The sequence below is a fragment of the Chromobacterium alticapitis genome, from assembly GCF_002924365.1.
In the GTDB taxonomy this organism is placed as follows: Bacteria; Pseudomonadota; Gammaproteobacteria; order Burkholderiales; family Chromobacteriaceae; genus Chromobacterium; species Chromobacterium alticapitis.
Window position 1 is genome coordinate 1 of sequence record NZ_PQWB01000056.1, and the last position, 48,257, is coordinate 48,257.

Genomic DNA, 48,257 nt, shown 5'->3' on the forward strand with positions numbered 1-48,257 from the left:
CTTTCGCCAAGCACTTACACCTATCGGTTATTCGTTCTGTTAAAGAGCAGTGCCTTCGCTGCTTTCGTCGCACCGGAAACTGTTTCGTTTCCGCTGCTTCGTTCGCTGCGTCAGCTGAGGAGGCGAACTATACGCCCGCCCCCCACACCCGTCAACACCTTTTGCGAGAAAAATTGAAAGATTTTTGGAAAAATCACGTAAGTAACTGATTTGCAATAAAACTATAATGCCAGAAAGCATCCGAAATGCTTCCCCTGGCCGGCTGGTCGCAGTAAATGGATAATCTGCGTCCCACTTTCATTAGCGCATGCAGTCCCAAAGTGAACCATAAAACCTGGATTTTCGACCTGGACGATACCCTGCACCATGCCAGCGGCGGCATCTTTGAACATATCAATCAGCTGATGACGCGTTATATGGTGCAGCATCTGGGCATCAACGAAGACGAAGCCACCGCCTTGCGCTCCCGCTACTGGGCGCAATACGGCGCCACCATGCACGGCTTGTCCACCAACCACGGCATAGACCCGCAGCATTTCTTGATCGAGACTCATCCGCTGGAAGTGCTGGAGCAGTGGCTGCAATTCGAGGAACAGCTGGCCGAAAGCCTGGCCTCGCTGCCCGGGCGCAAGATCATTCTGTCCAATGGGCCGCAACACTATGTGGAAGGCATCCTGGAGCGAATGCGGATTCAGCATCACTTCGAATCCGTCTATGGCGTGGAGCGTCTCAACTATATTCCCAAGCCTCATCTGGATGCGTTTCATACCGTGCTGGGCAAGGAAGGCCTCGATCCGGCGCGCTGCATCATGGTGGAGGACTCCCTCCCCAATCTGCTGACCGCCAAAGAGCTGGGCATGACCACGATCTGGGTCAGCCATGAGCTCCGCAAGCCGGCTCATGTCGACCACCGCGTGGAGAAGATCAGCCAGCTGTCGCGGCTACCTCTGAACTGAACATGCGTATATAAAGAAAAAGCCAGCTCCGATGAGCTGGCTTTTTTCGTATCCACTTCCGCTTACTTCAGCTTGATCTCGGACCACACCTTGTTCAGTTCGCGGCGATCCTTGGCGTTCAGATCATGCAGCTGCTGCAGACGCGGCAGATCGGTAGCCGTCGGGAAGATGGCCGGGATCTTGGTCAGCTCGGTCTTGACGAACTTGCCGGCGGCCGCGTTGGGGTTGCCGTTGCCCATTTCATTCGTCAGCCCGGCTGCGTTCTTGCCGTCCAGCATGAAGTTGATGAACTTGTAGGCCAGGTCCTTGCGCGGCGCGTCCTTCAGCACTACGAAGTTGTCCAGCGACAAGGTATTGCCTTCCTTCTGCAGGCTGAAGTTGATGCCGAAGCTGCGCTTGGCCTTCTTCGCGTCCTGCTGCGCCTGGAACATATCGTTGGAGTAGCCGAAGGCGATGTAAATGTTGCCGACCGTCAGTTCCTTGATATAGGACTGGTTGTTGAAGGCGGCCCAGTACGGCTTGGCCTTCAGGATGACATCCTTGGCGGCCTTCCAGTCTGCCGGATTGGTGGAGTTGGCCGGCTTGCCCAGGTACATCAGCGCCGCGGCGACCAGTTCGCGCTGCGAATCCAGCACAGTCACCTTGCCCTTGATCTTGGACAGCAGCGTCGGATCGAAAATCAGCGCCCAGCTGTTTACCTTGTCGCCCAGGCCCAGCTGCTTCAGCTTGGTCTCGTTGTAGCCAAGCAGCGTGGTGGTGAAGGCGTACGGGGCGGAGTATTTATTGCCCTTGTCGAAGAAGCTGTTCAGATAGCCAGGATTCAGATTCTTGAAATTGGGCAACTGGGCCTTGTCCAGCGGCTGGGCCTTGCCCTGCTTGATCAGCGCGTCTACGGCGAAGCCGGTCGGCACCACGATGTCGTAGCCCTTGGCGCCCGCGGCCAGCTTGGCCAGCAGTTCTTCGTTGTCGCCGTAGAAGTCCTGCACCAGCTTGCACTTGCAATAGGCCTCGAAGTTCTTGGCCGCGGATTCGGACAGGTAGTTGTTCCAGTTGTACAGATGCAGTTCATCGGCGGCGAACGCGTGGGTCGACGCTGCCAGCGCCAACAGCGCGAGAATCTTCTTCATATTGTTTCCTTTGTATGGCACAGCATGGTGGTACTGCAAAAGCGGGCGGCCTCTCCCTGATGCCGCCCGGATTCCTCAGCCGTTGGCGCGCAGCGCGCTGGGCGACACTCTGGAAGCGATGACGATCAGCGCCAGCGTCAGCAGCATCAGCAGGGAGGACACCGCGTTCACTTCCGGCGTCACCGCGATCTTGATCATCGAGTAAATCTCCAGCGGCAGCATGCTGGCGCCGGCACCCGCAGTGAAAAAGGTGATCACGAAGTCGTCGATGGACAAGGTGAACGCCATCAGCGCGCCAGCGATGATGCCGGGTTTGATCACCGGCAGCGTGATCAGGCGGAAGGCCTGGAACGGGGAAGCGCCCAGGTCGCGCGCCGCTTCCACCAGACTGTCGTCCATGCCCTGCATGCGCGCCCGCACCACGATGGCGACGAAGCCTATGCAGAAGGCGATGTGCGACAGCAGGATGGTGACGAAGCCCAGCTCTAGAATGCCGATCAGCTGATTGACGATGACGAAGAAGATCACCAGGCTCACCCCCATCAGCAGCTCGGGGATGGCGATGGGCGTCAACACCAGGAAGGGCAGCAGCTTCAGCTTGTAGCGATGCAGCGCGATGCCGGCCAGCGTGCCAAAAATGGTGGAGAAGAAGCTAGCCAGAATGCCGATGACCAGCGAGTTGGCCGCGGCGCTCAGCATCTTCTCGTTATGGAACAGCTTGTCGTACCACTTCAGCGTGAAGCCCACCCATTCCGCGTTCAGGCGCGAATCGTTGAACGAGTACAGCACCACGATGACCAACGGCAGGTAGAGGAAGGCGTAAGTCAGCATGGCCGAAGCCCACAGCCATTTCGATTGTTTCTTAGCCACGGCCCTTCCCCTTTCTGGCCACCAAGGCCCCCAGCGCGGCGATCAGCAACACGCCGCCGGTCAGCATGATGGACAACACGGAGCCGAACGGCCAATCGCGGGTATCCAGTATCTGCTGCTTGATCAGATTGCCGATCATGATGGACTCGGTGCCGCCCAGAATATCCGGGATGGCGAACATGCCCAGCGCCGGGATGAACACCAGCGCGGAACCAGCGAACACGCCGGGCAGGCTCAGCGGCCAGGTCACCCGCCAGAAGCGCTGCCAGGCATTGGCGCCCAGATCCTGCGCCGCGTCCAGCAGCGCCATGTCGTGCTTTTCCAGATTGGCGTACAGCGGCAGCACCATGAAGGGCAGATGCACATACACCAGGCCGACGATCACCGCGAAGGTGGTGAACAGCAGCCGCACCGGCTCGAAGCCCAGCGCCACCAGCACTGTGTTCAGCGCCTTGGTGAACGCCGATTGCGGCCCGAGGATGATCATCCAGGCGTAGATGCGAATCAGGAAGTTGGACCAGAACGGCAGGATCACCAGCAGCAACAGCAGGTCGCGGTACTTCTTGCCGGAGCGCGCGATCAGCCAGGCAAGCGGATAGGCCATCACCAGGCATACCACGGTGGTGGTCAGCGCATAGCCCGCCGATTTGGCGAACAATTCCAGATACAGCGGCTCCTCCACCAGGCGGTGGAAGTTGTCCAGCGTCAGCTGCCAGACGCGCTGGCCGTCCTCTACCAGATACAACGGCGCCAGGCCGCCGTAGTCGCCGGGCTGGCGGAACGCCGCCGCCAGCATGATCAGCGACGGGATCAGGAAGAACAATAGCAGGTACAGCAAGGGGGGCCAGGACAGCGCCCACTTGCCGAAACGATCGCGCATGGCCATGGCTTACTCCGTCAGGAAGCTGCCGGCGTCGAAACGCCAGGCGATTTCGACTACGTCGCCGTCGTCGAAGAATTTGGCGACGCCGGGGATGTTGTTGGCCTGCATGGCCTCCACCTTCACCCCGTCCGCCACCTCCACCACATACAGAGTGACGTCGCCCAGATACAGGCAGTCATGCACGCGGCCCTTGAAGTGGACTTCACCCGCCGCGGCGGGCAAGGCCTTGTCCAGCTTGACCTTCTCCGGCCGCAAGGCCAGCCAGCCCTGCTGGCCTTCCTTCACGCCCGGCGTCGCCTGGCAGACCACATCGCCGCAGCCCTTGAGCGAGACGGTCATGTTGTCGCCGTGCAGCACCTTGACCACGCCCTCCAGCACATTGCATTGGCCCAGGAAATCCGCGACGAAACGGTTCTTCGGATAGCTGTACAGCTTTTCCGGCGCGTCCAGTTGCTCCACCTTGCCCTGGCTCATCACCGCGATGCGGTGCGACAGCGCCAGCGCCTCGCCTTGATCGTGCGTCACATAGACGAAGGTGATGCCCACTTCCTTCTGCAGATTGATCAGCTCGATCTGCATTTCCTCGCGCAGCTTGGCGTCGAGCGCGGACAGCGGCTCGTCCAGCAGCAACAGGCGCGGCCGGTCCACCAGGGCGCGGGCGATAGCCACGCGCTGGCGCTGGCCGCCGGACATTTCATGCGGATAACGGTTGCCGAACTGGCTCAGGCGCACGTCAGCCAAGAGCTGTTCCACCTGGCTTTCTATTTTGGCCTTGTCCCACTTGGCCATCTTCAATGGAAACGCGATGTTCTCGCGCACCGTCATGTGGGGGAACAGCGCATAGCTCTGAAACACCGTGTGCACCGGGCGCTTCTCCGGCGCCACCTGCGACATGTCCTGGCCATCCAGCAGAATCTGGCCGGCGTCCGGCTGCTCGAAGCCGGCCAGCATGCGTAGCAAAGTCGTCTTGCCGCAGCCGGACGGTCCCAGCAGCGTAAAGAACTCGCCCGCCTCCACCGACAGGCTGACGTCATTGACGGCCGTATAGTCGCCGAAGCGCTTGACCACGTTTTTGATTTCAAGGAGAGCCATGAATCTTCCCCACCACGAAAAAGGGCGCCAGTTTAACAAAATTCATCCGGATGGAACGGCCGGAATCCCCTGAAAATTCAAGACCTCAGCGTATTTTTCCAACACGCGGGATCAAGATGACAATCCAATGGTATAAGTTGCTCTTTTCTATGAAAAAAACGCATTCGAACCATTGTCGGCCCTAACGGCCACTCTGCCGCCAGTTACAGTCTATTGATGTATTTTGACAACAATTTTGTCTAAATGCGACATGAAGGCATGCTCAAACGTCTCCCAAAATGCCACTGCCAAGAGGGAAATCGCGGTTCACTCAGACAATGCGCCAGATTCCGTCTGAACCTCCATGAGGCAAGGGACAAGGCCCGCGCCGAAAAATTCAACCTCATGCAACAAACCGCGTGATGGAAGGCTCTCGGCGCCAGCCCATGGTAAAAGGGTAAAAATATCCAAAACCTTAAAATGCAAAAAGGACGCCATTTGGCGTCCTTCAGGTTTCCTGCGGCGGCTATCAGAATTTGGTGCCGACACCGATGCCGAACACCCACGGATCGATATGCAGGGTGCCCAGCTTGGCTCCGCCCAGCTGGTCTGCGCTTACGTCCGTTTTCACCCACAGCTTCTTCACGTCGACGTTGAAGAACCAGCTCTTATTGATCGCGATATCGGCACCGGCCTGCAGCGCGGGGCCGAAGCTATTGTTCTTTACACTCAGATGTGTCACACCCGGCACATTCAGATCATTGTCATAGAAGCGGGTGTAGTTAAGGCCGGCCCCTACATAAGGACGGAACGTCGCTTCCGGCGCGAAGTGGTATTGCAGGGTCAAGGTCGGCGGCAGCACGGACACCTTGCCCACATCGCCAAACTTGTTGGTAGAGATTTTATGGCGAGAGGTGCCCAGGATCAGCTCGGTGCCAATGTTATTGGTGATCATATAGGTGAAGTCCAGCTCAGGCACCACGGCGCTCTTGGCATCAACGGTCAAGCCCGGCACCGCTCCGGAATTGTCCCAGCTGGCCGACGGCGCGACATCGATCACGCGGAAACGAGCCAGGATATCGCCCTGAGCGGCGAATGCGCTGGCGGAAATCATGCCGACCATGGCGGCGAGTGCGAGCTTCTTCATTTTATCTTCTCCAAGGGTCAAGAAAATCCAGCCTGACGCAGGCCACCGTTGCCAGTAAAATGGGCGGCTCGGCCGTGCGCGACGTCCGAAGCCAGATTATCCAAGCGCCCTTCCGCCAACCTTGCGCCAGGTCATGAAACAGTCATGAAATATGCAGATCTCCGGGAATTCATTGCCCAACTCGAACAAAAACAGCTACTCAAGCGCATCAGCGCGCCGGTATCGCCGCATCTGGAAATGACCGAAATCGGCGACCGGGTGCTGAAAGCCGGCGGCCCCGCCCTGCTGTTCGAACAACCGCGCCATGAAGGCAAGGCTTATGACTTCCCGGTTTTAGCCAATCTGTTCGGCACGCCCGAGCGCGTGGCAATGGGCATGGGCGCCGAAGATGTGATGCAACTCAGGGAGATAGGCAAGACGCTGGCCTATCTGAAGGAGCCGGAACCGCCCAAAGGGCTGAAGGATGCCTGGGACAAGCTGCCGCTGCTGAAGCAGGTGCTGTCCATGGCGCCCAAGGAAGTGAAGAAGGCGCCGTGCCAGGACATCGTCTGGGAAGGCGAGGCGGTGGATCTGGAAAAATTGCCCATTCAGCATTGCTGGCCCGGCGACGCCGCCCCGCTGATCACCTGGGGCCTCACCGTCACCCGCGGCCCCAACAAGAAGCGGCAGAACCTGGGCATCTACCGTCAACAGGTGATAGGCAAGAACCGCGTGATCATGCGCTGGCTGGCCCACCGCGGCGGCGCGCTCGATTACCGCGAATTCCGCCAGCAGAACCCGGACAAGCCGTATCCGGTGGCGGTGGTGCTGGGCTGCGACCCGGCGACGATACTCGGCGCGGTGACGCCGGTGCCGGACACACTGTCCGAATACCAGTTCGCCGGCCTCTTGCGCGGCAGCCGCACCGAGCTGGTCAAGTGCCTGGGATCAGACCTGCAAGTGCCGGCGCGCGCGGAGATCGTCCTCGAAGGCCACATCCATCCCAATGATATGGCGATGGAAGGCCCCTACGGCGACCACACCGGCTACTACAACGAGCAAGACAGCTTCCCGGTGCTGACCATAGACCGCATCACCATGCGAGAAAACCCGATCTACCACAGCACCTATACCGGCAAACCGCCGGACGAGCCGGCCATCCTGGGCGTGGCGCTGAACGAGGTGTTCGTGCCCATCTTGCAGAAGCAGTTTCCGGAGATCGTGGACTTCTACCTGCCGCCGGAGGGCTGCAGCTACCGCATGGCCATCGTCAGCATCAAGAAGCAGTATCCGGGCCACGCCAAGCGCGTGATGATGGGCTGCTGGAGCTTCCTGCGCCAGTTCATGTACACCAAATTCATCGTGGTGGTGGACGACGACGTCAACACCCGCGACTGGAAGGAAGTCATCTGGGCCATCACCACGCGCATGGACCCGGTGCGCGACACCACGCTGATAGACAACACGCCTATCGACTACCTGGACTTCGCCAGCCCGATTTCCGGCCTGGGCGGCAAGATGGGCCTGGACGCCACCAACAAGATGCCCGGCGAAACCAACCGCGAATGGGGCACCCCCATCGTGATGGACTACACGGTCAAGCAGCGGGTGGACACGCGGTGGAGCGAACTGGGACTGTAACCATCCCGCTCAGCGAAAAGCCGGACGAGAAAGCCCGGCTTTTCTTCATGCCTTCGCGCCTCACGCGGTAAGACGCCGCGCAGTCGCCAGCCAGGCGATCGCGCCGCCGCCCGCGCGCAGTTCGGCCGCCTCTTTCTCCAACACCAGCAGGCCGCCTGCCGGCAAAGCCTCGCCGTCGCCCCACCAGCAGCCTCGCTGCAAATACAGCAGGACCAGATCCGCGGCCTCCAGCCGCACGCTCTCGCCATCGGCAGGCATCAGCCTCTCCAGGCGGCCTCGTCCCCAATCCCGCGCCAGCATCAGATTGCAATCGCGCAAAGGCCCGCCCAGAAGATGGCAGGTTATGCTCGCCTCGCCCTCGAAATCCACCACCTGACCCGGCGCGTCCAATCGCCACGCGCGGCCATCGCTCGCGCGCAATGCCATCCCCTCGCCCTCCAGCAAGCCGAGTTGGCGGTCGATGCCGGGAAAATGCGAAAACGGCCCGCCCTGCGCCACCTCCGCCACGGATAGCCGAGCAGCAAACGCTTGCGGCCGCTCCGGATGCGGCAGGCGGAACAGCTCCAAAGTGCGGCCGCCGCCATTGGCCCATGGCATGGGCCGGAATTGGTCTGCGGTGTAGATCTGCGGCATGCGGCGTCTCCATGGCTGGCGAATCGTCCATCATGGCAAAGCCTCGCCGCCGGCGTCCAGCCCGCCAGTCGAGAAAACGCCCGGCACCCCGCAGTGCCGGGCTCTTAATGCAAACCGGCCACGGCTCAACGCTCCCACTCCTGCTGACGCAAAACCGCCAGGCAGCGTGCTTCGCTCGACGCGAAGGCGCGGCAGCGGACCCGCCAATCTGCCTGACATTTTCTCATTGTCCGTTTTTTCGGACACCCGCCGCGCCCCCTGCTATCATCCGTTTGTTCAGTAATAAGGATCTAACATGGCTTTTACCCACAACCCCAATTCCGCCCAACGTCTGAAGCGCTTGAATGCCCGCCAGCGCAAGAAAATGCGCGTCGGCGAATTCCGCGAACTGGGTTTCCACCTGGTAGCCGAACTCCATGACAGCGTGGACACCGACGCCCTGCTCGACGGCTGGCTGAGCCGCGTCGACGACGCCGGCATCAGCTTCGGCGGCCACTTCGACGGCAAGAGCAAATTGGAAGGCGTGGCGTTTCCGGTAGCCGAAATCAAGATCGATGACGCGCTGCGCGGCGAACTGGTTGCCTGGCTGCAAGCCCGCGCCGAAATCAAGTCGCTGGAAGCCAGCGAATTGATCGATCTGTGGCACGCCGTTTAAGGTTGCCGCGCATGCGAAAAAGCCAGCTCGATGAGCTGGCTTTTTTGTTGCCTCTCACTTATCCACAGAATGGAGCCGAGTCGAATTTTATCCACATGCATCACGACAACTGACGAAACACGCGGTAACCCAGGTAAAGCCAGGTCTCGCGCGCCAGGAAGCGCGACCAGCTGGAAAAGGTGCGGAAACGGCTGGACTGGGTAGGAGCCGGAAACGCTCGCAGGCCCAGATCGTCAGCCATCAGCACGGCGCGCCGCATATGCAACGGATCGCTGACCAAGAGATAAGAGCGAATGCCAAACTGTTTGCCGATCTCTCGCGCGTTGGACAAATTCTGCCAAGTAGTCCGCGACTGATTCTCCACCAGCATCGCCGTCATCGGCACGCCCTGGCGGGCGGCGAACTCGCGCCCGACATCGGCCTCGGCCGGATAGCCCGGCTCCGGCGTGCCGCCGGTAAAGACGATCCAGCGCACCTTGCCGCTTTGATACAGCTTGACTGCGTGATTGATGCGCTCGCGGAATACCGGCGAAGGCTTGTTGCCCCAGGCCGCGGCGCCCAGCACCAGCGCGGCGTCGGCGCCGGATTGCTCGCTGTCGCTGCCGTAGTCGACGATGCTCCAGGCCACATAGGCGAAGCCGAGCACCACCGTCAGCATCGCCAGCAGAAAACCTTTCATCATCAAACGCAAATAAAGCATCGGCAACACGGATAATCAGGGGGAGATGATCGATTGTAACCTCAATTGAACGGCATGGCGCGGCCGCTGGCTATTTCTCCAGCTCCCAGATGGCGGCCTGCAGGCTCTCCATGCGCGCGGCCAGCGCGGTTTGCGCGTCTTGCAGGGCCTTGTTGTAAATATCGCGGCCTATCTTTTCGGCGACGAAGTCCAGCAGGAAACGCGCATCGAAACCGCCAACCTCCATGCCCAGTTGATCAGACAGATATTGCTGCAATTGCGGCGCCAATTGCTCCAACTGAGACTCGCTCAAAAGTGAAGGGGTAGCCATCATCGCATCCAAAATGAAAGATTAAGATTATGGCCCAAGCGCGGCCCTGCGGGATAGCCTCCCGCCAGGTCCCCTCATTCGACTGCGCTATGAGAGCGCCGAGTCAGCCGTCTTACGGAATCCTGCACCCCGGATTGCCGACCGGACAGCGCCACAGCCAATCAACCGACATGCGCTGGCTCAATTTGACGGTAAACGCCATGCCCGGCGCCGACAAGGAGATCGTCGCCGCATCGCTGGAGAAGTCGCTCGTCATCGGCTCGCTGGTCCCCGGCACCGTGCGCAGGGCAATGGGACTGCCGAGTTGGATGCTCAATTGGCTGTTGCCCAACAGATAGCTGGCATTGTTCTGAATATACTGCCCCAGCGGGAAGACGCCGCCTCCCGGCAGGCTCACTACCTTGCCCGGCGGAATCACGCCACTTAAACCATTCAGCATATTCTGGCCCGGCTTGTACAACAACGCATCCTTCACCTGAGCCAAGCCGGCTTGCAGATGACTCTGGATGGAGCTGTCTATCTTGCCCTCGGCCTTGTTTATCAACACATCGCCCACTACCGGCAGAATCCAGCTCAAATTGGAATCGCAATCGGTGGAGGAACTGGTGCTGGCCGTCATGCCGGTCTTGCCGTCCTGCATCGCGCCGTTCGCCGTGCCGTACTGGGCATTGATGACGATATTGCTCAAGGTCAGGGTATTGGTGCAGCTATAGCTGATCACACCCCATTTATGGCCGGAGTATTGGCTGCGCACTTGATAGCTGAGGCCGGACAAGCTGATATAGGCCACGCCGCTGGCATCCGGACGGATCGTAATCGAGGGGTTGCCGCTGACCGTGCCGCCGAGGAAGGATGCGCCATTTTGCGACACCAGCTGCGACACCCGCTCGTTCATGCCTTGCTGCAAGGTATAAGGCACGCTTAATAATTGACTGACGGTTTGCTGCAGCGGTCCCGCCGCCTTCGCATCCTCGCCATAAGCCAGCGTTCCGCCGCCATAATTGACCGTCGCCCAGTATTGGTTCGAGATCACTTTCGGCGCCCAGTCCGCTTGCGCGGCGCCAGCCGCAAGCAGCCCTGCCAGAAAAATTGCTCTGCGCATCATTTCATGTTCCTTCATGGAAAAATCGCATGCCTTATGTGCCATGCGTGATCTGGAATATTCATTCTTCGAATATTCCAGATGATTTTATCCATTATGAATAAAAATGGAAGCAAATTTTCTCGCGTCGCTCGATTGGCAAGAAACATGGGCTAAACGCTATCCATGCGATGCCCACTCCATTGACTCAACTGGCAAGCGGCTCGCTGCGCATAAAAAAACCGGCGCACGAGGCGCCGGGAATCACGAGTCAAACAAAGGAGAAAACGAATTCGGTTTACAGCGTCACCCAGCGCGGCTGGGTCAGGGTTTCCGGTTGCAGGATGTCGTCCAGCTGTTCGCGGGTCAGCAGACCGTGCGCCAGCACCACGTCGGCCACGCTGCTGCCGTTGGCATGGGCCTCCGCGGCGACGCGGGTGGCGGCTTCGTAGCCGATCACCGGGTTCAGCGCCGTCACCAGGCCGATCGAGTTTTCCACGCTCTGGCGCAGACGCTCGCGGTTGGCGGTGATGCCCTTGACGCAGTGTTCGGTCAGCGTGTCGCAGGCGTTGGCCAGGTGGCCGGCGCTGCGGAACAGGCTATAGGCGATCACGGGCTCGAAGGCGTTCAGCTGCAGCTGGCCAGCCTCGGCCGCCATGGTGATGGTCATGTCGTTGCCGATGACTTCATACGCCACCTGGCTCACCACTTCCGGAATCACCGGATTGACCTTGCCCGGCATGATGGACGAACCGGCCTGGCGCGCCGGCAGATTGATTTCGCCGAAGCCGGCGCGCGGGCCGGATGACAGCAAGCGCAGGTCGTTGCAGGTCTTGGACAGCTTGACGGCCACGCGCTTGAGCACGCCGGACAGCTGCACGAAGGCGCCGCAGTCCTGGGTGGCTTCGATCAGGTTCGGCGCGGTGATCAGCTTGCAGCCCACCAGCTCGGACAAGTGCAGGCACACCAGCTTGGCGTAATCGGGGTGGGCGGTGATGCCGGTGCCGATGGCGGTGGCGCCGAGGTTGATCTCCAGCATCAGGGCGCTGGCTTCCTTCAGGCGCTGTTCATCTTCGCCCAGCATCACGGCGTAGGTCTGGAATTCCTGGCCCAGGGTCATCGGCACCGCGTCCTGCAGCTGGGTGCGGCCCATCTTCAGGATGTCCTTGAACGCCTCGGCCTTGTCCGCAAAGGCCTTGCGCAGCACTTCCATGCGCGACACCAGCTTCAGCACGCCCCAGAAGGCGGCCAGGCGCAGCGCGGTGGGGTAGACGTCGTTGGTGCTTTGGCACAGGTTGACGTGCTCGTTCGGGTGCAGGTGCTGGTACTCGCCCTTGGCGTGGCCCAGCAGCTCCAGCGCGCGGTTGGCGATGACCTCGTTGGCGTTCATATTGGTGGAGGTGCCCGCGCCGCCCTGGATCACATCGACGACGAACTGGTCATGCAGCTTGCCGGCGCGGATTTCCTCGCAAGCATCGATGATGGCCTGTGCCAGCTTGGGCTGCAGGATGCCGAGATCCCGATTGGCCTGGGCGGCGGCTTGCTTGATGCAGGCCAGCGCGCGGATCAGGTCGCCATAGCCGGCGATAGTCTGGCCGGTGATCGGGAAATTCTCGATGGCGCGCAGGGTGTGCACGCCCCAGTAGGCGTCAGCCGGCACGTCGCGGTTGCCGAGCAGGTCGTGTTCGATGCGGGTGGTCATCTGCGGGTCTCCTCAAGGCGGCCGTCATGCGCGGCCTGGAATGCCCCGCACTGTATGCCTGCCCCGCAGGCTTGGCCAATTCCGAATGCGGATGTGGTTATGCATGAAATGCATAACCTTGCCAAACCCTTGCCTGGCCGGAACGACAGGCTCACACCGCCGGGTAGCGCTCGGCCAGATAGGCCCATAAAGCGGCCTGTTCCGGCTTGGCGTGGCGCAGATCGCAATACAGCTGAATCTCCATTTCCACGCTCCACTCGCCGCCGCCGGCCGCCGCCAGCAAACCGGCCCGGCATTCCGCCGCCACCGAGCTTTCCGGCAGGAAAGCCAGCCCGTGGCCAGCCAAGGCCATCTGCTTCAGCCCCTCCGCCATATCGGTTTCGTAGCGCAGCGAAAGATGCGCCGGTTGCGGGCCGCTGACCAGCAGCAGATCGCTCATCAGCCGGAAATAAGCGTTGCTGGCATAGCCGAGAAAAGGCAGCGGCGCCTCTGGACTTCCTGGCAGGACATAGCGCGGCGCGCCGTCTGCCATGATCGAGTAAGGACGCAAGCGCTCCACGCCCAGGCGCAGCCCGCCGTAGCGCGCGTCATGCAACTCCACCGGCCGCTTGGGATGGTGGTAGCACATCAGGAAATCGCTGCCGCCTTCGACGAAGGCCAACACGGCGTCGTGCACATTGCTGGCCTGCAGTCTGCAAGACAGTTCGCCGAAGCCTTCTTCCACCGCGGTCAGCCACTTGGGGAAATACGAAAACGACAAGGTATGCGGCACGGCGAATTCCAGCGTGCCCTGCGGCAAGGGCTGCAGACCGCGCAGCATGGTGCGGGTGGTATTGAGCTGGGCCAGCAAGGGCACCGCCTGTTCCTGCAGCAGCTTGCCGGCGGCGGTGAGCTTGGTGGGATAGGTGGTGCGGTCTATCAGATCCGCCCCCAGCCAGCTCTCCAGCGCGCGGATGCGTCGTGAAAACGCCGGCTGCGTCAGGTGGCGCAGTTCGGCCGAGCGAGTGAAACTGCCGGTATCGGCCAGCACCAAAAAATCTTCCAGCCAGCGGGTTTCCATCGCCAGATGTCCATGTGGGAGATGCCCGATGTTACACCGGCGCGGCACTTTCCGGCATTGCCGCGCTCTATCTCATCCTGCGCTCTACGCGACACAATGCCAACGATTAGACCATTGACATATCAAGACCAGCCTTTCAGATTAGCCTGATGACCGCTTTCCTTCCCAGCCCGCCGCTCCGCCCAAGGCGCGGCCGCGCCCTGGCCATCAGCGCCAGCGTCTTGCTCCATGTCTTGACGCTGCTGTATCTGCGAATAGATCAAGCCCCCGTTCCGGCGCGCCGCGATGCGCCTCCCGTGCAGGTGCGGATTCTGCCGATTACGCCAAGCGCACCGGCTGCTGCCATTGCTAAGCCCGCGCCAGCCCCCCCACCCTCTATGGCGCGCCTTGCCATCGCGGCCCAATCGTCCGCGAGACTGTCCGTTCCCGCCAAATCGCATGCCTTGGCAGCGCTTGCTCAGCCGCGGGCGGGCAAAGCCGACGCCAGCGCGGCCAAGGGCGAACCCCGTCTGACGATGGAAGGCTTGCGCCAGCAAATGCGTAGCCTGGAGCCGGAAAACCCCAATGCCAAGCCGCTGCGCGAAGACGTGGACAAGGCGAGGCTGGCGCGCGGCATAGACCGGGCGGAGCGCGCCGATTGCAAGAATGCCTACGCCGGCATGGGCCTCCTGGCCGCGCCTATGCTGCTTAAGGACGCCTTCGATAAAGACAATGGCTGCAAGTGGTAGCTTGCAGCCATTGTCAAAGCCGGGGGTAAGCGGACTCAGCCCTGCAGCGTCACCCAGTCCTGCGTCGCCTCCCCGGCGTGGAATTCATGCACCGCTTCCTGCATCAAGGCAAACGCTTCCGGCGCGTCCAGCCGCTGGCAGGCCTCGCGCAGCCGAGCCATCAGCGAAGCCATTTCGTCCTCGGCCAGGTGGTACTCCTGGGCGCGCATGATGCGGGCGTGGTCGGTGGCCAGCACGTTGTCGCCTATCAGCAGCTCTTCGTACAGCTTCTCGCCCGGACGCAAACCGGTCACCAGGATTTCGATATCGCCATCCGGCTGCTCATCATCCCTGACTTCCAGCCCGGACAAATGGATCATGCGCCGCGCCAGATCGATGATCTTGACCGGTTCGCCCATGTCCAGCACGAACACGTCGCCGCCATCGCCCATCGCGCCGGCCTGGATCACCAGTTGCGCCGCTTCCGGAATGGTCATGAAGTAACGCGTGATGTCGGCATGGGTCAGCGTGATCGGGCCGCCGGCCTGGATCTGACGGCGGAACAGCGGGACGACGGAGCCGGAGCTGCCCAGCACATTGCCGAAGCGCACCATCACGAAGCGGGTGCGGCTGCCGCGCGCGTGGCGGGTTTGCAGCGTCAGCTCGGCCAGCCGCTTGGTGGCGCCCATCACATTGGTCGGGCGCACGGCCTTGTCCGTGGAGATCAGCACGAAGGTGTCCACGCCGCAGTCTTCCGCCGCGCGGGCAGTGGTATCCGTACCGAAAGCGTTGTTGACGATACCGGCCACCGGGTTGTGCTCCACCATGGGCACGTGTTTGTAGGCGGCGGCGTGATACACCGTTTCCACCTGGAAGGCGCGCATCACCTGAGTCAGCCTGTCGTAGTCGGTGACTGAGCCCAAGATAGGCGTGCGCGGGATTTTCGGCGCCAGCTGCGCCAGCTCCTGGTCTATGCTGTACAGCGCGAATTCCGACAATTCGAACAGCACGATGCGCGCCGGCCGGTTCTTGACGATTTGCCGCGCCAGCTCGGAACCGATGGAGCCGCCGGCGCCGCTGACCATCACCACCTTGCCCTTGATATTGCGCGCCAGCAGCTCGGCCTTGGGCGGCACCGGATCGCGGCCCAGCAAGTCCTCGATCTCCACTTCCTTCAATTCCTCCACCCGCGCTTCGCCGGACACCAGGTCCGCCATGCCGGGCAGGCGCTTGATCGGCACCCGCAGTTTTTCCAGCGACTCCAGTATCTCGCGCTGGCGGCCGCGGCCTACCGAAGGCATGGCCAGCAGAATGCACTTGGCCTGGGTGCCTTTGACCAGCGCCGGCAACTCATCCGGCGCATGCACCGCCACGCCGCGATACGTGCGGCGCAGCAGTTCGGGATTATCGTCGACGAAGGCCATGGGGCGATATTCGCGGCCGGCCTGCAAGGCCAGCAGCAGCTGCACGCCGGCCCGGCCGGCGCCGTAGATGATGACCGGATCGCGCGGCGCGTCGGTGGCATCGATCCGCCGCACCAGGCCGCGCAGCAGGAAGCGGCTGCCGCCGATATAGGCCATGGCGAACACCCAGAAGATCACGACCGAAGCGCGCGGCATGGCCCAGATCGAGAACATCTGGATCACGCCCTGCAATACCAGCACCGACAGCGTGACGCCGCTGAACACGGTGAATATGATTTTGTCGTCCAGATACTTCAGCACCGCGCGGTACAGGCCCAGCTTGATGAAGATGGGTATCGCCCACAGCGGCGGCACGATGAAGATCCACAGATGCGGATTGAGCTTGTGGTCCCAGTAGCCGCCCAGGCGCAGGAACACCGCGCTCCACAGAGCCAGCGGCAACAGCAGCGCGTCCATCAGCGCCAGCATCGCCATCTTGTTGTGGCGGGAGAAGGCTAGCAGTTTTTCAAACATGGTCATTCTTTCGTATCCGGCAGCCATTGATACAGCGCGTCCGGACAGCGTTCCTCGTTATCGTGGCCGTCGCCCAGGCCCAGCAATTGGAAGCCATGCGCCTCGTAGAAGCGGCGCGCGCCGGCATTGGCCTGGAAAACATGCAAGCGGCAAGCCTGGGCTTGGCCCGACAAAGCCTGCGCCAGCAGGGCGCGCCCTATGCCTGCTCCCTGATGCGGCGCGGCGACGTAGAGCTGATCCAGCCACCGCGCGCCGTCTTGCTCCGAGCAGGCGGCAAAGCCGGCCACCTCGCCGTTCCGCTCCGCCAGCCAAACTTGCGCAGACGGCAGCAGCGCCTCGGCGAACCAGGCGCGCACCGCGGCGTCATCATGCGCCAACGGCGCGTAAGGCATGGCGCGTCGGCAATCCAAATAGATGCCAGCCAACGCGGCGGCGTCGGCTGTCTTGGCTGTGCGGATGGCGATGGTCATCGGCTCACGATCTTCATCAAGGTGGCGACGATGATGCGGATGTCTTCACACAGGCTGTGCGTCTCGGCATAACGCACGTAGTAGCCCAACTTCTCCGGCAACACCTCGTCGATATAAGCGCGCTCTGGATCGGCGGCGCGGCCTAGTATTTCGTTTTCATCGATCATGCGGATCGACGCCCAGTCGGTGATGCCGGGGCGCACCGACAGCACGATGTCCTTCGCCTCGGCCGGATAATGAGCCACGTACTTGGGCACTTCCGGCCGCGGACCGACCAGGCTCATGTCGCCGAACAGCACGTCGAGCAGCTGCGGCAGCTCGTCCAGCTTGGTCTTGCGCAGCAGGCGGCCGGCGCCGGTGATTCGCGAATCGGCGCCGACGGTCAGCTGGCCCTGGCGCTCGGTATCCACCTGCATGGTGCGGAATTTATGGATGCGAAACAGCGCGCCGCCTCGCCCCACCCGCACCTGGCGGAAAAACACCGGCCCCGGCGAATCCAGCTTCACCCACAAGGCCACCGCCAGCAAGGGCAGCGCCAGCACCGCAAGCCCCAAGCCGGAAGCGGCGATGTCGAACAAGCGCTTTGCCAGCCGCGAGCCATGGCGGCGCGGCCGGCAGCAGGGCGGCAGCAATTCGCCGCCCTTGTTCAGGCCAGGCTCGCTCATGCGCCGAGAATCTCGCGCACCGCGGCGATGACGCGGGTCTGGTCTTCGTCCGTCATCCGGGTGTACAGCGGCAGCGTCACCTCGGCCTCGAAAGCGGCGTCAGCAACCGGGAATTGCTCGCGCGTCAGCTGATAACCGTCGCGCCATACCGGCTGGCGGTGCAGCGGGATGAAATGCACCGAGCAGCCTATGCCCTTCTCCGCCATCTTGGCGATGAAGTCGTCGCGGCTGATGCCGGCCTCCGGCTTGATGCGCACCGGGTACAGGTGCCAGGCGTGGTTGCTGCCCTCGTCCTTGGCGCGCGCCGGCAGGACCAGCGGCAGGCCGGCCAATTCGCGGTCGAAGCGCTGGGCCATGGCCTCACGCTTTTCGTAGAAGCCGCGGATTTTCTTCAGCTGATGGATGCCCATCGCCGCGGCGGTGTCCGGCATATTGTACTTGTAGCCCGGCGCCACCACTTCGTAGAACCAGGCCGGCGTCTTGGACACGTAGCGGTCGAAAGCGTCGCGGCTGATGCCATGCAGGCGCATCACCTTGCAGCGGGCGATGATGTCCTTGTGCTTGGACACCACCATGCCGCCCTCGCCGGTGGTCATGGTCTTGTTGGCGTAGAAGCTGAATACCGTCACGTCGGAATCCAGCGTGCCGATCAGCTTGCCCTTATAGTAGGTGGGCATCGCGTGGGCGGCGTCCTCGACGATCTTCAGGCCATGCTCGCGGGCGATGGCGAGGATTTCGTCCATGTCGCAGGCCAGGCCGGCGAAGTGCACCGGGATGATGGCTTTGGTCTTGCTGGTGATCGCGGCGCGGATCGCGTCCGGACGGATGTTGAAGGTCGCGGCGTCCACATCCACGCACACCGGGTGCGCGCCGAGGTAGCGCACCACTTCGGCGGTGGCGGTGAAGGTATAGGACGGCACGATCACTTCGTCGCCCTCGGTCACGCCGATGGCCTCCAGCGCCAGGTGCAGGCCGGCGGTGGCGGAATTCACCGCGATGGCCTCGACGCCGTCGCCCAAGAATGCCGCGAAGTCAGCCTCGAACTGCTTGGTCTTGGGACCGGTGGTCACCCAACCGGAGCGCAATGCATCGACCACTTCGTTGATCTCTTCCTCGCCGATATCCGGCAAGGCGAACGGCAGGAATTTTTGTTCGCTCATTGTTTTCTCTTTCGTCTTTGCGCGGCCGCGCTCGGCCGCCGTCCATGTCCATCGCCGCGCGCCTCGCGCCCGGCCTGCCAAATCTTGCGTAGGGCGGAAGCCCCGAAGGGGCGTTCCGCCATCACTCGATTCATCTCAACAAAGGCGGAACGCCCGCGCAGCGGGCTTCCGCCCTACGCCAAAATCACAGCCTCACCGCCGCCAGGAAGCGCCGCGCCAGCACCGCGTAATCGTGGTTGGCCAACACATAAGCCTTGCCGGCCGCGCCCATCGCATCGCGCTCTGCCAGCGGCAGCACCGCCATGCGCTTGACCGCGTCGGCGATGACGGCAGGGTCTTCCACGCCTATGCTCAAGCCCGCGCCGGCGTCCTTCACCATATCGTTGCCGGCCTCCACCGAATGGATCACCGGCTTGCCCGCCATCATATAGTCGAACAGCTTGTTCGGATTGATGCCGAAACGGTAGATCGGCAGCTTGCGCCAGCCTATGTACAAGGCATCGCATTCGGCCAGGAAGGCCGGCACGCTGCGCTTGGCGATGGAGGGCAGGAACATCACATTGTTCAGTTTCAGCTCGGCGGCGCGCGCCACCAGCGCTTCTTTGTCCGGGCCATCGCCCACCAGCACGAAAGTCACCGGCGCATCCTGCATCAATGCCGCGGCTTCCAGCAGATAATCCAGCGCGTTGGCCAGGCCGTGGCCGCCGGCGTAGCCGACGATGAAGCGCCCATGGGCCTTCAATTCCGCCAGCCGCATCCGGTGCTCGGCGGACAGCGGCAACGCCTCGCCCTGCCATTCGCTGACGTCCACGCCGTTGGGAATCACCGCGTATTTTTCCGGCGCCATGCCGTGCGCCATCATGTAATCCTTGGCGCAAGGCAGCATGGACACCACGGTGTCTGCGCGCTTGTAGCCGAAGTCCTCCGCCCACTGCAGCAGGCGGATGAACGGGTGCTTGGGCGACATGCCGCCCACTTCCATCGGCGTCAGCGGCCACAAGTCGTGCACCTCGTACACCAGCCGCGCGCCGGTCTTGCCGGCTATCCAGGCCGCCGGGATGGTGTCCAGCGGATAGGTGGACGAGGCGATCACCACGTCCGGCCTCCATTGTTTCAGGTAGCGGCCGGACAGGCCCATCACCTTGCCCAGGAAACTGAAGATATTGAGCACTCGGCCGACGCCATTGCCTTCATAAGGGCGGGTCTTGCACCAGGTGTAGCGGATGCCGTCGATGTCTTCGTCCTGGTACTTGCCATCCACTTGCGGATGGGTCTGGCGCAGATGGGACACGTCGGCGGCCAACATGTTCACTTCATGCCCGGCCTTCACCCATTCGCGCGCCAGGTAATAGGGGCGGAATTCCATGCCGTGGCGCGGGCTGCCGGCGTAGTGGTTGATATAGAGAATCTTCATGATTTAGAGCGTTGCGTACAGCTTGATCAGCTTGTCGGCCTCGGCCGCCCAGCTGTATTTATTGAGCACCGCCCGCTTGCCGGACTCGCCGAGCGCGCGCATGCGCGCTTCGTCGCCCAACAGCTCGTTAATGGCGGCGGAGATGGCTGCGGCGTCCTGCGGATCGACCAGCACGCCGCAGCCGGCGTCGTCGACGATCTCGCGCCAGACCGGGAAATCGCTGGCGATCACCGGCATGCCGGCGGCCATGTATTCAAACAGCTTGATCGGCAGCGCGTCCACGTAATTGGGCGTGGGGAACAAGGTCACCAGGCCGATCTTGCTCTTGGCCAGCACCTCGGCCACGCCCTTGCGGTCCAGCACGCCCAGGTCGTTGACCCGCGCCCAGCCGGGCTGGGCCGTCACCGCGGCGCGAAGGTCGCTCTCGCTCCACGGGCCGGCCAGGTTAAGCCGGGTGGAGGTGCCCGGCAGCGCGGCGACGATGGGCTCGATGCCGCGGATGCGGCTGATGCCGCCGATATAGCACACCTCGTTGCGGCGGCTTTCCCACGGCGTGTCGCGCACCAGCTCTTCCAGAATCGGGAAGTTGCACACGTCCAGCGCGTGGGCGCCCAGCTGCTCGAAGCGTTTGCGGATGTGCGGGGTGGAGGTGACGATGGCATCGAAGCGGCGCGCGGCCCAATCCTCCAGCGTCTCGAAGCCGCCGGACACCAGCGGGCGCACGGCGCCGGGTATCCAGTGCTTGGCCAGGATCTGGCGCGGCACGTCCTCGTGCACGTCATACACTACCTTGATGCCGGCCTGCTTCAGGCGCACGCCGGCGGGAATCAGCTCCGGGTCGTGGAAATGGACCACTTCCGGCCGCAGCTTCAGCGCGGCCTGGTAGACGCGCTTGACGGTGCCGGTCATCCGCGACAGACGGCCGCCGGTCTTGGGGCCGACATCATGGATGCGCACGCCGTTGCGGATTTCCTCGCCCAGGCCGTCGGCGACGATCAACGTCACCTCATGGCCGGCCGCCGCCAGCGAGCTGCACTCTTTGACGAATATGCGAATGTCGTGACGCGGGTGGGCGGAGGTCAGGTGGGCAATTTTCATGATTTCAAACCTTTGGCTCGGCCAGCCCGCGGATCAAGTCGGCGAAACCGGTCATATTGGCCTGGTGCAGCGCCTTGGCCGCCACCAGGCCGCGGTTGATCGCCGCCAGATGTTGCAGGGCGGCGTCGTCTTCGGCTTGGCTCATGGCGCGCATCAGTTCCGGCCCCAACCGGCCGACATCTTCGGCGATGGCGCCGTTGAGGCCGTCTATCACCCATTCGCCGTTGGCCGGCAGATTGGACAGCAGCGGCAGGCAGCCGTGGCCCATCGCCTCCAACAGGCTGATGCTGGTGGCGTCGGAACGCGGCACGCTGACAAAAACGCGGGAATCGGCGTACAGCTTGCCCAAAGTGGCGCTGTCGACGAAACCGGCGAAATCGATGCGCGTGAGACCCAGCGACGCCGCCAGTTGTTTCAAATTTTCAGTCTCGCTGCCGCTGGCGGCGACCACCAGCTCCCAGTCGCCAAAGCGGCCGCTCTTTTCCACCTCCGCCCACCCCTTGAGGATGGCGGCTATGCGATACAGCGGTTTGTGCAGCCGGCAAGACAGCACTTGTTTCTTTTTGGCGGCGATGGGGGGCTCGGGCGGCAGCGCGTCGATGCCGTAATTGAGCAGCGCAATGCGGCAATCACCCGCCAGTTCTCGTATTTTCGCCGCCATATACAGCGAATCCGAGGTGATCGCGGCGGCGGCCTGCAGATTGCCGCGCACCATGGCGCGCATCAGCGGGTTTTGACCGGGCAGCAGCAGCACGTCCGAGCCCCAGGCCGTCAGCAGCATGGGAATGCTCGAACCGGCCAGCGCGCGGCGCGCATGCCAGGCCACGCTATTGGCCTGATGCACATGGACCACGTCCGGCTTCACCTCGGCGATCCAGGCCTTGAGCCGCCCTGCGGTAGACAACGCCCTCAGGCTGAAATCCACGCGCAATTCGCCCTTGAGATTAGCCGGCCGCTTGTCGGCGGGAACCTCGCCATTGCAGGCCAAGTACAGCTCGTCCACATGCGGCGCGATGCCGGAGAGAAAACGCCAGGTATGAATGGAGGCCGAGCCCGCCACCAGCAGGCGGGCGATCTTGTCAGTCATTGGCCCAGGCCTCGTACAGATGATGCAGCTCCGGATTCTGCGCCAGCCACTCGGCGTCGGCCTCGCGGGTGTCGCCGACTACGCGCGCCGGATTGCCGGACAGGATGGCGAAATCGGGATACTCCCCGGCCTGCACGAAGCTGTAGGCCGACACGATGCTGCCCTTGCCCAGCGTGACGCCCGGCATCAACACGGAGTGCGGGCCGATGAAACTGTACTTGCCGAGCTTGGTCGGCTTTTTCAGATAACCGACGTGGTTGTCTCGGCTCAGGTATTCGCGGCCGTACAAGCGTATCGCCACATGGCTGGAGTGCGTCAGCAGCGACACATAATTGGTGATCTGGCAGCCTTCGCCTATGTACAAGCCGCCGGAGGCGTCCACCAGATTGAAGTGGCCGATATAGACATTGTCCTCGACCATCAGCTTGTCGATGTGTTCGACCCGCGTCATATTGGACAGGCGGGTACGCTTCAGGAACACACCGTCGCCGCGCTGAAAGCCGTATATCATGCGCGGCCGTACCCAGGCCGACAGCCGGAAGCGGATACGGCTGATAATTCCGTGCAAGTTCATCGCGCCGCCTTATAGAGCCAGGTGAAATAAGCCACGAAGTAAACGGCCATTACCACCGAAACCAACTGGAAAGTGGACACCGCATCCTGCCAGATATGGAAGCCCAGCCACAACGACCCCAGGAACAGCACGGCCTGCACTAGGGACAGGAAAAACGCGAACCGCTGGCGATTGATCACCGGCGGCACCATGCCCAAAGGCGAGGCGACAAAGTGGAACAGAATGAACAATGACATGGCCTCAGCATAGCGCCCAGCCTCGCTCCAGGCCGCGCCGAACACCAAGGTGAACAGCGGCTCGCCGAAGATCTGGATCACCAGGAAGGGAAATATCGCCATGCCGAACAGGGTCAGCATCATCTTGCGCAGAATGGGCCGCAGGGGCTGGTCCTGATTGCGCGCCTCGGCCAGCTCTTTGTACGCCACTTGGGCCACCGCCTGGCCGATGAAGGCCGCCGGCAATTTCAGCACCCGCATCATCAGGCCGTACATGCCGACCGCCGAAGTGCCGGCCAGCATGGTCAACGCCACCAGGGTCGCGGAATCCAGCAAGGCCGTGCTCAGCGCGTGCGGCGCATTGATCTTGGGAAACTCGATGTAGGCGATGGCAGCCTCGCGCATGCCCTGCCGCGTCACATCGCGGCGCCAGGCGAAGCGGGCTTTCATATCCGTCCATGCCTGGGCCAGCACCGAACCGATCTGTCCAGCCAACTGTCCCAGAATCAGACCGCCGGCGCCGGCGCCCAGCCAACCGGCCAACAGCTGAGTCCCGGCCATGCCGAACGACTGAGCCATGCGGCCGTTGGCATTGGCCTGGTAGCGGCGCTGACGGTTGTTCCAGTTGGTCCAGGCCTGCATCAATCCAGCCAGCAGCACCGACAAGGGCAGCAGGACCAGCCAGGACTCCAAGGCCGGCGCGCCCAAATGCGCCGCGATATGCGAGTGGCCGCCCAACATCACCACCAGCGCGATCAACATCGCCAGCGCCGCGGCGCATAACAAGGAGAGCCCCATCAAATTGCCGGCGCGCTTCTCCTCGGCCGGCAGCACGATGGCCATCTCGTAACGCGCGGTGGCCAATACCGCCAGCGTGGACATCCACGACACGTACACGGTCTGGATGCCGACCTCGTGCGGGTTGTACAGCCGGGTGATCAACGGCGAAACCAGCAGCGGCACCACCTGAGCCACGGCGGCGCCGGTGACCAGGGTGATGACATGGCGGACGAAGCCGGTTTTGGGCACGCGCAACGAAGACAAAGTCAGCATGCCCCTCAGTCCAAGGCCTTCTTCACTGCCTCGACAATCGCATCCTGCGCCGCTTCCGTCAGGAAGGGGTGCATGGGCAGGCTCATCACCCGCTTGCCGGCCGCCTCGGACAGCGGGAAGCTGCCTTCGCCCAGGCCCAGATGGGCGAAGGCCGGCTGCAGGTGCAGCGGAATCGGGTAGTGCACGGAGGTGGGCACGCCCAGCGCTTTCAGCTTGGCCTGCACCGCTTCGCGATCATCCACCTCGATGGTGTATTGGGCGTAGACGTGGGTATTGCCCGCGCCAATGACCGGCACGCGCGCCACATCTCGCAGCAGTTCGCTGTAGCGGGCGCCGATGCGCTCGCGGGCGGCCACCTCGTCGGCGAAGCTGGGCAGCTTGGCCAGCAGCACCGCGGCCTGGATGGTGTCCAGGCGGCCATTCAGGCCGATGATCGGGTGGTGGTAGCGGCGGTCCTGGCCATGCACGCGGATCTCGCGGATTTTCTTGGCCAGCGCGTCGTCGCTGGTGAACACCGCGCCGCCGTCGCCATAGCAGCCCAGCGGCTTGCTGGGGAAGAAGCTGGTGCAGCCTATGGTGGACAGATTGCCGGACTGCTTGCCGTGCTGGCTGGCGCCGAAGCTCTGCGCGCCGTCCTCGATCACCGCAATGCCGTGCTTGGCGGCGATGGCGTTGATGGCGTCGAAATCCGCCGCCTGGCCGTACAGGCTGACCGGCATGATGGCGCGGGTAGCCGGCGTGATCGCCGCTTCCAGCAGATTCGGGTCCAGGTTGTAGCTGATGGGGTCGATGTCGACGAACACCGGCTTGGCGCCCAGCAGCGCGATCATCTCGCCGGTGGCGATGAAGGTGAACGGGGTGGTGATCACCTCGTCGCCAGGGCCGATGTCCAGCGCCATCATCGCGATCAGCAGCGCCTTGGTGCCGTCGCAGACGCCGATGGCGTGCTTGGCGCCGGTATAGGCCGCCAATTGTTCTTCCAGTTCCTTCACTTCCGGCCCCATGATGTACTGGCCATGGTCCAGCACCGCGTGGATGCGGGCGTCGATGTCGGCTTTCAGATGCTGGTATTGCGCTTTCAGATCAATGAACTGGATGGACATAAGAGGATCAATCCCAAATCAAAATGGTTTATTCATGCATATAGCATGAAGAAGGAGCGGCCCGGCCTGACCGAGCCGCGTCAGGCCGCTTATGCGTCGTGCCGGATCGGCGAGCAGTGATTGCCGCCGATCTCGTAATGGATGCCGCAAACCACACAGGAATGGCTGCCGATGACATTGGGCAAGCGCTCGCCGCAGCCGCACATCCAACCTATGCGCTTGGCCGGCGCGCCCACCATCAGCGCATAGGCCGGCACGTCGCGGGTCACCACTGCGCCGGCGCCGATAAAGGCGTACTCGCCGACCGTATGGCCGCAGACGATGGTGGCGTTGGCGCCGATGGACGCGCCCTTCTTCACCACGGTGCGGCGGTACTCGTTCTTGCGGTTGACATGGCTGCGCGGATTGTTGACGTTGGTGAACACCATGGACGGTCCGCAGAACACGTCGTCCTCCAGCGTGACCGCGTCGTAGATCGACACATTGTTCTGCACTTTGACGTTATCGCCGATCAGCACGTCGTTGCCGACGAACACGTTCTGGCCGAACGAACAGCCCGCGCCGATCTTGGCGCCGCCGCAAATGTGCACCCAGTGCCAGACACGGGTGCCTGCGCCGATTTGCGCGCCGTCGTCAACAATGGCGCTGGGGTGTACGGTGTATTCCATGTCGGGAACCTTGCTCAGAAAAACAGGAAAAAGCCATCGGCGAAATACACGAGGCCGAGAGCGCCGATGGGCAAGCCGGCGTACCAGATCTGCTTGCGCTTGAACAAGCCCGCGATCGATGAAACCAGAATAGCCACCTGCAAGAAAATCACCGCCATGCCAAACGGCTTGCCCTGGCGCTGCGCTTGATTGCGTTCTTCTTCCAACTGGCGGGCGCTCTGCTCGATCTGCTTGCGCTCCGCCGCGTAGCGCCGGGCGCGCTGGTCGGCCTCAGCCACCGCGGCCTGATAGCGCTGGCGCTTGGCGGCGTCGGCGGCAGGCAGCGTATCCAGCTCCAGTTGCAGGCGATCGCGCGCTATCTCGTACTGATTGCCCTTGATCCCCTTGGCCTGATAATAGGCCCATTGATCGGAAGCCTGAGCCTGCGCGATCACGCTGCGGGTGGAATAGCCGCCGCCCTTGAAGGTGGACAGCGTCGCGCACACCGCCAGAATCACGGTGCACAACGCCAAATAATTAAGCCAGGGGTCTTTCTTTTCTTCCGCCATCGCGAACCAATTTCAACGTAACCAGGCCGGCCCGGCAGGGGCCGGCCAAAAACCGCCATCAATAATCCAGCGGCAGGCTGACGCGGCGGCCGTCGCGCGCGGACAGATACATCGCGATCAGCAGCTCCAGCGACTTCAGGCCTTCGCGGCCGTCGGTTTCCGGCGTGGCTTCGCCGCGCATGGTCTTGATCACATTGTCGTAGTACAGCGGATGGCCGAAGCCGTAGACGCTGGTGGTCGCGTAGCTGGCCTGTTTGATGTCCTCGTCCATCGCGTGCGGCTCGGCGAATTCCCAGTGCTGGATCTCGTTGACGGCCATGCCGCCGACGCGCACCGAACCCTTCTCGCCCAGGATGGTGATGCTGCCTTCCAGATTCCTGGGATAAGTCAGCATGGTGACGTTCATGCTGCCCAGCGCGCCGGAGCGCCACTTGACGCTGACGGTGCCGGTGTCTTCCACCTCGATATTGCGCGCCAGCGTGGCGGTGTAGGCCTGCACGCTTTCCACCGGGCCGATCAGCCAATCCAGCAAGTCCACATAGTGGCTGGCCTGGTTCATGAAGGCGCCGCCATCGAACTCCCAGGTGCCGCGCCAGCCGGCCGCGTCGTAGTACTCCTGCGGACGGGTCCAGAACACATTGACGTTGACCATATAGAGGCGGCCGAAGCGCTTTTCCGTCATCGCGCGCTTCAACAGCTGCAGCGTGTCGTTGCGGCGGTTCTGCTTGACCACGAACAGGTATTTCTTCGCCTTGTCCGCCGCCTTGACCATTTCCAGGCCATCTTCCCAGCGCGTGGCCATCGGCTTCTCGGTCATCACGTGGAAACCCGCTTCGGAACACTCTATGCTCTGTGTCGGGTGCAGACCGGACGGCGTGGTCAGGATGATGATGTCGGCCGCGGTCTGCGCCAGCATGTCGGTGAGATTGCTGTGGCCGCGGGCGCCGGTGCGCTCCACCGCCGATGCCAGCGCCGCCGGATCGATATCGCAGACATCGACCAGCTCGGCCCGGTCGGCGTGTTTTTCCAGCGCGCCGAAATGGTTGTTGGCGATGCGGCCGCAGCCCACCAGGGCAAAGCGGATCTTGCGGTCGGTAATCGGCGGGAGGTGCAGGGTGTGCATGGTGAAACCTTATGAATCAGCCGCGGAACCGGCGAAAAGCGCGAGAGGCCATGCCGGCCTCTCGCCTGTTTCACCGATTGCGCGGCAAAGATTTACGCTTTGACGATGTGGTCAGCCGGCTGCAGATACTTGCCGCGGCTGTCGACGATCAGTTTGGCCTGGGCCTTGATCAGTTCGTAGTCGAACTTGTCGTGGTCGGTGGCCAACAGCACGCAGTCATAGCCGGCGATGGACTCGGTGGTCAAGGCAACGCTTGAAAGCTCGAAGTGATGCTCGCGCATTTTCGGGAACACCGGCACGTGCGGGTCGCTGTAGGACACTTCCGCGCCCAGGTCGCGCAGTTTCTCCATCAGGAATACCGACGGGCTTTCGCGCATATCGTCCACGTTCTTCTTGTAGGCGATGCCCAGCACCAGCACGCGGCTGCCGTTGATAGCCTTCTTGCGCGTATTCAGCGCGGCGGCCACCTTGGCCACCACCCAGTCCGGCATATTGCTGTTCACTTCGCCGGCCAGTTCGATGAAGCGGGTGTTGACGCCGTACTCGCGCGCCTTCCAGGTCAGGTAGAACGGGTCGATCGGGATGCAGTGGCCGCCCAAGCCCGGGCCCGGATAGTAAGGCACGAAGCCGAAGGGCTTGGTGGCCGCGGCGCGGATCACTTCGTGAATGTCGATGCCCATTTTGTCGGCGACGATCTTCATCTCGTTGACCAGGCCGATATTGACCGCGCGGTGGATGTTCTCCAACAGCTTGGTCATTTCCGCGGCGCGGGTTGACGACACCGGCACCACCTTGTCGATCACCGCGCTATACAGGGCCACGCCGATTTCCTGGCAGGCTTCGCTATAGCCGCCGCATACCTTGGGAATGGTGCGGGTGGTGAAGTTCGGGTTGCCGGGGTCTTCGCGTTCCGGCGAGAACACCAGGAAGGCGTTCTCGCCCACCTTGAAGCCGCGCGACGCCATGCGCGGCAGCAGTTCTTCGTCCGTGGTGCCCGGGTAGGTGGTGGACTCCAGCGATACCAGATGGCCTTCGCGCAGATACGGCACCAGGCTGTCCATGGTGTCCAGCACGAAGCTGAGGTCCGGCTCGCGGTATTTGTTCAGCGGCGTCGGCACGCACAGGATCAGCGTGTCGGCTTCCGGCGCGCGCGAGAAATCGGTGGTGGCTTCGAAACCGCGCTCGCGGGCGGTGGCGATGCTTTCGGCGGAAATATGCTCGATGTAGCTTTTACCGGCCATCAGAGCGTCGACCTTGCTCTGGTCGATGTCGAAGCCCAGCACCTTGTAGCCGACTTCGGCGAAACGCAGCATCAGCGGCAGGCCGACATAGCCCAGCCCCACGATGCCGATCACAGCGGATTTGTCCGCGATACGATTGAGCAATTGCTGCTTGATCACGATGAATGTCCCAACAGGATGTAAAAGCTTGAGCGGCAGACGCCCGTCTGCCGCCCTGTCATTCGGTACTGCGTATGGTCCGGCCCCAAGCTGGCCGGAAACCGGCGTGCAAAGCGAGTGCGACTCGGCATTATACGCCGCCCGCAAGCGTTCTTGGGGTAAGCAAACGTAACCGCCGCGAGCTTTTCGCGGTGGATTTGCCCTGGCTCAGACCAGCAGGTGGCCGGCGGTCTGCTGATTGGTTTGCTTGAGCCGATTGACGAACTCGCCGAACTCCAGCCCGAAGCGCCCCTCCAGCTCGTCGGCGCGTTTCTTCAGCGCCTCCCACTGCGTCAGCGTCGGGCTCTGGCGGAAGGCCATCACGGCGACGTTGCCGTGGGTGGCGGCAGGCAGTTCGATCACTCGCCCCTCGAAAACGTTCAATAAGCGCTCGATGAAGGCATGGTAGCGCTTGTCGCCGCTCCACCAATTGGTGACGAACACGCCCTTGGGGCTCAGCGCGCGCTTGCAATCCTCGAAGAAGTCTTCCGTCGTCAGCGCGTCCACGATCTGCAGGCCGTCAAAGCCGTCCACCAGGATGGCGTCGGTGGAGCCGCGGAAGATCTTCACGTAGTCGGCGCCGTCAGCCTCGACGATCTCGAAGAAATCGCCCTCTTCCGGCAACTGGAAGAAAGCGCGCGCCACCGCGATCACTTGCGGATTGATGTCAACCGCCACGCTGACCGCGTCCGGCAGGTATTCATCGATGAAGCGGGCGAAGGAGCCGCCGCCCAAGCCTATCTGCAAGATATGCTTAGGGTCGTCGTTCCACAGCAGAAAGCCCATCATGGCGCGGCTGTAGCTGAGTACCAAATCCGGCGGATCGTCCAGGTCCATCGAGCTCTGGATGGTTTCCGAGCCCAGATGCAGCGAGCGGATATTGCCCTCTTCCGAGATTTCCACTTCCGGCATTTCCTCAACCGCCGCGCGCACGCGGCGACGGAACGGGTGCAAAGCCCTACGCGCCACAGTCGGTCTCCTTGGGGCGCGAATCCAGAATGCTGATGGTGCGCTTCTTCGGCGCCGCAGCCACGTCATCCGCATCCGGCGCCGGATCGCGGAATTCTTCCTTATCAAAGGCGGTATCGCCGTCTTCGAACGGCGCGTCACCAGTTTTCAAGGACGCGAAGTCATACAAGCCGGTGTCGGCCAGATGCGACGGGACCACATTCTGCAGCGCGCGGAACATGCTCTCGACGCGGCCGGGGAAGCGCTTGTCCCAGTCGTTGACCATTTCCTTCACCACCTGGCGTTGCAGATTGGGCTGCGAGCCGCACAGATTGCACGGGATGATCGGAAATTCTTTCCAATCGGCGTAGCGGATGATGTCCTTCTCGCGGCAGTAGGCCAGCGGGCGGATCACCATGTGGCGGCCATCGTCCGACACCAGCTTGGGCGGCATCGCCTTCATCTTGCCGCCGTAGAACATGTTCAGGAACAGCGTATGCAGGATGTCGTCTCGATGATGGCCCAGCGCGATCTTGGTGGCGCCCAGCTCATCGGCCACGCGATACAGAATGCCGCGGCGCAGGCGCGAGCACAGGCTGCAGGTGGTCTTGCCTTCCGGCACCAGTTTCTTGACGATGGAGTAGGTATCCTCCTCGACAATGCGGTATTCCACGCCTATGGACTGCAGGTATTCCGGCAGCACATGCTCGGGAAAACCCGGCTGCTTCTGGTCCAGATTGACCGCGACGATGGAGAAGTCGATTGGCGCGGATTTCTGCAGGCCCAGCAGAATGTCCAGCAAGGTGTAGCTGTCCTTGCCGCCGGACAGGCAGACCATCACGCGGTCGCCTTCTTCGATCATATTGAAATCATTGATGGCGTCACCGACGTGGTGGCGCAGGCGCTTGGCTAGTTTATTGCCTTCAAACGCGGCCTTCTTGGCCTTGTCGTCGAGCGCGGCGTTCAGTTCGGACATGGGTACGGCTAAGAAATTGAAAAACAGGCGATTTTACCGGTTCCCGCCGCCAAAATCCATGGCGGCGGAAAACCGTCACAACACGATGCCGCGGCCGCCGTCCACCGCCAGTATCTGCCCGGTGACATACGTCGCATCCAGCAGCAGGAAAGCCACCGCGCGCGCGATGTCTTCCGGCACGCCGGTGCGCTGCAGCGGAATGCTGGCCTCTATCCTGGCGCGAACCTCGGGGCCGAATGATTCCGCGCCGTCCGGCCACAGATTGACGCCCGGCGCCACGCCGTTGACGCGCACCGCCGGCGCCAGTTCGATGGCCAGGCTGCGAATCAGCTGCGCGTGGCCGGCCTTGGCCAGGTTGTACACCACGTGGCGCGCCATCGGCCGGTCCACATGGATGTCGGCGATGCCGACGATGGCGCCGCCGCGCCGCGTCAGCTCCGGCGCCAGCGCCTGGCTCAGGAACAGCGGCGCTTTCAGGTTGCTGCCCATCAGATCATGCCAGGCCGCCTCGTCTATCTGCCCCACCTCGGTCGGGAAGAAACTGGAGGCGTTGTTGACCAGGCCGTCGACACGGCCGAACGCCTCCAGCGCGCGCTCGGCCAAATTCGGCAGGGCGGCCGTGTCCAACAAATCGGCCTGAACCAGCGCCACGCTGCCCGGCCGGCTGCCATTCAGTTCCGCCGCCAGCGCCTCGGCCTCGGCGCGCGAGCCGCGATAATGCAGCACCAGCTTCAAGCCTCGGCCATGCAGCAAGCGCGCGATGCCGGCGCCCACCCGGCGCGCGCCTCCAGTAATCAGAACCACGCGTTCGTCTTGTTCTTGCTCTGTCAGCATTGCTTCCTCGTTTAGAATTGCCTCTTCACGGGCGCGGCGCTTTGCACCACAATCGCGCCACATTGTAGCAGGACGAACACCATGACCACCCTACCCGCCGCCAGCCCCGAAGCGCTGGCCGTCAGCCAGGCCCTGTGCGGCCGCATCAGCCAGGCCATCGCCGACGCCGGCGGCTGGATACCGTTTTCGCATTATATGGAATTGGCGCTCTACGCGCCCAGCATGGGCTATTATGCCGCCGGCAGCCGCAAGCTGGGCGAGGCCGGCGACTTCATCACAGCGCCGGAACTGACGCCGCTGTTCGGCCAGTGCCTGGCGCGCCAGCTGGCCGAACTGCTGCCGCAGACGGCCGGCGCGGTCTACGAGTTCGGCGCCGGCACCGGCAAGCTGGCCATCGATCTGCTGCGCGAGCTGGAAGCCTTGAACCAGCTGCCGGCCAAATACGTGATCCTGGACCTATCGCCAGACCTGATAGACCGCCAGCGCGACAATATCCGCGCCGCGCTGCCGCATCTGGCCGACCGGGTGGAATGGGCCAGCAGCCTGCCGGACGCCATAGACGGCGTCGTCATCGGCAATGAGCTGCTGGACGCCATGCCCTGCGAGATGGTGTTCCGCGACGGAAACCGCCAGCTGCGCCAACGCGGCGTGACGGTTCGCGACGGCGCGCTCGCTTACGAAGACCGCGACTTCGCCGACGCCGCGCTGGCCGAACTGGCCGCGCAGCTGGTGCCGGACATTCCGCGCTACGAAACCGAAATCAGCCTAACCAATCGCGGCTTCATCGCCACCCTAGCCGGCGCGCTGACGCGTGGCGCGATATTGCTGATCGACTACGGCCACGCCGCATCCGAGTACTACCACCCCGAGCGCAGCATGGGCACCTTGCTGGGGCACTACCGCCATCACACGGTGCAGGACCCGTTCTACCTGCCCGGCCTGATGGACCTGACCTGCCACGTGGACTTCAGCGCCGTCGCCCAGAGCGGCATAGACGCCGGGCTGGACCTGATAGGCTACGCCAACCAGGCGCAATTCCTGCTCAACTGCGGCCTGACCGAGCGGCTGCAGCGTCTGGATCCGAACGACGTCAAAACCTATCTGCCGGTGGCCAAGGCCGCGCAGCGGCTGCTGTCGCCGCAGGAAATGGGCGAAACCTTCAAGGTGATAGGCTTCGGCAAGGGCGTGTCGATAGACTGGCTGGGCTTTGCTCGCGGCGACCGCTGCTACACCCTGTGATTTTTCGAATCAGGGCTTGACAGCCCGCCCCTTGCTGCGTATATTTCGCGTCTCGGTGCGGCAGCATCGAAATGTGGCGAATTAGCTCAGTCGGTTAGAGCGACGGAATCATAATCCGCAGGTCCGGGGTTCGAGTCCCTGATTCGCCACCACAGTTTGATGAGAAGACGCGCAAGCGGGTTCTCGCGGCGAATTAGCTCAGTCGGTTAGAGCGACGGAATCATAATCCGCAGGTCCGGGGTTCGAGTCCCTGATTCGCCACCAATAACATCAAGGGGTTACAAGATTTTTCTTGTAACCCCTTGATGCATTTCAAGCTCATGTAGGTACTATGTAGGCATTTACAGCCCGCATAAATCCATCTCCGTACATGCTCACGTCTCGCTCTGGGCAATTCTGCAAAAAACAAATCATTCAGCCCTCAAAGACCGTCCGCCGGATGTTTTAAGCAACGATGCCTACACGCGCCTACATCGCGACAGATAGGCTTTGACCGGATCGCCGCTGCGGACTTGGGTCTCCTGGCCAGTGCGCGCCAGCGCCCACAGCTTACTGTCCGCCCTTCAATACACCCGCGGTCCAGCTCGAAACCACCGGCATGCACCAGGTCGTTGTAGAAGCTCAGCACCTCATGCGGCTGCACCACCTTGTGACGGTTGAACACCACCGACAAGGGCGCGAAAGTATCCGAGCGGTACAGCACCTTAGCGTCGGCATGTGGCCGGATATGCATGCCGCCCGGTGCCACATTGAACAGCACGTCGCTCTGCTCGATGGTCCAATTCACCCCCGCCTCGCGTTGCCAGATGTTTACCGGCAGCCCCTCAGACAAACGATTGCCCAGCCCATGCCACGGAGTGGCGCCAACGTAGGCCATGGTTTCCACTAGATGCGCCATTTCACTCTCCCAGAAATAGAACCCCCGGCGCGTGGCCGGGGCGATGAACGGATGCGGGTGGTAGCTCAGGGAGGTGATATGTGGGTGAACATTTTTGAAAAGTTGATTTGCTCCCCCAGCACTGCAATCTGCTCGTTGGTCAAAGTAATGAACCACTCGGCGATCACCCGTTCCAAGGCATGCAGCCGCTGCTTGAACGACGCCAGATCGTGACGTAGTACAACAGAGTGGACACCAGATGGCGAAACAAACACGCTACGCCGGCGCAGTTCGTTGCTGACGGGAGCCTGACGATGCATGGGCTGATCGGTCGCATGACCCCACCTTTCAGCAAGGCCTGGCTGTCAGATCAAGTCTGAACTTCTACAGATGATGATGTGCGAGCCCAGTTTCTTGGGCTTGCGCCGTTATGACATTAGAGTGCCGAGGCCCTGGCAGGTCAACTCTCTTCTACAGTCTCTTGTGCATCTTTAGATAATGTCGCAGTAGGCTGAACCATCAATCGTGCCATTCCTATAGGCTCGCCGCTAAACGCACAGTAGCCATAGCTGCCGTTACGAATACGCTGAAGTGCCTGTTCTATGCGTTGCAACTGTAGCTTTTCATGTTCTTGAACTGTTAAGTCAACTCGGTATTCCTCTCTCTGCAGGGATCGCTCCTCCGAGTCAGAAATTTCGAGGAACGCCTGTAGATGATCTTGGGTTTCTTGTAGCGCTTGGAGTGATATTTCTCGATACCGCAAAAGCACCGTCTTCAAGACCACTATTTGTTGTCGAGACAGCCCATTACTAGACTTAACCCTGGGGCCAGATAACTGTAAATTCGACATAGTATTTCTCTCATTCATGCTTATTCCGCAATAAAGCTTCAACAATCGGCGCATACACGGGAGCAGACTCTTCAGACCAGTTATTCTCCTGAGCCAAGAGCGTAGCCTTGTACTCCGCCATTTCATAAAGGGGGTAAATATGAAAAGGTAGAAGACCCCTTGCATTGTGTACTGACCAGCCTACAAAATCGCCAGCGGAGTTACGTTCTATTTCAATGTGATATCTTGACATGAAAGACTCCTTATCTTTTCAGCAGGCGTACAAGTTTGCGGATGGATAGCACAATGGAGACCGACCACCGCCACTCTCACCATAAAAGGCAATGAAAATCCCCCAAAATTTTCTCACGACCAAAATGACAAATAACTTCCATCGCGCAATCCAATACCCAAAGCAGCCATCACACTTACAAAAATTGAATAAAAACTGCTGCATTAACCATTTTTTTACATAAAACTGAGACCATAGGTCACACCATTAGGAATGGTCTGATCAAGTCGCTCTCAAAAAATCCGCCAAGTCGAAAATCATATCCTTCCAGATCTTGCCTGGTAGGTTTTGGGACTTGCTCAAACAGTTTACTGTAGTAGGTTAAATTATTTTTTGGGCAAGCTCAGTGCGTTAACGCACAGAGCTATTTCTACTTAGTCAATATAATGTATCATTTTCACAGCACCGGCTACCAAAAATAGAGAAAACACTGCATCGCAGCAAATCCAAACCTGACAATACTACTTATTGCATAATGATTTTTGAGCTACTATAGATAACCATCCCCCGCAAAACTATAAAATGGCACTTACACTTAACTCCATGGCATCAAGAAGCACTCCAATAAATTAAATACATGTACAACACAGTCATTAATGTAATTAACTGAAATCTCAACCAATTTATATTGCAATTATCTAGATAATTTTCATGAATGCCTCAATGGCATAATCGGGGGAGTGACTTAACCATCTCGGAGACTATCATGTCTAAAATCTTAGAAAGCAACAGTTCGTCTGATAATGCGACAAATACAATCTTGAAGCTCTTCCAAGCCTCATTAAATGCTACTGAGCGCTTGGCTAAGCTGCAGGTAAAAATGTCAAAGGAAGTGATTGACTATCATGCCGCAGTGATAAATGAATTCTCATCATCGCCCAATTCACATGATTCATTTTCTAAAATTGGGGAGCTTTCTAGCGATGCGGTGAATAAGGTATTTTCCCACTCTAAAGATGTATATGATATTTTCTCTGAATCGCAAAACGAAATGTCAAAATTGCTCGGCAAAGCATCCAGCCCAATGATGCATGATTGAGAATAGCGCCCAGAGCCTGCCCCTGCAGGCTCCTTTGCCAACTCACCAAAAAAACTACAACCACCTCAAACACATTGCATGCCCACTCAGCAGGAGCAGGCGCTCATCCCACTCTCAAGCTATTACTCCGGCAGCTCAATTCCGTACAGAAACATTCCCTGACCCCTTGATTTACAAGGCAGGTGCTGTACGGAAAGTTGCTGCCGGATTAACAGCGAGCAAAGAAGCAATAAGCGAATTAACGCTCCATCACATAAAGGCCGGGAGCTGTCTCTAGCGCAGGGTATGATGCACATCCCATCGCGGGCGGCACAACTGGCTCGCCAGACTGATGTGCCAGCCATTTTTCCCATACCGGCCACCAAGACCCATGTTGCGACCGCGTTGTTTCCAACCAGGTGTCCGGATCCGTATATCGATCTTTTCGACCTCCGACTGATAAGCGGAAATATCGGCCAGGATGTCCCGGCTCGCTGATAATCCCCGCATTATGCCCACCACTTGTCAATAGAAAATGACTATCCACATCCAATGCCAGCTGGATCTTATAGACGGATCGCCAAGGAGCAACGTGGTCTATCTCGGTAGCCACCACAAATACTGGCGTCCGGATATCGTGCAAGACTACGGGACGGCCATCCACCTGATAACGTCCCTCAAACAAATCGTTATCGAGAAACAAGCGCCGTAGGTATTCGCTGTGCATCCGATACGGCATACGAGTACTGTCGGCATTCCAAGCCATTAAGTCGGTCATCGACGCGCGTTGTCCCAACAGATATTCCTGCACCAATTGCGACCAGATCAGATCGTTGGAGCGCAGCAACTGAAATGCGCCAGCCATCTGCTTGGCGTCCAGATAACCATGACCCCACATGATGTCTTCCAAATATGAAATTTGGCTTTCATCAATAAACAGCATCAATTCTCCGGCTTCGGTGAAGTCGATTTGCGCCGCGAGCAAGGTAATAGATTGGATGACGGAATTGTTTTCCCTAGCCAAGTAAGCCGCCGTGATGGCGAGCAAAGTGCCGCCCAGGCAGTAACCGAGCGCATTGACCCGACATCCCGGCAGGATTTGGCCGATGATATTCAGCGCATCCAACACTCCTAGGCGCAAATAATCGTCCATTCCCAAATTGCGGTCGTCCGCCCCCGGATTGCGCCAAGAGATCATGAACACGGTATAACCATGCTCGACCAAGTAGCGCACCAACGAATTGTGCGGCGACAGGTCCAGAATGTAATATTTCATGATCCAGGCGGGAATGAATAGCACCGGCTGAGCCTTCACCAGTGGCGTCATTGGAGAGTATTGGATCAATTCCATCAGATGGTTGCGAAAGACAACCTTGCCTGGCGTGGTGGCAACCGTTTCGCCTGGAATGAACTGCTCAGCTCCCCAAGGCGGCCGCCCTGTCGATATACGCTCCCAGTCTTCCTGCAGATTGCGCCAACCGCGCAACAGATTTTGCCCACTTTCTCGCAAGGTGCTCTCCTGCGCCAGTGGATTGGTGGCCAGAAAATTCACCGGAGACATCATGTCCAGCAGTTGACGCGCCATAAAGGACACCATCTGCTCATGATGGGCGGACACGCCTCTGATGCTGGTCGTGGCATTGAGCCACCACTGTTGCTGCAATAGAAAAGCCTGCGAATACAGATTAAATGGCCAGCGCTGCCAGGCTTCGTCGCGGAAGCGTTTGTCCTGTTCAAGGGGCACAACGCAGGGAGCGCAAGCCGAGCCGACGCAGGCGCGCGGCAGGTAATGCGTCAGCTTGGCCCATTTGCTGGTTCCGCTATGCGCCAAATGCGCCCACTTTCCGGGTGAGATGGCGAAATGCGTGGCCCAGTCGTAAAAGGCCAAGGCCAGACTGGCGGGTGACAGCCCCAAAGTGGCGCGCGACATCTGGGCATGCAACATCTGATCGAAAGCGCAGGACCACTCTAGGTCCTGCATCGGGACCGAAGGTGGCTTTTCCATATCAGGCTGGCTGCCCCCCCAAGGGGATAAAATGGTCCAGGGCTGCAGCCAGGCGTCAACGGCTCGCGCCGGCCATCGCACGGGAGGCGAATCCCACGCTGGTACATGAAGACTATCGTCCACCTTGCCTCCTGGCACATTGAAGCGCGCGCTCTAGCAATCGTACTGCCTTAATTGCCGCGAAAACTCCGGCAAGCCGTCAATACCGCTGCTTTCAGCCCGCCGGCACCAGTCCTCCAATTGGCTGGACAACAGCGCGGTGGAACAGGCGGAACGTTCCCACAGCGAGGCAAGCTCGCGCCTCATCGTGTAAATGGTATTCAGCGCCATGCTGAGCGGCAGCACCCGTTCTAAAAGCTCGCCATCCGGCAGCGGTTCCCGAGCGGCATGACGCAACCAGCGACGAGTCGTTTCCAGCCCCGCAGCCAGATACAGCCCTTCCAGCCGACGCAGCTCCACAGACGCAGTCCGGTGCAGGGCGTGATCGAACCGCTCCAATACCAGATAACGATGGGCAATGACTGCATTCATGGTCTTTTCATCGCAATGCAGTTTGAGCGGATTCTGGCGCAAGGGGGGCAATGGCTGGCGCACCATGGCCAAACGCAAACAGGCGAGCAAGCGGATGTACGCCCAACCGATATCGAATTCCCACCACCGGGCAGACAGTTTGGGAGAGGTAACATAAGCGTGGTGATTGTTATGCAGCTCCTCGCCCCCAATCAGCACACCCCACGGCACGATGTTGCGCGAGGAGTCGTTGGTCGCAAACAAGCGATAGCCCCAGTAATGGCCGATGCCGTTTATAACGCCCGCTGCAAAAACAGGAATCCACAGCATCTGTACCGCCCAAACACTCAATCCGACAGGGCCGAACAACAGTAGGTCAATCAGCAGCATCAAGCCCACCCCCAGCGCGGAGTGGGTGGTGTAAAGCCGTCGCTCCAGCCAATCATCCGGGGTGTTGCCGCCATAATGCTCCAGCATCACTTGGTCACCGGCCGCGCGGCGATACAGCTCGCTGCCCTGCAGCAAAACCGTCGTGAGCCCGAAACATTGCGGACTGTGCGGGTCGCCCTGGGTATCGGTCACTGCATGATGCTTGCGGTGAATGGCGACCCATTCACGAGTCACCATGCCAGTGGTCAGCCACAGCCAGAACCGAAAAAAATGGCTAGCCAGCGGATGCAGCTGCAAGGCCTGGTGCGCCTGATGCCGGTGAAGAAAGATGGTGACCGCGGCAATGGTGACGTGGGTGAGCCCCAGCGTCGCCAGGACAAGCCCCCACCAGGGCAGATCAAGTAGGCTCAGTTGCATGCAACCTCCTTGGCAAGTAGCGAACCGCCGCTTGCCGCTTATCCGGCGCCGCTTGCGGCGCGCAAGTCGGCTTCCGCAGCTCCCGCATGATTGACTGCCGGGGTCGGCGCGACGCTTCGGCCGGATGCAGGCTTTTTCAACGTAGCGGCCAGCGGATTCAAACTATCCACCATCGCGCTGGGGATCAGAATCGTCGTGCCGCGCTCCTTGGTGGTTTCATAGATAATGTTCATCGCTCGCAATTGCAGCGCTGCCGGATGTTCCGCGTAGATATTCGCCGCTTCGACAAACTTACTGGCTATTTCCGCTTCGGCGGAACCCAGAATAATCCGGGCCTGTTTTTCGCGCTCGGCCTGCGCCTGGCGAGACATGGCGTCCTGCAGTGCCTCCGGAATGGCGACATCGCGGATTTCCACCGAGCGCACGGTAATGCCCCATTCCGCGGTTTTCTCTGCGATCTTGCCGCACAGATCCTGTACCATGTTTTGACGGTCGCTGAGCAGTACCGCCAACATCGAGGAACCTATCATTTCGCGTAGCGAAGTCTGCGCGACTCGATCAATCGCTTGGCTATAGTCAGTGATGGCCAAGGCCGCTTTTTTCGCGTCATGCACATGCCAGAAGATGATCGCGTCCACATTCACCGGCACGGTGTCGCGGGTCAGCGCCTGCTCGGCATTGAAGGCGGTGGTCTGGATTCTTTCATCAATGGTGGCTACCACGCGGTCCACCACCGGGATGATCAAAAACAGGCCCGGACCATTCACGCCGCGCAACTTGCCGGCGCGCAGCACCACGCATTTTTGCCAGGTGTTGGCCATACGCAAGGATTGCGCAACAATCACGGCGCACAGCCACAGTAAAATGGCCAGCGGCAGATAGCCTACGGCATAAGCCAGCGCGCCGGACAAAAAGAAAACAGCGACAATAAACGAAGTGATGGAGTTCATGGCGGCACTCCTTGCCTGAGGTTTGAACGCAGGTGCTGACGATGCTTCAGCATCGGCGCTTTTGCCATGCCCCATCTGTACGCTGTCATACATAGGGATGAAAATTGAGGCCTTGTGTCATTTCAAACACATCGCTGCTCTGGGGCGCAGAACGCAATAGACAGGGAGATGACGGCTCGCCCGTCGCGCCTGCGGCTCGCTTTCAGCAATGCGGTTTTCTTTCATAATGGCTTGAAGACTGGAGAAGACATGGGCAGCAATGATGACCCCAGGCGGAATGGCTTGCTCGCAAAACTGCCCGAACTCGAATGGCAAAGATTGGCCCCGCAGCTGGAGCCGGTGGAAATGCCATTGGGCAAGGTGCTGTATGAACCAGGCTGCACGCTAAGCCATATCTACTTTCCGAGCACTGCCATCGTCTCGCTGCTCTACGTGATGGAGGATGGCGCCTCTGCGGAAATCGCCGTGGTCGGCCTTGAGGGGGTTGTCGGCATTGCCTTGTTCATGGGCGGCGAAACGACGCCGAGCCGCGCGGTGGTGCAAAGCGCCGGCCAGGGCTACCGACTGAGGGCCGAAATTTTAAAGGATGAATTCAAACGCGCGGGCTCGATGATGCATCTGCTGCTGCGCTACACCCAGGCATTAATCACCCAGATGGGACAAACCGCCGTATGCAATCGACATCACTCGCTGGATCAACAACTGTGCCGCTGGCTATTGCTGAGCCTGGATCGGCTGCAAGGCAATGAGTTGGTCATGACGCAGGAGCTGATCGCCAATATGCTGGGCGTGCGTCGCGAGGGCGTCACTGAGGCCGCGCTTAAGTTGCAGAAGGCTGGACTGATCCACTATGCGCGCGGCCATATCACCATTGTGGATCGAGACGGACTGGAAAAGCGCACTTGCGAATGCTACGACGTCGTGAGAAAAGAGTATCAACGCTTGTTGAACGCGCCGCTATCTCGGTAAGCCTGATGGCGTTGACTGGGCGGCATCGCGCAACCAGCGGCGCGCTGCCCGACAAGACAGGTACACTCACGATGCCGCCAGCAGTTGTCGCAACACATAGGGCAGAATGCCGCCATGGCGGTAATACTCTACCTCCACCGGAGTGTCGATGCGCAGCAGCAACGGCAGTTGCCGGATCCGCCCATCGGCATTCCGCACTGTCAGCGTCACTTCTTGCCGGGGCAGGATGCCGCGCTCCAGACCGCTCAGGTCGAATAGCTCATCCCCCCTCAGGCCTGCGGCGCTGTCGGAACCGGTGAATTGCAACGGCAACACGCCCATGCCCACCAGATTGGAGCGGTGGATGCGCTCGAAGCTGCGGGCGATGACCGCTTTCACTCCCAGTAATCGAGTGCCTTTGGCTGCCCAATCGCGGCTGGAGCCGGTGCCGTATTCCTCGCCAGCGAAGATCAGTGTTGGCGTGCCAGTCCGCTGGTACTCCATCGCCGCATCGTAGAGGAAGCGCTGCGCGCCATCCGGCTGGCTCAGCGTCAACCCGCCCTCCACCGGCTTGCCGTCGGCATCCGGCGGCAGCATCAGATTGCGGATGCGCACATTGGCGAAGGTGCCGCGCATCATCACTTCGTGGTGGCCGCGGCGCGAGCCGTAGCTGTTGAACTCCAACGGCGCAATGCCCCCTTGTTGCAGGTATTGCCCGGCCGGGGAGCTTGCCTTGATCGAACCGGCCGGGCTGATGTGATCAGTGGTGACCGAGTCGCCGAAGATGGCTAGCGCCCGCGCGCCCTGCACCTGCGGCACCGCCGCCGGCTGCAGGGCAAAATCCTGAAAGAATGGCGGCTCGGCGATATAGCTGGACGCCTCCCAGCCATACACCAGCCCGGTCGGCGCGGCGATGCCGCTCCACAGCGGATTGCTGTCGACAAAGTCCTGGTACAGGCGGCGATAGGTGGCCGGATCGGTGGCCTGCGCCTGCGCGGCGGCCACTTCCTGGCCGCTGGGCCAGATTTCGCGCAGCCACACCGGCCGGCCGACGCTGTCCACGCCCAAGGGCTCGCTGTCCAGGTCGATGTCCACCCGACCGGCCAGCGCGAACGCCACCACCAGCGGCGGGCTCATCAGGAAATTGGCCTTGATCGCCGGATGGATGCGCGCCTCGAAATTGCGGTTGCCGGACAACACGGCGGCGCAGATCAGGTCCTTGGCGGCGATTTCCGCCTCCAGCGTCGGCTCCAGCGGCCCGGAGTTGCCGATGCAGGTGGTGCAGCCGTAAGCCACCACCCGGAAACCCAGCTGCTGCAAGGACGGCAGCAGGCCGGCCTTGTCCAGATAATCGGTGACCACCCGCGAGCCCGGCGCCAGCGAGGTCTTGATGCGCGGGGCCACCCTCAGGCCGCGCGCGGCGGCCTTTTGCGCCAGAAGGCCGGCCGCCAACATCACGCCGGGGTTGGAGGTGTTGGTGCAGGAGGTGATGGCGGCGATCAGCACCGCCCCATGTCCCAGCGCGCCATCAGCCGCCGGCGCGGCGCCGGCCTTGCCGTAACCGCCGCTGGACGCCGGCTGCGCCAGCAGCTCATGGAAACGGGACTTCAGCGCCGGCAGCGCGATGCGGTCTTGCGGCCGTTTCGGCCCGGCCACGCTGGGCACAATGCCGGCCAGGTCTAATTCCAGCGTCTGGCTATAGTCGATCGCGCCGGCCTGCGGCATGCCGAATAGGCTCTGCGCTTGAAAATAGCGGCGGAAGGCATCGACCTCCTCTTCGCTGCGTCCGGTGGCGGAGAGATAGGCCGCCGCCTGTTCGTCCGGCGGAAAGAAACCCATGGTGGCGCCGTATTCCGGCGCCATATTGGCCAGCGTGGCGCGGTCCGGCAGCGTCAGGCTGGCTGCGCCCGCACCGAAGAATTCGACGAACTTGCCCACAACCTGGGCCTGGCGCAGCCTCTCCGTCACCGCCAGCACCAGATCTGTGGCGGTCACGCCCTCGCGCAGCCTGCCGGTCAGATGGACCCCCACCACATCCGGCGTCAGCAAATAGACTGGCTGCCCCAGCATGCCAGCCTCGGCCTCGATGCCGCCCACGCCCCAGCCGACTACGCCCAGCGCGTTGATCATGGTGGTATGCGAATCGGTGCCCACCAGCGTATCCGGGTAATAGACATCATTTTTGCGCAACACGCCGCGCGCCAGATATTCCAGATTCACCTGATGGACAATGCCGATGCCCGGCGGTACGACCCGGAAGGTTTTGAACGCCTGCATCCCCCATTTGATGAAGCGGTATCGTTCGGCATTGCGGCGGAACTCCAACTGCATGTTCAGATCCAGCGCATCGCTCTCGCGAAAGTGATCGACTTGCACCGAATGGTCGATCACCAAGTCCACCGGCACCAACGGCTCGATCAGCCTGGCCGGCTTGCCGAAGCGTTGCGCCACACCGCGCATCGCCGCCAGATCGCACAGCAGCGGCACGCCGGTGAAGTCCTGCAGCACAATGCGCGCCACCACGAAGGGAATCTCCTCGCTGCGCGCCGCCTGCGGCTGCCAGTTGGCCAATTGCCGCACATGTTCCTCGGTGATGCGCTGTCCATCCAGATTGCGCAGCAACGACTCGAGCACGATGCGCAGCGACACCGGCAGGCGGCTGACATCGCCGACGCCCAGCTCGGCCAATGCCGGCAGGGAATGAAACTGGGCCAACTGGCCAGAGGCCAACGGGAACTTGCGTAAACTGTCATGGGCACGCAGGGACATGAGGAACTCCGGTGAGAAGGCCGACAGCAACGATACAGGCGAGATCAGCTTTGACTATGACTCATAAATAGAGTTCTACCAGATGGAGCCAATCGAGATGAGCAAAGCACGACGTGCGGAGACCGATAGCTTCGGCCCGATTGACGTGGCAGAGAGCGCGCTATGGGGCGCGCAGACCCAGCGCTCGCTTGAACACTTTGCGATTTCCAGCGAGCGAATGCCGCCGGAACTGATTCTGGCGCTGGCTATGGTGAAGCGCGCGGCGGCGCTCGCCAATCAGGAGCTAGGGCTACTGAACGAGGCCAAAGCCCAGGCAATCGTCACCGCCTCGGATGAAGTGCTGGCAAATCAGCACAGCAAGCAATTCCCCTTGTCGCTTTGGCAGACTGGCTCGGGGACCCAGACCAATATGAACCTGAACGAAGTGTTGGCCAATCGCGCCTCAGAATTGCTGGGCGGAAAACGCGGCCCGTCGCGGCAGGTTCACGCAAATGACGAGGTCAATCTCGGCCAGTCGTCCAATGATGTGTTTCCCACCGCGATGCATGTGGCGGCGGTGATCGGGCTGAATCATAGGCTGCTGCCCAGCCTGGCTCGGCTGCGGCAGGCGTTAGAGGAAAAGTCGCTCGAATTCGCCGACATCATCAAAATCGGCCGCACCCACCTTCAGGATGCCACGCCGCTTACGCTGGGCCAGGAAATCTCAGGCTGGGCCGCCCAGCTGCAACATGCTGAACAGGCGATTCAGCTCAGCCTGCCGGCGCTGTGCCAATTGGCGATAGGCGGCACCGCAGTCGGCACCGGCCTCAATACCCATCCGCACTTTGGCACCAAGGTGGCGGACATACTGTCTACCCAGACTCATTTGCCCTTTGTAAGCGCTGTCAACAAGTTCGCCGCATTGGCCAGCCATGATGCGCTCACTTCAGCCCATGGGGCGCTGAAAACCTTGGCCGCCTCGTTAATGAAGATAGCTAACGACATCCGCTGGCTCGCCTCCGGCCCACGATGTGGCTTGGGCGAACTGGCTCTCCCGGAAAATGAGCCAGGCAGCTCCATCATGCCGGGCAAGGTCAACCCTACTCAATGCGAAGCCATCACCATGCTATGCTGCCAAGTAATGGGTAACGATGTAGCGATTTCCATCGGCGCGGCCTCAGGCAATTTCGAACTGAATGTATTCAAGCCGCTAATCGCGCACAATTTCCTTCAAAGCGTACGCCTGCTGACCGATGGCATGGCCAGCTTGCGCCAACACTGCGTGCAGGGCATGCAGGCCAGGCGCGAGCGCATCGGCCAACTGTTGGAGCAGTCTCTGATGCTTGCCACCGCGCTCAATCCCCATATCGGCTATGACAAGGCAGCCGCCATCGCCCGGCACGCTCATCAGTGCGGCGGCACGCTGAGGCAATCTGCGCTGGAGTTAGGCTATCTCAGCGGAGAACAGTTTGATGCCTGGGTCAGACCGCAGGATATGATATAAAAAATGCATAGTTTATAACTTTTTCAACAAAAAACCGCTAATTGCTCCTAAACTGCTGCTTAGGCGAGCCTGGGAAAACCTATTAGGGCTTATCGCAAAAATCCGGGCTCGCCTAGGCTTTGTGGGCTGACCGCATGAGCACATCTGCCCCGTAGCAGTGCCGAAGCACCAGGAAAGCCTACAAGCAAGCCCTGATACGGCGTGGCACCTGTCCATCTGGCTAAATACCAGCATGATGTGGCAGACAAGGCCACAGAGGATGCTAACCCAAGCGCAGACCTACAATGATGCGGCCATTACGGTCTGTTTAACCATCAAGAATCCGTTTGGGCTGGCGTTAAGACAGACCATCGGTTTCATCCAAAGTCTGTTCAAGCCGACAGGCCCGGGCTTGAGCCTCCCGAACGACTGCCCCCTGTTTTGGCGTCAGCAAACGCTGCAAGTCAGCATTCCCCATAACAAGAGTAAGCGCATTGCATCCAGCCTGCATGAGCGGCAGCAGCGCTTTAGATAGCAAGACACGCAATGCGGCGTTTGCGGCGCGTGATGCCACGGGGCGTATCCCCATGCGACGATAGAAAGGGATTTCACTGGGCAAGTACTCGGCACAAGACTCTCCGGGCCCCCAAGTGATGGGACAGGACAATCAGGAAACGCTGGAGCGACTGCCATCGCCTCAACTTGATGAAAATCAAGATGCATTGCTTCAAACGGCAGGGAAAAGCATGATGATCCGGCGCGTCGATGGCCAAGAGATAACGCTGCAAGTGAGTAGAAACGCTTCAGTATGCAGGCCCATCCATGCACGGTAGTGGTAGCATAAATCGGCTCTAAGAAAGAGGAGAATCATCTTGTTTTGGATTTATGCAACAGGGTCGCTCAGAAATGAAACCATGCACAAAAAATCGAAATGCGTTAAAGCAGAGTCATTCATCAACTGAACCATTCTACTTTAAACATCGCCCCTATTTTACTTGACTATTAAAACTGAAAACATAAAACACCTTACCACTCTATCAAACTGGAAGAGTGAGCCCTGAATGCGGAAATTTTAAACACTCAATTACGCTCACCGCCAAGGAGGTATGAATGGACCTGCCTTCCATATTCAATAGAAAAAATACTATCGACTGTGATCCGTATAAAAAATGGTCAATTCAAGCCAGGCTTCGATTGGCGGACTCTCTTTTCACAAACACTAGCGAAGGGATATGCATCACTGACAACAATCAAAAAGTGTTAGAAATCAATCAAACGCTTTGCCAAATCACGGGATTTAGCAATGAAGAAATTCTAGGCAATACACCTAAAATTTTCGCATCTGAAATTCATAGCAGACATTTTTTTGCGACCATGTGGCAAGAAATATACAAGCAAGGACAATGGCAAGGGGAAGTCTGGAATCGACATCACAACGGCAGCTTGTATGCCATACGACTTAGCATTTCAGCAGTTTATGATTCATATCGAAAAATAACTCATTACGTCGGAATTATGGGAGACATAACCCAACAGAAACTGGATTTAGCTGCAATCACTCAAAACGCTCACATTGACTCACTAACAGGCCTTCCCAATCGACTACTTTTCAAAGACAGATTTCTTCAGGCCATCTCCCAAGCGGATCGAAATAAAACACAGCTTGCCGTGTGCTTCTTAGACCTAGATGATTTTAAAATTATCAATGACCAGCATGGCCATCATAGTGGCGATATTGTTTTAAAAGAGGTTGCTAATCGCTTGTCAATTACGATCAGAGCAGGAGATACTGCCGCCAGACTGGGGGGAGATGAATTTGTTTTATTGCTGTCGGGACTAAAAAAAAGGTCTGAATGCCCTATGATTCTAAAAAGAATAACAGATGCCCTACGCCAACCAATCAATTTTCATGGCAATATTACCATCCCCAAAACAAGTATGGGAGTCTCCATCTATCCATTGGATGCAAGCAATCCTGACGTTTTAGTAGCTCTCGCCGATGCTGCAATGTATCGAGCAAAAAAATCGGGAGGAAACCAAATAGCTTATCATTTCAAAAAAGACTAGTTAATTGAATAAGGACATTTAAAGAATGGCATATGTTATTTTTACAAATAGATATCATATTGATGATAAATCAGTTAGCTAAATTCTGGTAGACCGCCACTTCCATTGGCTTGCCATCATCAAAAATGTTAGCCATACCGACAGACAAGCTCATAGAATATCAATCACAGTGCAATTTAGCCTAAGCATATATGCTATCCCGGTTAAATTCCTTCGTTCTACTATATGAAATTCAAGTTATTGCTACAGCCAAAGATACGGACCTTAATCAGGGCCTCCGCACTCGAACGGCATGTATGACTCGCTGAGTAGTCAAAGCCTTGCATAAGCCGCTTGGAATCGCGTCTACTACCCGACTTTGCCCGCATGAATGTGAGCACGCCTGGAGTCAGCCTGATGCAAGCCCTTGAACACATTGACGATCCCCGCCAGACCAGCAATGGCACCTTGCACGATTTCCGCGAAATCCTCGTCATCGCCATCTGCGCGATGCTGTGCGACAACGACACCTTCGAGGAAATGGTCGCCTGGGCGCGCTACAAGCAGGACTGGCTGCAGCGCTTCCTGAGCCTGAAGCATGGCATCCCGTCGGAAGACACTTTCTTGCGCATTTTCCGCTTGATGGACCCCAAGCAATTTGAATGCGCCTT

The 48,257-nt window shown here is 60.2% G+C and carries 47 protein-coding genes, 2 tRNA genes and 1 pseudogene; 14 read left to right on the forward strand and 36 right to left on the reverse strand.

Annotation, left to right across the window (positions count from 1 at the left end; translation table 11 throughout):
* Positions 1-209, forward strand: a 209-nt coding sequence (locus tag C2I19_RS22510) for a hypothetical protein (RefSeq protein WP_233201198.1), incomplete at its 5' end; no start/stop codon positions are given.
* Between the two features lie 111 nt (positions 210-320).
* Entirely contained in the window at positions 321-956 is a 636-nt protein-coding gene (locus C2I19_RS13870) for a pyrimidine 5'-nucleotidase (protein WP_199181181.1), read from the forward strand.
* Positions 957-1,018: 62 nt separating this feature from the next.
* Here the strand turns inward: C2I19_RS13870 and C2I19_RS13875 are convergent, their stop codons facing one another.
* The 5 genes from C2I19_RS13875 to C2I19_RS13895 all read right to left on the reverse strand — a co-directional run bounded on the left by C2I19_RS13875 (position 1,019) and on the right by C2I19_RS13895 (position 6,054).
* Positions 1,019-2,083, reverse strand: a complete 1,065-nt coding sequence (locus C2I19_RS13875; protein WP_103903294.1) for an ABC transporter substrate-binding protein — start codon at positions 2,081-2,083, stop codon at positions 1,019-1,021.
* A gap of 75 nt (positions 2,084-2,158) precedes the next feature.
* The gene (locus tag C2I19_RS13880; RefSeq protein ID WP_233201199.1) at positions 2,159-2,953 is read right to left on the reverse strand and encodes an ABC transporter permease; all 795 of its coding nucleotides are present in this window, start codon (positions 2,951-2,953) and stop codon (positions 2,159-2,161) included.
* Entirely contained in the window at positions 2,946-3,839 is an 894-nt protein-coding gene (locus C2I19_RS13885; RefSeq protein ID WP_233201200.1) for an ABC transporter permease, read from the reverse strand. Before C2I19_RS13885 ends, C2I19_RS13880 begins: the two co-directional genes overlap by 8 nt.
* Positions 3,840-3,842: 3 nt before the next feature.
* Positions 3,843-4,928 carry an ABC transporter ATP-binding protein gene (locus tag C2I19_RS13890; RefSeq protein ID WP_103903296.1) on the reverse strand — a complete coding sequence of 362 codons (1,086 nt, stop codon included), beginning with the start codon at positions 4,926-4,928 and terminating at the stop codon, positions 3,843-3,845.
* Positions 4,929-5,436: 508 nt separating this feature from the next.
* Positions 5,437-6,054: an OmpW/AlkL family protein gene (locus C2I19_RS13895; protein ID WP_103903297.1), complete on the reverse strand. Its 618-nt coding sequence runs from the start codon at positions 6,052-6,054 to the stop codon at positions 5,437-5,439.
* A 144-nt stretch (positions 6,055-6,198) separates the two neighbouring features.
* On the opposite strand from C2I19_RS13895, the gene ubiD reads away from it, so the two are divergent.
* The gene (ubiD, locus tag C2I19_RS13900; RefSeq protein WP_103903298.1) at positions 6,199-7,674 is read left to right on the forward strand and encodes a 4-hydroxy-3-polyprenylbenzoate decarboxylase; all 1,476 of its coding nucleotides are present in this window, start codon (positions 6,199-6,201) and stop codon (positions 7,672-7,674) included.
* A gap of 60 nt (positions 7,675-7,734) precedes the next feature.
* Here ubiD and C2I19_RS13905 read toward each other — a convergent pair whose 3' ends face one another.
* Positions 7,735-8,307: a HutD/Ves family protein gene (locus C2I19_RS13905; protein WP_103903299.1), complete on the reverse strand. Its 573-nt coding sequence runs from the start codon at positions 8,305-8,307 to the stop codon at positions 7,735-7,737.
* 295 nt (positions 8,308-8,602) lie between these two features.
* On the opposite strand from C2I19_RS13905, the gene C2I19_RS13910 reads away from it, so the two are divergent.
* Positions 8,603-8,962 carry a 50S ribosome-binding protein YggL gene (locus C2I19_RS13910; protein ID WP_103903300.1) on the forward strand — a complete coding sequence of 120 codons (360 nt, stop codon included), beginning with the start codon at positions 8,603-8,605 and terminating at the stop codon, positions 8,960-8,962.
* A gap of 100 nt (positions 8,963-9,062) precedes the next feature.
* Here C2I19_RS13910 and C2I19_RS13915 read toward each other — a convergent pair whose 3' ends face one another.
* The 5 genes from C2I19_RS13915 to C2I19_RS13935 all read right to left on the reverse strand — a co-directional run bounded on the left by C2I19_RS13915 (position 9,063) and on the right by C2I19_RS13935 (position 13,815).
* Complete coding sequence (locus tag C2I19_RS13915; RefSeq protein WP_233201201.1) at positions 9,063-9,644, reverse strand: YdcF family protein; 582 nt, start codon at positions 9,642-9,644, stop codon at positions 9,063-9,065.
* 88 nt (positions 9,645-9,732) lie between these two features.
* On the reverse strand, positions 9,733-9,972 hold the full coding sequence (locus C2I19_RS13920; protein WP_103903302.1) for a DUF2164 domain-containing protein: 240 nt from the start codon (positions 9,970-9,972) through the stop codon (positions 9,733-9,735).
* A 112-nt stretch (positions 9,973-10,084) separates the two neighbouring features.
* Positions 10,085-11,077, reverse strand: coding sequence for a hypothetical protein (locus C2I19_RS13925; RefSeq protein WP_199181182.1), 993 nt, complete (start codon positions 11,075-11,077; stop codon positions 10,085-10,087).
* 274 nt (positions 11,078-11,351) lie between these two features.
* Positions 11,352-12,755 (reverse strand): aspartate ammonia-lyase, encoded by a 1,404-nt coding sequence (gene aspA, locus C2I19_RS13930; protein ID WP_103903303.1) that lies wholly within the window; start codon positions 12,753-12,755, stop codon positions 11,352-11,354.
* Positions 12,756-12,906: 151 nt separating this feature from the next.
* Positions 12,907-13,815 carry a LysR family transcriptional regulator gene (locus C2I19_RS13935; RefSeq protein ID WP_103903304.1) on the reverse strand — a complete coding sequence of 303 codons (909 nt, stop codon included), beginning with the start codon at positions 13,813-13,815 and terminating at the stop codon, positions 12,907-12,909.
* 443 nt (positions 13,816-14,258) lie between these two features.
* Here C2I19_RS13935 and C2I19_RS13940 point away from each other — a divergent pair, with 443 nt between their 5' ends.
* Positions 14,259-14,543, forward strand: coding sequence for a hypothetical protein (locus C2I19_RS13940; RefSeq protein ID WP_146056816.1), 285 nt, complete (start codon positions 14,259-14,261; stop codon positions 14,541-14,543).
* A gap of 35 nt (positions 14,544-14,578) precedes the next feature.
* Here C2I19_RS13940 and C2I19_RS13945 read toward each other — a convergent pair whose 3' ends face one another.
* The 17 genes from C2I19_RS13945 to C2I19_RS14025 all read right to left on the reverse strand — a co-directional run bounded on the left by C2I19_RS13945 (position 14,579) and on the right by C2I19_RS14025 (position 31,834).
* Positions 14,579-16,459, reverse strand: a complete 1,881-nt coding sequence (locus C2I19_RS13945; protein WP_103903333.1) for a polysaccharide biosynthesis protein — start codon at positions 16,457-16,459, stop codon at positions 14,579-14,581.
* A 2-nt stretch (positions 16,460-16,461) separates the two neighbouring features.
* Positions 16,462-16,929, reverse strand: a complete 468-nt coding sequence (locus tag C2I19_RS13950) for a GNAT family N-acetyltransferase (RefSeq protein WP_103903306.1) — start codon at positions 16,927-16,929, stop codon at positions 16,462-16,464.
* Entirely contained in the window at positions 16,926-17,594 is a 669-nt protein-coding gene (locus C2I19_RS13955) for a sugar transferase (RefSeq protein ID WP_304529153.1), read from the reverse strand. Before C2I19_RS13955 ends, C2I19_RS13950 begins: the two co-directional genes overlap by 4 nt.
* A complete protein-coding gene (locus tag C2I19_RS13960; RefSeq protein WP_103903307.1) occupies positions 17,591-18,754 on the reverse strand; it encodes a DegT/DnrJ/EryC1/StrS family aminotransferase in 1,164 nt (387 codons plus the stop codon). The genes C2I19_RS13955 and C2I19_RS13960 overlap by 4 nt, the downstream gene beginning before the upstream one ends.
* Before the next feature lie 184 nt (positions 18,755-18,938).
* Complete coding sequence (locus C2I19_RS13965) at positions 18,939-20,168, reverse strand: glycosyltransferase family 4 protein (RefSeq protein WP_103903308.1); 1,230 nt, start codon at positions 20,166-20,168, stop codon at positions 18,939-18,941.
* Between the two features lie 3 nt (positions 20,169-20,171).
* Complete coding sequence (locus C2I19_RS13970; protein ID WP_103903309.1) at positions 20,172-21,266, reverse strand: glycosyltransferase family 4 protein; 1,095 nt, start codon at positions 21,264-21,266, stop codon at positions 20,172-20,174.
* Positions 21,267-21,270: 4 nt separating this feature from the next.
* A complete protein-coding gene (locus tag C2I19_RS13975) occupies positions 21,271-22,353 on the reverse strand; it encodes a glycosyltransferase family 4 protein (RefSeq protein ID WP_103903310.1) in 1,083 nt (360 codons plus the stop codon).
* Positions 22,346-22,927 carry an acyltransferase gene (locus C2I19_RS13980; protein WP_233201202.1) on the reverse strand — a complete coding sequence of 194 codons (582 nt, stop codon included), beginning with the start codon at positions 22,925-22,927 and terminating at the stop codon, positions 22,346-22,348. Before C2I19_RS13980 ends, C2I19_RS13975 begins: the two co-directional genes overlap by 8 nt.
* Positions 22,924-24,195: a lipopolysaccharide biosynthesis protein gene (locus C2I19_RS13985; protein ID WP_103903311.1), complete on the reverse strand. Its 1,272-nt coding sequence runs from the start codon at positions 24,193-24,195 to the stop codon at positions 22,924-22,926. The genes C2I19_RS13980 and C2I19_RS13985 overlap by 4 nt, the downstream gene beginning before the upstream one ends.
* Positions 24,196-24,200: 5 nt before the next feature.
* Positions 24,201-25,298, reverse strand: coding sequence for a DegT/DnrJ/EryC1/StrS family aminotransferase (locus C2I19_RS13990; RefSeq protein ID WP_103903312.1), 1,098 nt, complete (start codon positions 25,296-25,298; stop codon positions 24,201-24,203).
* An 89-nt stretch (positions 25,299-25,387) separates the two neighbouring features.
* Positions 25,388-25,966 (reverse strand): acyltransferase, encoded by a 579-nt coding sequence (locus C2I19_RS13995; protein ID WP_103903313.1) that lies wholly within the window; start codon positions 25,964-25,966, stop codon positions 25,388-25,390.
* A gap of 14 nt (positions 25,967-25,980) precedes the next feature.
* Positions 25,981-26,514 (reverse strand): DUF4337 domain-containing protein, encoded by a 534-nt coding sequence (locus C2I19_RS14000; RefSeq protein WP_103903314.1) that lies wholly within the window; start codon positions 26,512-26,514, stop codon positions 25,981-25,983.
* 58 nt (positions 26,515-26,572) lie between these two features.
* Entirely contained in the window at positions 26,573-27,637 is a 1,065-nt protein-coding gene (locus C2I19_RS14005) for a Gfo/Idh/MocA family protein (protein ID WP_103903315.1), read from the reverse strand.
* Positions 27,638-27,729: 92 nt separating this feature from the next.
* On the reverse strand, positions 27,730-29,034 hold the full coding sequence (locus C2I19_RS14010; protein WP_103903336.1) for a nucleotide sugar dehydrogenase: 1,305 nt from the start codon (positions 29,032-29,034) through the stop codon (positions 27,730-27,732).
* A 210-nt stretch (positions 29,035-29,244) separates the two neighbouring features.
* Complete coding sequence (locus tag C2I19_RS14015) at positions 29,245-30,045, reverse strand: polyamine aminopropyltransferase (protein WP_103903316.1); 801 nt, start codon at positions 30,043-30,045, stop codon at positions 29,245-29,247.
* Entirely contained in the window at positions 30,035-31,000 is a 966-nt protein-coding gene (gene ttcA, locus C2I19_RS14020; protein WP_103903317.1) for a tRNA 2-thiocytidine(32) synthetase TtcA, read from the reverse strand. Before ttcA ends, C2I19_RS14015 begins: the two co-directional genes overlap by 11 nt.
* A 75-nt stretch (positions 31,001-31,075) precedes the next feature.
* The gene (locus C2I19_RS14025) at positions 31,076-31,834 is read right to left on the reverse strand and encodes a pteridine reductase (protein ID WP_103903318.1); all 759 of its coding nucleotides are present in this window, start codon (positions 31,832-31,834) and stop codon (positions 31,076-31,078) included.
* An 81-nt stretch (positions 31,835-31,915) separates the two neighbouring features.
* On the opposite strand from C2I19_RS14025, the gene C2I19_RS14030 reads away from it, so the two are divergent.
* The 3 genes from C2I19_RS14030 (at position 31,916) to C2I19_RS14040 (ending at position 33,337) form a co-directional block, all read left to right on the forward strand.
* A complete protein-coding gene (locus C2I19_RS14030) occupies positions 31,916-33,073 on the forward strand; it encodes a class I SAM-dependent methyltransferase (RefSeq protein WP_103903319.1) in 1,158 nt (385 codons plus the stop codon).
* 75 nt (positions 33,074-33,148) lie between these two features.
* Positions 33,149-33,225, forward strand: a tRNA-Met gene (locus C2I19_RS14035).
* A gap of 35 nt (positions 33,226-33,260) precedes the next feature.
* Positions 33,261-33,337: transfer RNA gene (locus tag C2I19_RS14040), tRNA-Met, on the forward strand.
* A 157-nt stretch (positions 33,338-33,494) separates the two neighbouring features.
* Here C2I19_RS14040 and C2I19_RS14045 read toward each other — a convergent pair.
* From C2I19_RS14045 to C2I19_RS22010, 4 genes are all read right to left on the reverse strand, one after another.
* Positions 33,495-33,971: a DUF932 domain-containing protein gene (locus tag C2I19_RS14045; protein WP_233201203.1), complete on the reverse strand. Its 477-nt coding sequence runs from the start codon at positions 33,969-33,971 to the stop codon at positions 33,495-33,497.
* Positions 33,972-34,036: 65 nt separating this feature from the next.
* Positions 34,037-34,270: a hypothetical protein gene (locus C2I19_RS14050; RefSeq protein ID WP_103903320.1), complete on the reverse strand. Its 234-nt coding sequence runs from the start codon at positions 34,268-34,270 to the stop codon at positions 34,037-34,039.
* Positions 34,271-34,410: 140 nt separating this feature from the next.
* A complete protein-coding gene (locus C2I19_RS14055) occupies positions 34,411-34,818 on the reverse strand; it encodes a TraR/DksA family transcriptional regulator (RefSeq protein ID WP_158253710.1) in 408 nt (135 codons plus the stop codon).
* Positions 34,811-35,032: a hypothetical protein gene (locus C2I19_RS22010; RefSeq protein WP_158253711.1), complete on the reverse strand. Its 222-nt coding sequence runs from the start codon at positions 35,030-35,032 to the stop codon at positions 34,811-34,813. The genes C2I19_RS14055 and C2I19_RS22010 overlap by 8 nt, the downstream gene beginning before the upstream one ends.
* A 745-nt stretch (positions 35,033-35,777) precedes the next feature.
* Between C2I19_RS22010 and phaP the strand changes: the two genes are divergently transcribed.
* Complete coding sequence (gene phaP / locus C2I19_RS14060) at positions 35,778-36,110, forward strand: TIGR01841 family phasin (protein WP_158253712.1); 333 nt, start codon at positions 35,778-35,780, stop codon at positions 36,108-36,110.
* Positions 36,111-36,348: 238 nt separating this feature from the next.
* On the opposite strand, the gene C2I19_RS14065 is transcribed toward phaP, so the two are convergent.
* Genes C2I19_RS14065 through C2I19_RS14075 form a run of 3 tightly spaced genes read right to left on the reverse strand, consistent with a single transcriptional unit; the run spans position 36,349 to position 40,361 of the window.
* On the reverse strand, positions 36,349-38,217 hold the full coding sequence (locus C2I19_RS14065) for a PHA/PHB synthase family protein (protein ID WP_233201204.1): 1,869 nt from the start codon (positions 38,215-38,217) through the stop codon (positions 36,349-36,351).
* A gap of 30 nt (positions 38,218-38,247) precedes the next feature.
* Positions 38,248-39,411 carry a DesA family fatty acid desaturase gene (locus C2I19_RS14070; protein ID WP_103903324.1) on the reverse strand — a complete coding sequence of 388 codons (1,164 nt, stop codon included), beginning with the start codon at positions 39,409-39,411 and terminating at the stop codon, positions 38,248-38,250.
* 38 nt (positions 39,412-39,449) lie between these two features.
* Entirely contained in the window at positions 39,450-40,361 is a 912-nt protein-coding gene (locus C2I19_RS14075) for a slipin family protein (RefSeq protein WP_103903325.1), read from the reverse strand.
* A 114-nt stretch (positions 40,362-40,475) separates the two neighbouring features.
* Between C2I19_RS14075 and C2I19_RS14080 the strand changes: the two genes are divergently transcribed.
* Positions 40,476-41,330 (forward strand): Crp/Fnr family transcriptional regulator, encoded by an 855-nt coding sequence (locus C2I19_RS14080; RefSeq protein WP_233201205.1) that lies wholly within the window; start codon positions 40,476-40,478, stop codon positions 41,328-41,330.
* Positions 41,331-41,396: 66 nt separating this feature from the next.
* On the opposite strand, the gene acnA is transcribed toward C2I19_RS14080, so the two are convergent.
* Positions 41,397-44,078: an aconitate hydratase AcnA gene (gene acnA, locus C2I19_RS14085; protein ID WP_103903327.1), complete on the reverse strand. Its 2,682-nt coding sequence runs from the start codon at positions 44,076-44,078 to the stop codon at positions 41,397-41,399.
* A gap of 97 nt (positions 44,079-44,175) precedes the next feature.
* Here acnA and fumC point away from each other — a divergent pair, with 97 nt between their 5' ends.
* From fumC to C2I19_RS14105, 4 genes and pseudogenes are all read left to right on the forward strand, one after another.
* A complete protein-coding gene (gene fumC, locus C2I19_RS14090) occupies positions 44,176-45,561 on the forward strand; it encodes a class II fumarate hydratase (protein WP_103903328.1) in 1,386 nt (461 codons plus the stop codon).
* A gap of 191 nt (positions 45,562-45,752) precedes the next feature.
* Positions 45,753-46,384 (forward strand): annotated as a pseudogene (locus C2I19_RS22985) (transposase).
* 266 nt (positions 46,385-46,650) lie between these two features.
* Positions 46,651-47,607 carry a sensor domain-containing diguanylate cyclase gene (locus tag C2I19_RS14100; protein WP_103903330.1) on the forward strand — a complete coding sequence of 319 codons (957 nt, stop codon included), beginning with the start codon at positions 46,651-46,653 and terminating at the stop codon, positions 47,605-47,607.
* Between the two features lie 396 nt (positions 47,608-48,003).
* Positions 48,004-48,257 (forward strand): transposase family protein (locus tag C2I19_RS14105; protein WP_199181183.1); only part of this gene is annotated, 254 nt, incomplete at its 3' end.

Excerpts from the sequence above, each read along its gene's own strand:
- C2I19_RS13875 (WP_103903294.1), bottom strand. The coding sequence starts at position 2,083 with ATGAAGAAGATTCTCGCGCTGTTGGCGCTGGCAGCGTCGACCCACGCG.
- C2I19_RS13885 (WP_233201200.1), bottom strand. The coding sequence starts at position 3,839 with ATGGCCATGCGCGATCGTTTCGGCAAGTGGGCGCTGTCCTGGCCCCCC.
- C2I19_RS13890 (WP_103903296.1), bottom strand. The coding sequence starts at position 4,928 with ATGGCTCTCCTTGAAATCAAAAACGTGGTCAAGCGCTTCGGCGACTAT.
- C2I19_RS13895 (WP_103903297.1), bottom strand. The coding sequence starts at position 6,054 with ATGAAGAAGCTCGCACTCGCCGCCATGGTCGGCATGATTTCCGCCAGC.
- ubiD (WP_103903298.1), top strand. The coding sequence starts at position 6,199 with ATGAAATATGCAGATCTCCGGGAATTCATTGCCCAACTCGAACAAAAA.
- C2I19_RS13905 (WP_103903299.1), bottom strand. The coding sequence starts at position 8,307 with ATGCCGCAGATCTACACCGCAGACCAATTCCGGCCCATGCCATGGGCC.
- C2I19_RS13910 (WP_103903300.1), top strand. The coding sequence starts at position 8,603 with ATGGCTTTTACCCACAACCCCAATTCCGCCCAACGTCTGAAGCGCTTG.
- C2I19_RS13915 (WP_233201201.1), bottom strand. The coding sequence starts at position 9,644 with ATGATGAAAGGTTTTCTGCTGGCGATGCTGACGGTGGTGCTCGGCTTC.
- C2I19_RS13920 (WP_103903302.1), bottom strand. The coding sequence starts at position 9,972 with ATGGCTACCCCTTCACTTTTGAGCGAGTCTCAGTTGGAGCAATTGGCG.
- C2I19_RS13925 (WP_199181182.1), bottom strand. The coding sequence starts at position 11,077 with ATGATGCGCAGAGCAATTTTTCTGGCAGGGCTGCTTGCGGCTGGCGCC.
- aspA (WP_103903303.1), bottom strand. The coding sequence starts at position 12,755 with ATGACCACCCGCATCGAACACGACCTGCTCGGCAACCGCGACGTGCCG.
- C2I19_RS13935 (WP_103903304.1), bottom strand. The coding sequence starts at position 13,815 with ATGGAAACCCGCTGGCTGGAAGATTTTTTGGTGCTGGCCGATACCGGC.
- C2I19_RS13945 (WP_103903333.1), bottom strand. The coding sequence starts at position 16,459 with ATGTTTGAAAAACTGCTAGCCTTCTCCCGCCACAACAAGATGGCGATG.
- C2I19_RS13950 (WP_103903306.1), bottom strand. The coding sequence starts at position 16,929 with ATGACCATCGCCATCCGCACAGCCAAGACAGCCGACGCCGCCGCGTTG.
- C2I19_RS13955 (WP_304529153.1), bottom strand. The coding sequence starts at position 17,594 with ATGAGCGAGCCTGGCCTGAACAAGGGCGGCGAATTGCTGCCGCCCTGC.
- C2I19_RS13960 (WP_103903307.1), bottom strand. The coding sequence starts at position 18,754 with ATGAGCGAACAAAAATTCCTGCCGTTCGCCTTGCCGGATATCGGCGAG.
- C2I19_RS13965 (WP_103903308.1), bottom strand. The coding sequence starts at position 20,168 with ATGAAGATTCTCTATATCAACCACTACGCCGGCAGCCCGCGCCACGGC.
- C2I19_RS13970 (WP_103903309.1), bottom strand. The coding sequence starts at position 21,266 with ATGAAAATTGCCCACCTGACCTCCGCCCACCCGCGTCACGACATTCGC.
- C2I19_RS13975 (WP_103903310.1), bottom strand. The coding sequence starts at position 22,353 with ATGACTGACAAGATCGCCCGCCTGCTGGTGGCGGGCTCGGCCTCCATT.
- C2I19_RS13980 (WP_233201202.1), bottom strand. The coding sequence starts at position 22,927 with ATGAACTTGCACGGAATTATCAGCCGTATCCGCTTCCGGCTGTCGGCC.
- C2I19_RS13985 (WP_103903311.1), bottom strand. The coding sequence starts at position 24,195 with ATGCTGACTTTGTCTTCGTTGCGCGTGCCCAAAACCGGCTTCGTCCGC.
- C2I19_RS13990 (WP_103903312.1), bottom strand. The coding sequence starts at position 25,298 with ATGTCCATCCAGTTCATTGATCTGAAAGCGCAATACCAGCATCTGAAA.
- C2I19_RS13995 (WP_103903313.1), bottom strand. The coding sequence starts at position 25,966 with ATGGAATACACCGTACACCCCAGCGCCATTGTTGACGACGGCGCGCAA.
- C2I19_RS14000 (WP_103903314.1), bottom strand. The coding sequence starts at position 26,514 with ATGGCGGAAGAAAAGAAAGACCCCTGGCTTAATTATTTGGCGTTGTGC.
- C2I19_RS14005 (WP_103903315.1), bottom strand. The coding sequence starts at position 27,637 with ATGCACACCCTGCACCTCCCGCCGATTACCGACCGCAAGATCCGCTTT.
- ttcA (WP_103903317.1), bottom strand. The coding sequence starts at position 31,000 with ATGTCCGAACTGAACGCCGCGCTCGACGACAAGGCCAAGAAGGCCGCG.
- C2I19_RS14025 (WP_103903318.1), bottom strand. The coding sequence starts at position 31,834 with ATGCTGACAGAGCAAGAACAAGACGAACGCGTGGTTCTGATTACTGGA.
- C2I19_RS14030 (WP_103903319.1), top strand. The coding sequence starts at position 31,916 with ATGACCACCCTACCCGCCGCCAGCCCCGAAGCGCTGGCCGTCAGCCAG.
- C2I19_RS14045 (WP_233201203.1), bottom strand. The coding sequence starts at position 33,971 with ATGGCGCATCTAGTGGAAACCATGGCCTACGTTGGCGCCACTCCGTGG.
- C2I19_RS14050 (WP_103903320.1), bottom strand. The coding sequence starts at position 34,270 with ATGCATCGTCAGGCTCCCGTCAGCAACGAACTGCGCCGGCGTAGCGTG.
- C2I19_RS14055 (WP_158253710.1), bottom strand. The coding sequence starts at position 34,818 with ATGAATGAGAGAAATACTATGTCGAATTTACAGTTATCTGGCCCCAGG.
- C2I19_RS22010 (WP_158253711.1), bottom strand. The coding sequence starts at position 35,032 with ATGTCAAGATATCACATTGAAATAGAACGTAACTCCGCTGGCGATTTT.
- phaP (WP_158253712.1), top strand. The coding sequence starts at position 35,778 with ATGTCTAAAATCTTAGAAAGCAACAGTTCGTCTGATAATGCGACAAAT.
- C2I19_RS14070 (WP_103903324.1), bottom strand. The coding sequence starts at position 39,411 with ATGCAACTGAGCCTACTTGATCTGCCCTGGTGGGGGCTTGTCCTGGCG.
- C2I19_RS14075 (WP_103903325.1), bottom strand. The coding sequence starts at position 40,361 with ATGAACTCCATCACTTCGTTTATTGTCGCTGTTTTCTTTTTGTCCGGC.
- acnA (WP_103903327.1), bottom strand. The coding sequence starts at position 44,078 with ATGTCCCTGCGTGCCCATGACAGTTTACGCAAGTTCCCGTTGGCCTCT.
- fumC (WP_103903328.1), top strand. The coding sequence starts at position 44,176 with ATGAGCAAAGCACGACGTGCGGAGACCGATAGCTTCGGCCCGATTGAC.
- C2I19_RS14100 (WP_103903330.1), top strand. The coding sequence starts at position 46,651 with ATGGACCTGCCTTCCATATTCAATAGAAAAAATACTATCGACTGTGAT.